The organism is Burkholderia sp. BCC1644, assembly GCF_902833225.1.
Classification (GTDB): Bacteria; Pseudomonadota; Gammaproteobacteria; order Burkholderiales; family Burkholderiaceae; genus Burkholderia.
Genome location: NZ_CADFEI010000011.1, coordinates 166,876 through 224,546, shown reverse-complemented (window position 1 = coordinate 224,546; position 57,671 = coordinate 166,876). Strand labels below are relative to the sequence as shown.

Genomic DNA, 57,671 nt, shown 5'->3' with positions numbered 1-57,671 from the left:
GACGAACGACGCGACGTCGCGCGTGACGGGCTGCCGGTACAGCGTCTGCGGCGCGGCCGTCTGCACGAGCCTGCCTTGCCACATCACCGCCACTTCGTCGCCGAGCGTCATCGCCTCGGGCTGGTCGTGCGTGACGAGCACCGACGTCGCGCCGGCCGCGGCGAGCGCGTCGGCGACCGCGCTGCGCGTTTCGTGGCGCAGCGACGTGTCGAGCGCGGAGAACGGTTCGTCGAGGATCACGAGCGAGGGTTCTGGCGCGAGCGCACGCGCGAGTGCCACGCGCTGCTGCTGGCCGCCGGACAAGTGCTGCGGCGCACGGCTCGCGTACGACGCGGGCAGCCCGACCATCTCGAGCAGTTCGTCGACACGGTGATGGCGCCGCCGCGCCGCGCGCGGCAGCCCGAACGCGATGTTGTCGGCCACCGACAGGTGCGGAAACAGCGCGCCCTCCTGCGGCACGTAGCCGATCCGGCGTCGCTCGGGCGGCAGGTGCACGTCGGGGGCCGCCACGCGGCGCCCGTCGATCTCGACGGTGCCGCGCTCGGCGCGCTCGAAGCCGCACAGCACGCGCAGCAGTGTCGTCTTGCCGCTGCCGGACGGGCCGAGCAGCGCGAGGCGCGAGCCGCGCCGCACCGTGAGGTCGATGTCGTGCAGGACGGTATGCGATCCGAACGATTTGGACAGGCCGTGGATGCGTAGTTCGCTCATGGGCGGTTCCGGGAAAAAGGGCGGCGCTCAGTCGCGCACCGACGCGCGGCCGAGCAGCAGGAACAGCAGTCCCGACGCGCCGAGCGACAGCGCGACGAGCAGCGCCGCATACGGTGCCGCGGCGGCGAACGCGAGCGTCGCCGTATCGCTCCACACCTGCGTCGCGAGCGTGCGCGTGCCGATCGGCGACAGCAGCAGCGTCGCGTTGAGTTCCGTCACGACCGAGATGAACACCATCGTCGCGGCCGCACCGAGGCCGGGTGCCGCAAGCGGCAGCACCACGCGCGTGAGTGTCGCGCGCCAGCCGAGGCCGAGCGAGCGTGCGGTTTCCTCGAGCCGGACCTGCACGTGCGACAGCGCCGCGCGTACGCTGACGACCGCCAGCGGCAGGAACAGGATCGCGTACGCGGCGACGAGCGCCGGCGCGCTCTGGTAGAGCGGCTGCAGCAGCCGCACCGTGATCGATACGATCGCGAGCGCGACGACGATGCCCGGCACGCCCTGCACGGTCATCGCGGTGCGTTCGAGGAAGGTCGCGACGCGGCCCGGATATCGGACCAGCAGGAACGCGAGCGGCAGCGCGAGCAGCGTCGTGACGGCGGCCGCCGCGAGGCCGTAGCCGCTTGACGCGAGTGCGGTCTGCCACAGCAGTTCGGGCGACACGTCGGCCGGCGTGACGGCGGCGGCGCCTTGCTGCGTGAGCCAGTAGCCGATCATCGCGAGCGGCACGCCAAGCGTCGCGGCCGCGAGCGCGGCGAACGCGACGGCGACGGGGCCGCGCAGGGAGCCGAGCGGATAACGCATCGCGACGCGGCGCGCGGCGCGGTGCGTATGGCCGTAGCGCGCATGGCCGCGCGCGCGCGCTTCGATCGCGAGGCACAGCAGGCACAGCGCGATCAGCACGCAGCCAAGCAGCGATGCGCCGCCGCCGTCGAACGCGGTGCGGTATTCCGCATAGATCTCGGTCGTGAACGTGCGAAAGCGCAGCAACTGGAACGCGCCGAACTCGGACAGCACGCCGAGCGCGACGAGCAGCATCCCGCCGCACAGCGCGGGGCGCAACTGCGGCAGCACGACGCGAAAGAAGGTATGCCACGGCGAGCAGCCGAGCGTGCGCGCGCTTTCCTCCAGCGCGGGGTCGAGCTCGCGCAGTGCGGCGGCCACCGGCAGGTAGACCAGCGGGAAGTACGCAGAGGTCAGCACGATCAGTGCGCCGAGGAAATCCTGCAGGTCGAGGCTCAGCGACACCCACGCATAGCTCGTGATGAATGGCGGCACCGCGAGCGGGGCGGCGGCGAGCGCGGTCCACAGTGGCCGCGCGGGCAGGTCGGTGCGCTCGATGAACCACGCGACCGCGGTGCCGAGCAGCGTGCACGCGAGCGTCGCGGCGAGCGTGATCGACAGCGTGTTGACGAGCAGTTCGCCGACGAGCGGACGCCACAGCAGCTCGATCGCATCGTCGACGCCGAAGGTGGCCGCGCGGTACAGCGTGAAGGCGAGCGGCAGCAGGATCGCGAGCGGCCCGCACGCGGCCGCCGCGACGAGCGTGCGCGACGGGCGCCGCCGCGTCGCGGAGCGCTCGCCGTCGCGCGCGGTGCGCGCCGTGCGGGACACGGCGTCGCTCACGGTCAGAGCAGGCCGGCCTGGCGCAGCAGCTTGCCGGCCTGGCTGTCGTCGCCGAGCTGTTCGAACGTCAGCGCAGGCGGGCTCAGTTCGTTGAACGGCTTCAGGATCGGATCGGGCGCGACGCCCGGGTGCAGCGGATACTCGAAGCTGATGTGGCCGTTCGCCATCAGCTTCTGCGCGCGCTCGCTGACGAGATACGCGACGAACTTCTGCGCGTCGGCCTGGTGCTTCGACGCCTTCATCACCGCGGCGCCCGACACGTTCACGGCCGCGCCGACGTCATGGTTGCCGAAGTGATGGATCGCGCTCTTCGTCGACTTGTCGCCGAGCTCCGCATGCAGGCGGTCCCAGTAGTAGTTGTTGATGATGCCGGTCAGCACGCCGCCGCGGTTGACGGCCGCCGTCACGCCTTCGTCGTCGTCGAAGATCTGCGCGTTGGCCTTCAGGCCCTTCAGCCATTGCAGCGTCGCGGCCTCGCCGTGCAGCGCGAGCACCGCGCTCACGAGCGGCAGGAAGTCCGCATCGCTCGGCGCGACGCCGACCTTGCCTTTCCATTCCGGCTTCGCGAGATCGAGCAGCGACGCGGGCAGTTGCTGCGGCTGGAGCTTCGCGGTGTTGTAGACGAGCACGTTCTCGCGCGCGAGCACGCCGACCCAGTTGCCGTCGGCCGGGTTGAAGCGCGCGGGCACCGCCTGCAGCGCGGCGCCGTCGGTCTTCGCGAGCAGGCCCTTGCGGTCGAGCAGCACGAGCTCCGGCGAGTTCTCGGTGAAGTACACGTCGGCCGGCGTGCGGTCGCCTTCCGCGACGATCTGAGCGGCGAGCGCGGGGCCTTCGCCCGAGCGCACCTTCACGGTGATGCCGCTCTGTGCTTCGAAGTCCTTGACGAGCTGGTTGACGACCTGCTCGTGCTGCGCGTTGTACAGCGTGAGCGTCGCGGCGTGCGCGTGCGAGACGTGCAGCGCGCCGGTCAGCATGAGCGCGGCGGCAGCCGCGGAGATCAGGTGCCGCAGCGGGCGGCTAACGGGTGAAGTGTTCATGTCGTCTGTGAGTTGCATCCGGACGGGCCGGGAAAAAGGTGCGTTGCGTGTCGTTGCGTCGTCGTGTCGTTACGCTTCGAACAGCGCGGCGCCGATGTACGAACCGGGTTGCGCGCCCGGCGGACACGCGAAGATCGCGCTGCCGACGTGCGTGGTGAACTGGTTCATGATGTCCAGCTTCGCGAGCTTCTCGTTGATCGGAATGAAGCCACGGCGCGGGTCGCGCTGGTGCGCGACGAACATCAGCCCCGCGTCGTACTCGGTCTGCTGGCGCCATGGCGGCCAGCGCTCGATGTAGAAGTTCGCGCTGTCGTTGTACGAGTACGCGCGTCGCAGGATCTGCGCGCCGTTGTTCACCTGCGGCGAGGCGAGACGCGCATGCGCGTTGTCGGGGATCACCGAATTGCCGTCCTTGTCGACCGCGTCGAGGTCGAGCGCCTCGAACTCCTGCTTGCCGCCGATCGGCGCGCCGCTGTACTTCTTGCGGCCGAACACCTGTTCCTGGAAACCGAGCTCGGTGTTGTCCCAGTGTTCGAGCGTGATGCGGATGCGGCGCACGACCGTGTAGGTGCCGCCGTTCATCCATGCCGGGCCTTCGTTGCCGGCCCACACGAATTCGTTCATCGCGGCCGGGTCGTCGCGCGACGGGTTCATCGTGCCGTCCTTGAAGCCCATCAGGTTGCGCGGCGTCTCGCCCGGCTTGCCGGACGTGAAGCCGGCCTGGCCCCAGCGCATCTGCACGGCGTTGCCGCCGAGGCGCAGGAGCTGACGCACCGCGTGGAACGCAACCTGCGCGTCGTTCGCGCACGCCTGGATGAACAGGTCGCCGCCGGTCTTCTCCGGAATCAGCTGGTCGCCGTTGAAGCGCGGCAGGTCGACGAGTGCGGCGGGGCGCTGCTTCGCGAGGCCGTAGCGGTCTTTGCCCGCGACCGCGAACAGGCCGGGCCCGAAGCCGAACGTGATCGTCAGCCGCGACGCGCCGATGCCGAGCGCGTCGCCCGAGTCGGCCGGCGCGGTGTCGTCGCCGCCGGTCGCCGGCAATGGCTGCGCGGTGTCGCCGCGCGTGAGGCGCGCGGCTGCGTCGGTCCAGGTCTTCAGCAGCGCGATCACGTCCGCGCGTTTGGTCGTCGCGAGGTCGAGCGCCGCGAAATATGCGTTGCGCTGCTGCGGCGTCGTGATGCCGCCCTGGTGCTTGCCGTAGAACGGCTCGATGTCGTCGTCGTGTGCGTGCGTGCCGGGTGCGGCCGCGGGCGCCGTTTCGGCCGCGCGGGCGGCCGGCATCGTGCCCGCCGCGAGGCCCGCGGCCACCGCGGCGCCGCCGGCCTTCAGGAAGCCGCGGCGCGCGGGGCGCGACGGCGGGTTCAGATCGTCTGCCATGGTCGGCTCCGTTACTTCGCGAGCATCAGCGTGTTGACGTCGTCCTGGACGTAATAGAAGCCGTCGCCGGCCGGCGTCATCGCGATCCCGAACAGGTCGCCGTTGCCGGGCGGCGATTGCGCCTTGTCGGTGTCGATCCAGCGCGCATAGAGCTGCTTGCCGGCGACCGGATCGATCTCGACGACCTGGCCGTTCAGCGCGTTGGTCGCGAGCAGATGGCCGTTCGGCGCGGTCGCGAGCGCGAGCGGGCGGCGCAGGAAGCCGTCGGCCGTGACCTGGCGGCCGACGCCCGCGCTCGTGTCGCGCGTGAGCGGATCGTCGATCTCGACGACGCGGTTGCCGATCGCATCCGACACGTACAGCTTCTTCTGGTCGCCCGACAGCGCGAGGCCGGTCGGGCCGACCAGGAACACGCCCTTGTCGGCCTGCGCGCCGAGGCCGCTCGCGACGACCGTTTCCTGCTTGATGACGGGCGGCTTGCCGGCCGGCACGTCGAGGTCGAGACGCAGCACGGTCGCCTGCTTGTAGACGGGCGGATTGCCGTCCGCGCCGCCGACACCGAAGCCGGCCATGCTGACGAACAGCGTCGCGCTGTCGCCGCGGTCGACCACGGCCATGTTGCCCCACGGGTCGTTGATGTTCGCGCTCGACCACGTCGACGCGATCTTGCCTTGCGGATCGAGCACGATCAGGCAGCCGGCGCCCTTGGTCGACGTCGTGCCGTCGTTGCTCGGCGTGCTGCCGACGATCACCCAGCCCGACTTCAGCATCGTCATCGCGGTCGACAGGCCGACACCGCCCGGGCACGCCTTCAGGTCGCGCGGGATCGTCGCGAACAGGCTCATCTGCTTGGTCGACGGCCGGTAGTTGACGATCGTGCTGCCGGTGCCCTGCAGGTTCGCCGCATTGTTGAAATTGTCGACGAGCACGTCGCCTGCCTGGATCGCGCCGGCCGACACCGGCGCGACCGCGATCGCGTACGGGTTCTGGTCGCCGTTGTCGGGCACCGTGTTGACGAGCAGCGTATGGCGATGCAGCGTCTCGAGGAAGCCTTGCGGCTCGGCGAACGCGCCGGCGGCGGCCGTCAGCGCGGCGGCGGCCAGCGCGCCCGTCGCGAGGCGGCGAAGCGGGGCGGATTGAATCATCGGGATCTCCTGGGGAGCGCGCCGCGCCGGCGGCGCGCGAAAACGGGTGGCGTGGGCGGGTGGCGTGGGCGCGGCGCTCAGAACGTGATCGTCGTGCGTGCGCCGAGCACGAACGTGTTGCGCAGCGGCTGGGTCGCGTCGCTCGCGTTCTGGCCTGCGCCGGCGTTGAACGTGTACTGCGCGTCGGCCGCGATGACCCACCACGGGTTGACCTGGTACTGGTAGGTTGCCTCGACGGTCGTCTCGCGGGTGCGCACGCCGTACGGGCCGGCCGCGAACGTCCGCGCGGCCTGGTCGAGATCGGTCACGTGGCTGCCGACCTGGATGTACGTGACGGCGAGCCCGACGCTGTCGTTGTCGCGGCCTTCGAACGGCGCCTTCAGCACGATGCCGGCGTTGGCCGCGAAGCTCACCAGGTTGCGGTCGCCCGGCGCGCCCATCACGCGCGCAAACACGCCGAGGCTCCTCGGGCCGGTCGGGTCGGGGCGCCAGATCATCTGGTCGGCCACCGCGTAGAAGCTGTAGTCGCCGTGATGCTGCTGCGCGTTGCCGTTCGACGCGGGATCGGCGAGCGACAGCCCGTCGGTGCCGGTGCTCTGGTCCGCGAAGCGGCCGTTGTGATACCAGACGCCGATCTTGTAGGTGCCCGGCAGCCCGTTCGAGTGCCCGGTATCCATTTCGCCGTCGGAAGGCTGGTTCAGCGCGTATTGCAGCTCGCCGATATAGAGCGTGCCGTTGTGCAGGTTGAAGTTCGTGCCGCTCAGGTTGCTCGGGTTGTTGCCGAGCGGATCGCCGTCGAACACGCCCGCGAGCGCGGTGAGCTTCGGCGTGATCTGCGCGCGCACGCGCACGCCGAGGCCGGCGAGCGGATAGGCGGGGCCGCCGTTCGGCAGATCGTACGACGGCAGCGCGGGCCAGCCGAACATCGTGTTGACGAACGTGTTCGCATACGTGCTGACCATGAATTCCTGGTCCAGGCTCTGCTGGCCGATCTTCACGTCGACGCGCTTGTCGAGGAACGACTGCTGGTACCAGAGCTCCCACAGGCGCGTCGTGTCCTGCGCCTCGATGCCGCTCGCGGTGTTGAGCGTGCCGAGGTTGCGCGCGCTCAGGTTGGTGCCGTGGATCTGCAGCGCGCTGACGTTGAACGTGCCGCCGGCCAAGCCGATCGCCTTCTGCGTGTCGACCGTCAACGTGGCCGTCGTCAGTCCGTCGTAGGCGCCGCCGCGGTTCAGGCCGCCGCGCAGGTTCGCGAGGTATTCGCTGGTTTCGGTGATCTGCAGCGTCGCGCCGTACTTGCCGAGCCACGGGCGGATGCCGCCCATGTCGCCGAGCAGGCTCTGGCGCGTCCAGATGCCGGTCCACATGTCGGTCGGCTTCGCCTGGATCGAGAGGTCGGCCTCGGGCGCTTCGGGCTGCGCGTCGACCGGCGTGGCGGCGAACGCAGCGCCGCTCGCGAACGACGCGCACGCGAGGACGGCCGCACAGGCGGCGGGGCGCATCCGGTCGCGGACGCGGTCTCCATGGAACGACGCAACCTTCATATCAAATCCCTGGTTCTAATTGGTTTGGAGTCCTGCTTGTCGGTCGCTGTCCCGACGCTCGGCACCGTTCGGCCAGGGCATGAAGAAGAGCGCAACGCGGCGCATCGTAGGAGTGTCGAATGGGAATGTCAATGTAAACGAGAATGATTCGCATCTAAATTACTGAATGTAATGGGAGGGCTTACGGATGGGGTCCGACGAGTGTTTCCCGGGAGGAAAAACGTAAATATCGGCGTAATTAAAATGAATGCTTCGATGCGGAGCGATGGATCGCCGGACAGGGGGCGCGACAGTCGCCGGGCGCGGTGAACGGGCGCGCTGCGGCGGACGGAATCGGTGCCTGCGCGGGCTTTTCGATGCGATGTCGCCGGCCGCAGGAACTCCGTGCTTACCCGGTGTCCAAACGGGGCTGGATGCGATTCGCAGGCCGAGCGGGCCCGCCTGTCAGGCCGGGCGGCGTGGGTCAGGGTTTTGTTTTGAAAGGGTTTTTTGTGATTTTCGGGTGCTTTTCCTGCTGCCGGGCCGGGTTGAAAATTCGTCCGGCTCCCCTTCTTGAATTTGTCAAAACCCGTCCATATAATTAGCACTCGCTGCACGAGAGTGCTAACAATTCTCTGCCGGGCGATCCGCCGGGCAGATTCCCTAAGCGTTCTTCAATCTCAGTCAAGAGAGGAGTGAATATGAACCTTCGTCCTTTGCACGATCGCGTGATCGTCAAGCGCCTGGATCAGGAAACCAAGACCGCCTCGGGCATCGTGATCCCCGAAGCCGCTGCTGAAAAGCCGGATCAAGGCGAGATCCTCGCGGTCGGCCCGGGCAAGCGTGACGACAAGGGTGCACCGATCGCGCTCGACGTGAAGGTCGGCGATCGCGTCCTGTTCGGCAAGTACGCAGGCCAGACCGTCAAGGTCGACGGCCAGGAACTGCTGGTCATGCGCGAAGAAGACATCATGGCCGTGGTCAACGCTAACTAAGCGTCCACCGACGGTACATATTCCCAAGAATTCAAGGAGTTAGAAGATGGCAGCTAAAGACGTCGTATTCGGCGATTCCGCCCGTTCGAAGATGGTCGAAGGCGTGAACATTCTCGCCAACGCAGTCAAGGTCACGCTGGGTCCGAAGGGCCGCAACGTGGTGCTCGAGCGCAGCTTCGGCGGCCCGACGGTCACCAAGGACGGTGTGTCGGTCGCGAAGGAAATCGAGCTGAAGGACAAGCTCCAGAACATGGGCGCGCAAATGGTCAAGGAAGTCGCTTCCAAGACCAGCGACAACGCAGGCGACGGCACGACGACGGCAACCGTCCTCGCGCAATCGATCGTTCGCGAAGGCATGAAGTACGTCGCATCGGGCATGAACCCGATGGACCTGAAGCGCGGCATCGACAAGGCAGTCGCAGCGGCTGTCGAAGAGCTGAAGAAGATCAGCAAGCCGTGCACGACGAACAAGGAAATCGCACAGGTCGGCTCGATCTCGGCGAACAGCGACACGTCGATCGGCGATCGCATCGCTGAAGCGATGGACAAGGTCGGCAAGGAAGGCGTCATCACCGTCGAAGACGGCAAGTCGCTGGCCGACGAACTCGACGTCGTCGAAGGCATGCAATTCGACCGCGGCTACCTGTCGCCGTACTTCATCAACAACCCGGAAAAGCAAGTCGCCGTCCTCGACAACCCGTTCGTGCTGCTGCACGACAAGAAGGTGTCGAACATCCGTGATCTGCTGCCGGTGCTCGAGCAAGTCGCGAAGGCTGGCCGTCCGCTGCTGATCATCGCTGAAGACATCGAAGGCGAAGCGCTCGCAACGCTGGTCGTGAACAACATCCGCGGCATCCTGAAGACCGTTGCGGTCAAGGCGCCTGGCTTCGGCGATCGTCGCAAGGCGATGCTGGAAGACATCGCGATCCTGACGGGCGGCCAAGTGATCGCCGAAGAAACCGGCCTGACGCTCGAGAAGGCAACGCTGGCAGAACTGGGCCAGGCGAAGCGCATCGAAGTGGGCAAGGAAAACACGACGATCATCGACGGCGCAGGCGAAGCCGTGAACATCGAAGCACGCGTGAAGCAAGTGCGCGCGCAAATCGAAGAAGCGACGTCGGACTACGACCGTGAAAAGCTGCAAGAGCGCGTGGCCAAGCTGGCCGGCGGTGTTGCAGTGATCAAGGTCGGCGCAGCGACCGAAGTCGAAATGAAGGAAAAGAAGGCACGTGTCGAAGACGCACTGCACGCAACGCGCGCAGCTGTGGAAGAAGGCATCGTGGCAGGTGGCGGCGTTGCGCTGATCCGCGCTCGCACCGCGATCGCAGGCCTGACCGGCGCGAACGCCGACCAGAACGCCGGCATCAAGATCGTGCTGCGCGCAATGGAAGAGCCGCTGCGCCAGATCGTCACGAACGGCGGCGAAGAAGCCAGCGTCGTGGTGGCGGCAGTTGCTGCAGGTACGGGCAACTACGGCTACAACGCAGCAACGGGCGAGTACGTCGACATGGTTGAAGCCGGCGTCGTCGACCCGACCAAGGTCACGCGTACCGCACTGCAGAACGCAGCTTCGGTTGCAGGCCTGCTGCTGACGACGGACGCAGCTGTCGCAGAACTGCCGAAGGAAGACGCACCGATGCCGGGCGGCATGCCGGGCGGCATGGGCGGCATGGGCATGGACATGTAATCGACTTCGGTCGATGGTGTCCGGAGCGCGCAGCGATGCGCGTTCCAGCCAAAAGAAAAGACCCGCAGCGATGCGGGTCTTTTTTTATTGGCGCGAGGATTTCGATGCGTGCACCGGGCGGCCGGAGGCGTCGCGCCCGAAGCGGCGCGGCAGGTATGACGGCGGGGCATGCCCGCCGTGCCTGCGTCAATGGCGGTGCGACGTCCTCGTTACCGGGTCGGCCTTCACGGCCGGCGGCGTGTCCGAGTCTTCATTGCTGCGCGCCCAGAAGAACCGGTCGGGCAGGTACGCGCCCATGCCGGGCCGGAACGCGTCGCGCACGGCCTGGTACAAGTATTCCTGTGCCTCGCGAACCGCTTCGGGCGGTTCCTGGCCGTTTGCAAGCAGTGCCGCGATCGCCGCGCCGAGCGTGTCGGTGATACCCATCAGCCGGTGCGGCGAGCGATCCCACATGTCCTCGCGGAGCTGGCCTTCCTCGCCGTACAGCGTGTTGACGAGCCGGTGCGAGCCCGGCTCCGACGACAGGATGTACTCGCAGCCCTGCGACAGCAGGTGCGAGACGGCCGCGTCGAGATTCGGTGCCTCGGCGTCGCCGTCCGGCTGCGCGAGCGCGATCAGCGTCGCGTAGTCGGCGACCAGCAGCGTGGTTTGCGGCGCCAGCAGGTCGGCGATCGATTCGCGCAGGTCGTCGGCCGCGAGCACGTGTTCGTCGTCGAGCGTGAAGTCCGGCGCGAGCACGAGCGGCACGCCGTCGTAGTCGGCGACGACCTCGGCGATCGCGCTCACGACTTCCGCGCGCGTCGCCGCGCCGATCTTGAACGCGGCAACCGGCATGTCTTCGAGCAGCATGCGCGCCTGCGCGGCGACGACCTCGGGGTCGAGGCCGGTCACTTCGTCGCAGGCGGCCGAGTCGCGCACGGTGTAGCCCGTCAGGACGGATACGCCGTGACAGCCCATGCTCGCCAGGGTCATCAGATCGGCTTGGAGGCCGGAGCCGCCGGTGGGATCGGACAGGCCGAAGGTGAGGACGATCGGAGGGGCGTTGCTGGACATGTAAAAATGGGGCAAGAGAAAAACGGGAAAGCGACGGAGATGCGGACGGCGAGGCGAGTGGCCATTTTTGGCCCTGTGTTGCCCGGCAGGCCGCACTTTTCAACCATTATGCGGTGGAATCCGGCCCGCACGACGGATTTTTTAGCGCAGCGCAACGTAGTCGCGGTCCTCCAGCGTGATTGCTAGGCAGTCCGGCCCCGACACGGTACCATCATGGCTCCCGAATTTACCGACTTTTCCCGACGCGGCTAAGATGGAATACAAGAGCTGGATGTGCCTGATTTGTGGCTGGATTTACGACGAAGAAGCCGGGCTGCCGGAAGAGGGCATTGCCCCGGGCACGCGCTGGGAAGACGTCCCGATCAACTGGACGTGTCCCGAATGCGGCGCCCGCAAGGAAGACTTCGAGATGGTCCAGATCTGACCGGACCGCTGGCCCACGGACACCCCGCTCAGGCCTCGCATCGGCCCGGCGCTCGCGCGCCGCGGGTGGTGCGAGCGACTTGACGATGACAGGCGCGCGTGTCCATGACGTCCGATCCGGCGAACGTTCCCCACCCTGACGCACTGCCCAACCCGCGTGGCGGGGCCGTGCGCGCGGCCGACGCGTGGCTTGCGGCGGCCGCCGACGCATTCGGGCGGCACGACGATGCGGCAACACCGCTGTCGGCCGCCGCGGCCGTGCTGGCGGAAGCCGGCTGGCTGCCTGCCGCCCGGTTCGCCGGGCAACTGGCGGCCGCTGTGCCGCTGGTCGCCGCCGAGCCGACTTCGGCCGGCTGGCGCGCCGCGCTGCGCGACTTTCGTGCGGCCGTCGGGCGTCACAACCTGCGCGAGCTCGCCTGCTCGCCCGTTCTCCTCGACCATTTCCGTGCATTGCGTGCGCAAAGCGCCGCCGACCTGCGCGCGAGCGCACCGCTCGACGCGCTCGCGCTCGTCGGCCGCGCGGTGCCGCCGGCCACGCTGCGCGCGCTGCCCGACGCATTCGCGGCCCGGATCCGCGCCCGCTACGAGCAGGCGCTGCTAGGCGCGCTGCGCGCGGAGCACGGCGCGCCCGACGCGGCGCTGGACGAACTCGACGCGATGCAGGTCGCGCTGACCGACGACGGGCCGTACGATTTCTGGCGGCTCGCGAACGCGTGCCTGCGCGCGCTGCGCGCCAGCGGCGCGCCCGAGCTGAAGCGCTTTCTCGCGCGGACCAACCTGCTGCTCGGCGAGCATGCGCAGGGCCGGCGCAGCGCACCGCCCGAGTTCGTGCGCGAAACGGTGGCGCTGTTGTGGCGCGATTTCGCGCTGTTCGGCGCTGCGGCGGAAGACGTTGCGCTCGTCGACGTGCTGCACGACTACGGATTGACGGTCGACTGGCACGTCGCCGGCACGCCGGCGTCCGAGGCGCTGTGGGAAGCCGATGCCGCGCGGGCCGAGCACGACGCGGTCGCCGTCGCGCCGACCCGTGCGCTCGGCGTCGTGACCGTCAACGCGCATGCCTATGAGGATTTCCTGCAGACGGCCGATGCGTCGATGGTCGACCTCGCGGCCGACCCGGCCAGGGCCGACGCAGGTGCTGCGTGGCACGCGTCCGGCGCCGCGTACCGGGTCGGCACGGCCGCGTGCGCGCTCGGCCTCGGCCACGCGGCACTGCTGGCCGATACGCTCGGCCTCGCGTGGCGCCGTGCCGCCCACGGCGTGCCGCTCGCCGACGGCGGCCTCGACGCGCACGGCCACGCGTCCGACATGCTGCGCGCGGCGCTGCTGAAGATCGCGGCTGGCGTTGCACCGCCGGACCTCACCGCGGCGTCCGAAGCGCTCGGCACGGCGCTCGGCCGGACCTGACGAACAAGGGGACGGACACATGGCGGCGCCCCTTGTCGCGCGGGCCTGCAACACGCTGCCGACAGCGCCCGCGCGCGTGTTAGAGTGCCGTGTGATCCGCGCGCGCCGTTGCCAGCGTGGCGCGGCGTTGCTTGTTGATCGCGGCCCGGTCAGGTCGCGGCGTCTTTGCTAAAATTCAAACCATGTCAAAGCCTTCCGATCGCATCAATCTCACCAACCAGTTCCTGATCGCCATGCCTAACATGGCCGATCCGACGTTCTCGGGAACGGTGGTCTATCTTTGCGATCACAGCGAGCGCGGCGCGCTCGGCCTCGTCATCAATCGTCCGACCGACATCGATCTCGAATCGCTGTTCAACCGCATCGACCTGAAGCTCGACATCGAGCCGCTGCTGCACATTCCCGTGTACTTCGGCGGCCCGGTCCAGACCGAGCGCGGCTTCGTGCTGCACGAGCCGGTGGAGGGCGCGAGCTACAACTCGTCGATGTCCGTCGACGGCGGGCTGGAGATGACGACGTCGAAGGACGTGCTCGAGGCGGTCGCGACGGGCACCGGCCCGAAGCGCTTCCTGCTGACGCTCGGCCATGCCGGCTGGGGCGCAGGGCAGCTCGAGGAAGAAATTTCCCGCAACGGCTGGCTGACCGTGGCCGCCGATCCGCGCATCGTGTTCGACACCCCGGCCGAAGAGCGCTTCGAAGCCGCCCTCGGCCTGCTCGGCGTCAGCTCGGCGATGCTGTCCGGCGAAGCAGGGCACGCATGAGTGGCGCGAGCGCGCGCGATGCGACGCTCCTGGCGTTCGACTACGGCGAAAAACGTATCGGCGTCGCGGTCGGCAACGCGCTGACGCGCTCGGCCCGTGCGCTCCTCGTGATCCAGAACCTGAACCGCGAACACCGCTTCAAGGCGGTCGGCGACCTGCTGGCCGAATGGCGGCCGGACGCGCTCGTCGTCGGCCTGCCGATGCATCCGGACGGCACGCCGCACGACATGACGCAGCAGGCGAAGCGCTTCGGCAACCAGCTGAACGGCCGCTTCGGGCTGCCCGTCACGTGGGTCGACGAGCGCTATTCGTCGGTCGAGGCCGAGGCCGGGCTGCGCGAGCGCAACGTGCGCGGCCGTGCCCGCGCGGAGATGCTCGATGCCGAGGCCGCGCGCGTCATCCTTCAACAGTATCTCGATCAATTGTCCGACCATGAGCACCATTGATGCCGAGGCGCTTTACCGCGTCCTGCTCGACCAGATCCGCGCCGCGTACGGCGCGGCGTTCGCCGAACCGGGCGGCCCGCGGCTCGCCGGCATTCACAGCGGCGGCGCATGGCTGGCCGAGCGCCTCGCACGCGATCTCGGCGCACCGGCGTTCGGCGTCGTGAACGTCGCGCTGCATCGCGACGACTACGCGAAGAAGGGGCTGCACAGCCAGGCCAGCCCGACGTCGCTGCCGTTCGAGATCGACGGCGCGCGCATCGTGCTCGTCGACGACGTGCTGTACACCGGACGCACCGTGCGCGCGGCGCTCAACGAACTGTTCGACTACGGCCGTCCGGCCGCGGTCGAGCTCGCGGTGCTGGCCGATCGCGGCGGCCGCGAGCTGCCAGTCGCTGCCCGCTTTGCGGGCGGCACGCTCGACGTGCCGGCCGGCGCGACGCTCGTGCTCGCGCGCGACGACGCGCAGTTCACGCTGCGCGTCGAGTCGCACGGCACCTGAACGACACGCGAACCGTATCCCGGGCCGCTGGTTTGCACCGCGGCCCGTTTGCATAGTTGGAATCACGCACATCATGACCACCGACACCACTGGCCGCACCGGCAATCCCGCTGCGGCCACGAGCCCCGACCGGTTCCGCTACGGTTTCCTGAAGGGCAATCCGCAGCTCACGAAAAACGGCGAGCTGAAGCACCTGCTGTCGATCGAGGGCCTGCCGCGCTCGATCGTGAACCACATCCTCGATACGGCCGAGCAGTTCGTCAGCGTGACGGACCGTGAAGTGAAGAAGGTGCCGCTGCTGCGCGGCAAGTCCGTCTTCAACCTGTTCTTCGAGAACTCGACGCGGACGCGCACGACCTTCGAGATCGCCGCGACGCGCCTGTCGGCCGACGTGCTGAACCTGAACATCAATGCGTCGTCGACGAGCAAGGGCGAATCGCTGCTCGACACGATCAACAACCTGTCGGCGATGCATGCCGACCTGTTCGTCGTGCGCCATGCGTCGAGCGGCGCGCCGTACCTGATCGCCGAGCACTGCGCGCCGCACGTGCACGTGATCAACGCCGGCGACGGCCGCCATGCGCACCCGACGCAGGGCCTGCTCGACATGTACACGATCCGTCACTACAAGCGCGACTTCACGAAGCTGCGCGTGGCGATCGTCGGCGACATCCTGCATTCGCGCGTCGCGCGCTCCGACATCCACGCGCTCACCACGCTCGGCGTGCCGGAAGTGCGCGCGATCGGCCCGCGTACGCTGCTGCCGGGCGGTCTCGAGCAGATGGGTGTGAAGGTGTTCCACGACCTCGACGAAGGGCTGAAGGGCGTCGACGTGATCATCATGCTGCGCCTGCAGAACGAGCGGATGAGCGGCGCGCTGCTGCCGTCCGCGCAGGAGTACTTCAAGACGTGGGGCCTGACGCCCGAGCGCCTCGCGCTCGCCGCGCCCGACGCGATCGTGATGCACCCGGGCCCGATGAACCGTGGCGTCGAGATCGATTCGCAGGTCGCCGACGGCCCGCAATCGGTGATCCTCAACCAGGTCACGTTCGGCATCGCCGTGCGGATGGCGGTAATGGGCATCGTCGCCGGCAACAGCGATTGAGCCCGCTTTCGCGCATCCTTATTCACGCAATCAACGCATTCACAGACAGCGCATGAAGATTCATATCAAAGGCGGCACGCTGATCGATCCGGTCGCCGGCACCGAGCGGCAGGCCGACGTATTCGTCGCGGCCGGCAAGATCGCCGCGATCGCCGAGGGCGGCAAGGCGCCGGCCGATTTCAACGCCGCGAAGACCATCGACGCGTCGGGACTGGTCGTCGCGCCCGGCCTCGTCGACCTGTGCGCGCGGCTGCGCGAGCCCGGCTACGAACACAAGGCGACGCTCGCGTCCGAGATGGCTGCGGCCGTCGCGGGCGGCGTCACGACGCTCGTGTGCCCGCCGGATACCGACCCCGTGCTCGACGAGCCGGGCCTCGTCGAGATGCTCAAGTTCCGCGCACGCAACCTGCACCAGGCGAACGTGCACCCGCTGGGCGCGCTGACGGTTGGCCTCAAGGGTGAAGTGATCACCGAGATGGTCGCGCTGACCGAGTCCGGCTGCGTCGGCTTCACGCAAGCGAACGTGCCGGTACGCGACACACAGGTGCTGCTGCGCGCGCTGCAGTACGCGAGCACCTACGGCTACACGACGTGGCTGCGTCCGGTCGACGCGTTCATCGGCCGCGGCGGCGTGGCCGCGAGCGGCGCACTCGCGTCGCGGCTCGGGCTGTCCGGCGTGCCGGTCGCGGCCGAGACGATCGCGCTGCACACGATCTTCGAACTGATGCGCGTGACGGGCGCGCGCGTGCACCTTGCACGGTTGTCGTCCGCGGCCGGCCTTGCGCTCGTGCGCGAGGCGAAGGCCGAAGGGCTGCCCGTGACCTGCGACGTCGGCGTGAACCATCTGCATCTGATCGACGTCGACATCGGCTACTTCGATTCGCAGTTCCGGCTCGATCCGCCGCTGCGCAGCGAGCGCGATCGCGAAGCGATCCGCGTGGCGCTCGCCGACGGCACGATCGACGCGATCTGCTCCGACCACACGCCGGTCGACGACGACGAGAAACTGCTGCCGTTCGGCGAAGCGACGCCCGGCGCGACGGGGCTCGAGTTGCTGCTGTCACTGACGCTGAAGTGGGCGGACGAGACGCGTACGCCGCTCGCGCAGGCGCTGCGCCGCATCACGTCCGCGCCGGCCGACGTGCTGAAGCTGCCGGCAGGCCGCCTGTCCGAAGGCGGCGCGGCCGACCTGTGCGTGTTCGACCCGCGCGCGCACTGGCGCGTCGAGCCGCGTGCGCTGAAGAGCCAGGGCCACAACTCGCCGTTCCTCGGCTACGAACTGCCGGCCACCGTGCGCGCGACGCTCGTGGCCGGGCAGGTCGCGTTCGAGCGCCCCTGAACCACGCCGGACCCTCGCCATGACCGCCCTTCGCAAGCTGCGTCTCGTTTTTCACCTGTTGCGCGGCATGGCGATCGTCGCGCTGCGTTTTTCGCACGTCACGCCCGCGCACCGCGCCGAGATGACGCGCCGCTGGACGCTCAAGATGCTGCGCATCTGCGGGATGCGCCTCGTCGTCCACAACGACGGCGCGCGCCTCGACGCGAGCGCGCTCGTGGTCGGCAACCACGTGTCGTGGCTCGACATCTACGCGGTCAACGCGTGGCGGCCGACGCCGTTCGTGTCGAAGGCCGAGGTGCGGCAGTGGCCGGTCGTCGGCTGGCTTGCCGAGAAGCTCGACACCGTGTTCCTGCAGCGCGAGAAGCGCACCGAGGCGATGCGGATCATGCACGAGATGGCCGAGCGCCTGCGCAACGGCGGGCTCATGTGCGTGTTTCCGGAAGGGACGACGTCCGACGGTCAGGAACTGCTGCCGTTCCATGCGAACCTGTTCCAGTCCGCGGTATCGGCCGGCTGCGCGGTGCAGCCGATCTGCCTGATGTACGAGGATGCGCAGCGGCGGCAGTCGGTCGCACCGGCGTACACGGGCGAGCTGTCGCTCGGCAAGTCGCTCGACATGGTGCTGCGCGGCGGCCCGCTCGTCGTGCATCTGTACGTGTGCAATCCGATCGCGCCGGGCGGCGACCGGCGGGCGACGTCCGCCGCGGCGCGCGACGCGATCGCGGCTGCGCTGGCGACGTTGCAGGAGAAAGTCGGCAAGCCTTCGGCCGAGTCGCTCGCGGAACTGCAGAAGCATGCGTATCCGGCGACCGAACTCGGTGGCGGTGCGACGGGTGATGCGGCGGCCGATGAACCGGTGCCGGGGCGCGAGGGCTGACGCGCTCGCACGGGCTGTGTGCCGTAACCGGGAGCGCTCAGTCGGGATGGTCGGTGATGCGCCGCGTCTCGATCTCGAGGGCCCCGGATGTGTGTTGCCTGACGACGACATAGTCGTCGTATTCCGGTTGTTCCGACGAATACGCGCTCAGGTACGCGTGATTGTCCCAGTGAGAAATCTCCGGTGACGATGCGCGCTGGTAGACGTCCGACGCGAGGCGGTCGTCGTTCTGCTGCTCGTGCGGATACCAGTCGAGATGACGGCCGTCGAACGGCGTATAGACGCGCATACCCTGCTTCAGGCGCCGGAACGGCTGCGCGGAGCGATGCACGGCAAAGGTCGTGTCGATCGGTGCACGCAGGTACGCAATTTCCCGGCCGCCGATCGCGCCGATCTCCGGGCGCTGGTGCCAGAACTGGCTGATATGGCGGTTCATCACGCGCCCGAACAGTGGATAGCTCCTGCGGATGTCGTCGATCTTCAGCATCGGCCCGGCGCACTCGATGTCCGGAAACGCATTCAGCAACTCGAGATAGACCGCGATGGCGTCGGGGCTCGATGCGGCGAGGTCGATATCGCAGTCCGTCACGATGTACGGGCCCGGCTCCCGGGACGAAAACACCGCCGACACGGTTTCATCGACGAGATTCAGTTCGTTGGCATCCGAAATCGCGGCTCGCCTGAACACGCGGATCCCATCGTGCTCGAGTTCGTCGAGCACGCGCAGCGTTTCCGGATCATTGCTGCCGTTATCGTGAACGGCAATCTCGACGGGCACGCGCTGCCGCCGGTACGACGCGATGACGCGTCGGAGCATCGCCCCCCGGTTGTACGAAATGACGATCAACGGCAGTGGCCGGAATCCCGGTTCGCCGGGTAGCGCTTCCCGAAGGCCGAGCGTTGCCGGCAGGTACCGGCGGCCTTCGCGTCGACCGTGCTCGAGATAGTGCTGCGCCGGGTCCACACCCGCAGCGCGTACGTCGGGATGCAACAGCAGATAGGCTTCGGCGGAAAAGTCGGGAGGCAGGCTGCTCATCGGTGTCCTCGGTGTGCGGATAGCGCGTACTTTCCGGAATTTGCCGCGCGAAGTCGCGGTGCGGTTCCGGAACGTTCACGCCGTGTCGTGCGACGGCCGGCGCTCATTCGCCCGGCGTGCCGCACGCTTCGCACTGCACCTGCGTGACCGTGCGCTGCGCCGGGTCGGCGGTCAGCCGTACGGCCGACAACCGGTTGCCCCACACGCAGCCCGAATCGAGCGCGACGACGTTGTTGCGCAACATCAGGCCAAGCGCGGCCCAGTGCCCGAACACGACCGTCACGTCCTCCGTGCGGCGCCCCGGCACGTCGAACCACGGCAGGTAGCCGGGCGGCGCACTGTCCGGGCCGCCGTTGGCCTTGAATTCCATTGCGCCGTCCGGCGTGCAGAAGCGCACGCGCGTGAACGCGTTGAACGCGACGCGCATCCGGTCGCGCTTCTTCAGATCAGGGTGCCATTGATTCGGCTCGTTGCCGTACAGCTTCGCCAGCGTGTCGCGCCAGTCGGGCGCGCGCAGCGCGCGCTGGAGTTCGTCCGCGAGTTCGAGCACGAGCGTGGCGTCCCATTGCGGCAGCACGCCCGCATGCACGAGCAGCATCCCGTGCTCCGCGTGCACGAACGGGCGATGGCGGACCCAGTCGAGCAGTGCATCGGCATCCGGCGCGTCGAGGATCTCGCCGATCGTGTCGCCCGGACGTTCGGTGCGCAGCCCGGCGGAGACCGCGAGCAGGTGAAGATCGTGATTGCCGAGCACGACGGTTGCGCGCGGGCCGAGGTCGACGAGCGCGCGCAGCGCGGCGAGGGAACCCGGCCCGCGGTTGACGACGTCGCCGGCGATCCACAGCGGCGTGTCGGCGGGAGGCGAAAGCTTTTCGAGTAGCGACTGGAAAGCAGAATGACAGCCTTGGATGTCGCCGATGGCGATGGGGGTGCGGGTCATGGGGCAGCGGATTTTGCGAGTATCGGCAACACGGGAAAAATCATCCATTCAATGCAGCGCTGCGCAATTTGTGTTCCGCAACAATTGGTTGATTTGGCAAGAAATTTCATGCTCGGAAAGGGTTCGATGCGCTGTATCAAGTTGTTAGCGGCATGGCTTTTGCAGGGGGCGGCTCCCTATAATTGTCCTTTTCCCCAACAAAATTAGCATTTCATGACTTTGAAGGCCATGTCGACCGGTTAAAATTCCCGGTCTGACGTAGCAATCACAAGTTACTAGCATTTGCGAATCTGATGTGGCCGACGCCTGAAGACGTCTGCCGCACATTATTTGAGGGAGCCTCATGATCCTGGTTACGGGCGGCGCGGGTTTTATCGGTGCCAATTTTGTACTCGACTGGCTGCGCGCATCCGACGAAGCCGTGCTCAACGTTGACAAGCTGACGTACGCAGGGAACCTGCGCACGCTGCAGTCACTGGACGGAAACCCGAAGCACGTGTTTGCGCGCGTCGACATCTGCGACCGTGACGCACTCGACGCGCTCCTGGCCGAGCACAAGCCCCGCGCGGTGCTGCACTTCGCCGCGGAAAGCCATGTCGATCGCTCGATCCACGGTCCCGCGGATTTCGTGCAGACCAACGTCGTCGGCACGTTCACGCTGCTCGAGGCTACCCGCCAGTACTGGAACGGCCTGAACGATGCCGACAAGGCGGCGTTCCGCTTCCTGCACGTGTCGACCGACGAGGTGTTCGGTTCGCTGTCGGCCACCGACCCGCAATTCTCCGAGACGACGCCATACGCGCCGAACAGCCCGTATTCGGCGACGAAGGCGGGTTCCGACCACCTGGTGCGCGCATACCACCATACGTACGGTTTGCCGGTGTTGACGACGAACTGTTCGAACAACTACGGCCCGTATCAGTTCCCCGAGAAGCTGATTCCGCTGATGATCGCGAATGCGCTCGCGGGCAAGCCGCTGCCGGTGTACGGCGACGGCCAGAACGTGCGCGACTGGCTGTACGTCGGCGACCACTGCAGCGCGATCCGAGAAGTGCTCGCGCGCGGCGTGCCCGGCGAGACGTACAACGTCGGCGGCTGGAACGAGAAGAAGAACCTCGAAGTCGTGCATACGCTGTGCGACCTGCTCGACAAGGCGCGCCCGAAGGCCGCGGGTTCGTACCGCGACCAGATCACCTACGTGACGGACCGGCCCGGCCATGATCGCCGCTACGCGATCGATGCGCGCAAGCTCGAACGCGAGCTCGGGTGGAAGCCTGCGGAAACGTTCGAGACTGGTCTGGCCAAGACGGTCGACTGGTATCTCGACAACCAGGTCTGGGCCGATGAGGTTGCATCGGGCGAGTACCGCAAGTGGGTCGAAACGAACTACGCGAAACGCGCTTGAGGAGAGGAGCGATGGCACGTAAAGGCATCATTCTCGCCGGCGGCTCCGGCACGCGGCTGTATCCGATCACGCACGTCGTATCGAAGCAGCTCCTGCCGGTGTACGACAAGCCGATGATCTACTACCCGCTGTCGACGCTGATGATCGCGGGCATTCGCGACGTGTTGATCATCTCGACGCCGCAGGACACGCCCCGTTTCGAGTCGATGCTCGGTGACGGCAGCCAGTGGGGGATGAACATCCAGTACGCGGTGCAGCCGTCGCCCGACGGTCTCGCGCAGGCGTTCATCATCGGCAAGGAGTTCGTCGGCAACGATCCGTCGGCGCTGATTCTCGGCGACAACATCTTCTACGGGCACGACCTGGCGAAGCAGCTCGAGCGCGCGCATGCACAGGAAACCGGCGCGACCGTGTTCGCGTATCACGTGCACGATCCGGAGCGTTACGGCGTCGTCGAATTCGACAAGTCGTTCCGCGCGCTGTCGATCGAGGAGAAGCCGGCAAAGCCGCGTTCGAACTACGCGGTGACCGGCCTGTACTTCTATGACAACCGCGTATGCGACATCGCGGCCGACATCAAGCCGTCGCCGCGCGGCGAGCTGGAAATCACCGACGTCAACTCGCGCTATCTCGACAACGGCGCGCTGAACGTCGAGATCATGGGGCGCGGCTATGCGTGGCTCGATACCGGCACGCACGATTCGCTGATCGAAGCCGCCAGTTTCATCGCGACGCTGCAGAAGCGGCAGGGCCTCGTGGTCGCTTGTCCGGAAGAAATCGCCTATCGCCGCAACTGGATCGACGCGGAGCAGGTGCTGAAGCTTGCACAGCCGCTGGCGAAGAACGCATACGGTCAGTACCTCAAGAACATTCTCACGGATCAAGTCGCATGGCCATCCAAGTAACGGCAACGGCGCTGCCCGAAGTCAAGATCATCGAGCCGAAGGTGTTCGGCGACGCGCGCGGGTTCTTCTACGAAAGCTTCAACGGGAAGGAATTCGCCGAGCAGGTCGCACCCGGCGTCGAATTCGTGCAGGACAACCATTCGCGCTCGTCGAAGGGCGTGCTGCGCGGCCTGCATTATCAGATCCAGCACGCGCAGGGCAAGCTCGTTCGCGTCGTCGAGGGCGAAGTGTTCGACGTCGCCGTCGACATTCGCAAGGATTCGCCGAACTTCGGCAAGTGGGTGGGGGTTGTCCTGTCGAACGACAACCATCGGCAGCTGTGGGTGCCGCCCGGTTTCGCACACGGTTTCGTCGTGCTGTCGGAGGCCGCGCAGTTCCTTTACAAGACGACCGACTACTGGTTCCCGGAGCACGAGCGCAGCATCGTGTGGAACGACCCGGAGATCGGGATCGAGTGGCCGATCGATTTCGAGCCGCTGCTGGCGGCGAAGGACGCGGCCGGCAAGCGTTTGAGCGAAGCCGAAGTTTATGCGTGAGGTGGGTGTGACTCCTGAACCGACGATCCTCGTGACGGGTGTGAATGGCCAGGTCGGGTTCGAACTGCTGCGCTCGCTGCAAGGCCTCGGCCGCGTGGTGGCGTGCGACCGCTCGATGCTCGACCTGTCCGATCTCGATCGGGTGCGCAGTGTCGTACGCGAGCTGAAGCCGTCGATTATCGTGAATCCGGCCGCGTACACGGCCGTCGACAAGGCCGAGACGGATGTCGACGCCGCGCGTCGGCTGAATGCCGAAGTGCCGCGTGCTTTTGCGGAGGAGGCGGCGCGTCTCGGCGCAGCGCTGGTTCATTATTCGACCGACTATGTGTTCGACGGGACCAAAGACGGTGCCTACGTCGAAACGGATGCGACCAACCCGCAGAACGTGTACGGGCTGACCAAGCTCGAGGGCGAGCAGGCCATCGCGGCGACGGGTTGCGCGCACCTGATCCTGCGGACAAGCTGGGTGTACGGCCGGCGCGGCAAGAACTTCCTGCTGACGATGCTGAAGCTCGGCAGCGAGCGTCCGGAACTGCGCGTCGTCGCGGATCAGGTCGGTGCGCCGACGTGGTCGAAGACGATCGCCACCGCGACCGCGCACGTCGTCGCGCAGGCATTGGCGGCCGATGATGCGGACTGGTGGGCGCAGCGTTCCGGTGTCTATCACTTCACGTCGGCTGGCGCCACGTCGTGGCACGGGTTTGCCGAGGCAATCTTCGCCGACGCGATGGGCGAGCGTGCGCCGAAGGTGCTGCCGATTCCGGCGAGCGACTACCCGGTTCCCGCCAAGCGTCCGTCCAATTCGCGACTGTCGCACGACAAGCTGACCGAAGCATTCGGGTTGCGGTTGCCGGACTGGGCCGATGCGCTGAAGCTGTGCCTGAGTGAGTAACTTGAATCAGAATTCCGCGGATCAGGAGCGGGCCGGTGTCGTGATCGTGTTCTACCGACCGGATAGCGGCTGTGTGGCTCGTGCGAACCGGCTCGCCAAGGTATGGCCGTGCGTGGTGGTCGATAACACAGAGACCGTGTCCACGTCGGAGGCGCTCGGGCTGGACCGGCGAATCGACTATGTCGCCAACGGCGCGAACCTCGGGATTGCGACGGCGCTCAACCAGGGTGTCGAGCGCCTGATCGAGGCCGGCTGTACGGCAGCATTGCTGTTCGATCAGGATAGCGAACCATCCAGCGAATTGCTGGTTGAGCTGCCTCGAACATTGGCGGCAGAACGCATGACCAATCATCGCGTGGCGCTCGTCGGACCGGCGTACGAGGATGCACGGTTGGGCGGGGTCGCGCCGTTCGTTCGATTCGGCTACTTGAAATTGCAGCGAGTTCAGCCCGACGGCGTAAAGCCAATCGACGTCGATTTCCTGATTACATCGGGCTCGTGCGTGAATCTCGAGACCTGGCGCGACATCGGACCGATGGACGATGCACTGTTCATCGACTTCGTCGATCTCGAATGGTGCGTCCGAGCTCGCGCGAAAGGCTATTCGGTACTCGGGGCACCCGCGTTGCGGTTGAAGCACGAACTGGGTGGCGAGCCGGTGAAGTTCTTCGGGCGGAGCTACCCGGGGCACAGCGCGGTTCGGCATTACTATCTGTTCCGCAATGCGATCGCACTGATCCGGCGTTCCTACGTGCCGTGGAGCTGGAAGTCGACCGAGCTGGTCAAGATGCCGGTCCGGTTGGCGATCTATGCGTTGTTCATGCAACCACGAATGGCGCACCTGCGACTTTCGCTTCTTGGAATCTGGCACGGATTGTCCGGACGCTCGGGGGAGCTGTAATCCATCGATTACGGCAGGTTCCAGGATTTGTCGTCTAACTATTTATTATTGAAGAATCGCATGCTCACTGTCGCAATTGCAGACCTTAAACAAAGCATCGTGTCCTGGCGGTTATGGACGCTGCTCGGCTGGCTGGAGATCCGGCAGCGCTATGCGCGCTCGCGGGTCGGTCCGTTCTGGCTGACGATCAGCATGGGCGTCATGATCGGGTCGTTGGGCGTCGTCTACGGCACGCTCTTCGGTCAGGACATGCACGCGTACCTGCCGTTCCTTGCCGCGAGTCTTGTGATGTGGGGGCTGCTTTCGCAGACGATTCAGGACGGTAGCGTCGCCTACATCAACAGCGCGTCATACATCAGGCAAATGGCGACGCCGAAGCTGATCTACATGCTGCAGGTGGTGTGGCGCAACCTGATCGTGATGACTCACAACGCGGTGATCATCGTCGTGCTTCTGGCGGTGTTTGGCGTGAAGAGTTGGGAAACCCTGCCGTTGTTCATTCCCGGCCTGCTGCTGTACATCCTGAACATTCTCTGGATTGCGATGACGGTCGGCTTGCTGTCCGCGCGCTTTCGCGATCTTCCCCAGATCATCTCGGCGTTGCTGCAGGTTGCGTTTTACGTGACGCCGATCATCTTTCGTCCCAACGCATTGAACCGCTATACCTTCATCGTTGAGTGGAATCCGCTCGCCTATCTGATCGATGTCGTACGCGGTCCGTTGATCGGGCAGGCGCCGAGTGCGCTGACGTGGGGGGTGACGGCCGGCATGGCCGCAGTAGGCTGGATTGTCGCGTTGTGGCTGACCGGTCGTTATGTGAAACGTATCCCGTACTGGGTTTGAGGAGCACGTCGTGGCCTATATCGATTTGAAGAACGTAACGCTCGATTTGCCGATCTATGACGTGCAGGGACGCTCGCTGAAGAAGCAGGTCATGCGCATGGGGCGACGCAATCGTATTGCCGAGGGCAGTGACGGCGTGATCGTCGTGCGCGCGCTTGACGACGTCAACGTCCGCTTCGATCGTGGCGATCGCATTGGGCTGATCGGGCACAACGGCGCGGGAAAGTCGACGCTGCTGCGTGTGATGGCGGGCATCTACCCGCCGACAGCCGGTACCGTGTCGCGCAGCGGCAAGGCCGTGCCTTTGCTGGATATCAGCCTCGGCATGGATGAGAACTCCACCGGCATGCAGAATATTCGCCTGAGGGGGTTGCTGCTCGGGATGTCCGACGCGGAAATCCGGCAGAAGCAGCAGGATATCGCGGAGTTCTGCGAACTCGGCGACTACCTGGATCTGCCGATTCGTACCTATTCCAGCGGCATGCGCGTTCGACTTGCATTCGCCGTGTCCACTGCGGTTGATGCGGAGATCCTGTTGCTCGACGAAGTGATGGGTGTCGGCGATGCGTCGTTCATGCACAAGGCGGAGGCGCGCTTGGCGGATCTGCATAGTCGGGCCGAGATCGTCGTCCTGGCCATGCATTCGAACAGCGAAATCCGCAAGGTCTGCAACAAGGCGCTGTGGATGGAACGCGGTCGGGTCCGCGCATTCGGTCCAGCGGATGAGGTCGTGTCGCAGTACGAGGCGGCGGTAGCCTGAGTCTCGCCGTTATCCAGATGACATTGTCAAAAGTCAGTTCGCTTGTAGGGCGGATCACCGGGGGCAGGAACCTTGGCGCCATGTTGCGCCAGGGCTATGCCGTCTATCGCCGCGAAGGTTTCGGCGGGGTCAAGCGCAAGCTCACGTGGATGATGGCCGGTGCGCCCGGTGCGATCGATCCTGAGGACTATGCGAACTGGATAAGTCGTCATGATCGGATCGACGACGCCATGCGCGAGGCGATCGGGCGTCGCATCAGCGGGTTTGCAAAGGCACCGCTGATTTCGGTCGTGATGCCGGTCTACAACCCCCGTCCCGAGTGGCTGGCGGAAGCGATTGAATCGGTGCGCGGCCAGCTCTATCCGCATTGGGAGCTGTGCATCGCTGACGATCGCTCACCGGATCCGGCGATTCGTCCGCTGCTCGAGCGTTATGCAGCACTGGACTCGCGGATCAAGGTGGTATTCCGCGAAACGAACGGCCATATTTCCGCGGCGTCGAACAGCGCGCTCGGTCTGGTAACCGGCGAGTGGGTTGCGTTGCTGGATCACGACGACCTTTTGCCTGAGCACGCACTCTACTGCGTGGCGGATACGATCGAGCAAAATCCGTCCATCCGTCTGATTTATTCGGACGAGGACAAGATCGACGAAGGTGGCAAACGCCGGGATCCGTACTTCAAATGTCAGTGGAACCCGGATCTGTTCCATTCGCAGAACATGTTCAGCCATCTCGGCGTCTACGAGAAGGCATTGCTGGACGAGGTCGGCGGGTTTCGCATCGGCTATGAGGGGTCGCAGGACTACGATCTCGCGCTGCGTTGCATCGAGCGCGTCGACGCGAATGCCATTCGTCATATTCCGCGCGTGCTGTATCACTGGCGTATTCATTCGACCAGCACGTCGAGCGGCGTGGAAGCCAAGCCCTATGCGGCGGTGGTCGGCGAAAAGTCCATCAACGAGCATTTCGGCAGGCTGAATGTTGCAGCGCATGCCGAATACATCGGATATGGCTATCGCGTACGGCATGCACTGCCGGCGCAGCCGCCGCTCGTTACGCTGATCATTCCGACACGTAATGCAGTGCACTTGATGCGCCAATGCATCGGTAGCATTCTCGAACGCACGACTTACGAAAATTACGAAATCCTGATCGTTGACAACGGTTCGGATGACGCGGAAGCGTTGCTTTATTTCGAGTCTCTCATTGAGGACCCCAGAATTCGGGTCTTGAGGGACGATCGACCGTTCAATTATTCGGCGCTGAACAACGCCGCGGTCGCGTCCGCCAACGGTGAGTTCGTCTGTTTGCTCAACAACGACATCGAAGTCATTTCTCCGGACTGGTTGTCCAATATGGCTGGACTGGCACTGCAGCCCGGAGTGGGGGCGGTCGGGGCAAAATTGTTGTATCCGAACGATACCGTGCAGCATGCCGGTCTTGTGCTGGGCATCCTCGGCGTCGCTGGCAACGCGCACAAGCACGTTCCACGGACGACGCGCGGCTACTTCGGGCGTGCCGGTCTCGTCAGTGGGTTTTCGGCGGTGACGGCTGCCTGCCTGCTGGTGCGCAGGTCGATTTACCGAGACGTCGGCGGGCTGGATGAAAAAAATCTGGCCGTGGCCTACAACGATGTCGATTTCTGCTTGCGCGTTCGCGAGGCCGGCTACCGCAACGTATGGACGCCGTTTGCCGAGTTGTATCACCACGAATCCGCGACGCGCGGCCCGGAAACCGATCCCGCTAACCAGCTGCGTTTCCAGCGCGAAACCGCGTATATGACGCAACGATGGGGCAAGATGTTGCTGGATGATCCTTGCTATAGCCCCAACCTGACCCTCGACCGTGAGGATTTCGGTCTCGCATGGCCGCCCAGGGTGGCTCCGCTTGCTTAGGCGTCTTGCGGAAACCGGTGACGATGGTGCACGACGTGAACTGTCGAACAGATCATTGACGAAGCACCGGAGAGAATGGAGTTGACGTGAACATCTATCCTGTCGTTTTGTGCGGGGGGAGCGGCACCCGCTTGTGGCCCATGTCGCGCGGCGGATATCCGAAGCAGTACTTGAGGCTGACGGGGGAGCACACGCTCGTCCAGCAGACGGTAAAGCGGCTGGCCGGCGTTGCGGGTGTGGCCGAGCCGATTGTCATCGCAAACCAGGATCAGCGCTTTCTGGTCGCAGACCAGTTGCACGGTATCGGAGTCGAACCGGAAGCCATCCTCCTCGAGCCGATGAAGCGCAATACCGCGCCGGCGGTTGCCGCGGCCGCGCTGATTGCTGTCGAACGATCGCCGGATGCGTTGCTGATGGTCTTGCCATCGGATCACGTCATCCTCGACACAGCCATGTTTTCGGATCTGGCATCGACTGCAGCCGATATCGCTCGAGAAGGTTATCTCGTGACTTTCGGAATCGAGCCGACGAGCCCCCATACCGGCTACGGGTATATCCGCAGCGGCTCAGCGCTGGACGGATTCGGCGGAGCGTGCCGCGTCGATGGATTCACGGAGAAGCCCGATGCAGAAACGGCTGGACGCTTCCTGGACCAGGGCGGGTACTACTGGAACAGCGGCATGTTCATGCTCAAGGCATCGGCCTATCTGGAAGATCTGGCCCGTTATGCCCCGGCGGTACTGGCACACATCGAGCAAGCGGTTGCACAAGCCCGGCGCGATGAAGACTTCATACGATTGGATGCGCAAGCGTTTGCCTTGTGTCCCGATATCTCCATCGATTATGCCGTGATGGAAAAAACCGACCGTGCGGCAATGGTCGTTGCGTCGGGCATGGGTTGGAGCGATATTGGCTCGTGGTCCGCGCTCGCCGACATCACGGAGAAAGACGCGGAAGGTAATGCATTGTCGGGCGATGTGATCGCGGAGGACGTGACGGGCAGCTATATCCGGGCAGACCACCGGATGGTGGCCGCGATCGGGCTGAAGGACACGATCGTCGTTGAAACAGCGGATGCGGTACTCGTTGCTCATCGGAGCGAAACCGAGCGCGTGAAGACGATCGTCGAGCGCCTGAACGCATCGGGGCGGCACGAATCAGTAACGCATCGCAAGGTTGTGCGCCCGTGGGGAACTTACGAAAGCATCGATCAGGGTGAGCGATTCCAGGTGAAGCGGATCATCGTGAACCCGGGGTCGTCGCTCAGTCTGCAGATGCATCATCACCGCGCGGAACACTGGATTGTCGTGCGCGGTACTGCGCGAGTGACGAATGACGGGCGTGAACTTCTGCTGACGGAGAATCAGTCGACCTATATTCCGCTCGGTGCGAAGCATCGGCTGGAGAACCCGGGAAAGATCCCGCTCGAACTGATCGAGGTTCAGTCGGGGGCTTATTTGAGTGAGGATGACATCGTGCGCTTTGAAGACAATTACGGGCGAGACGTCAAGCCGATATGAGTGAAGTGCGCGTGTTGCGTCGCGAAAGCCGTATTGTGCGGCCCGGCGGAGCATGGACAAGGTGTGCTGTAGCGGTTTGCGTTGCGTTCGTCTGAACACCGGATCGATTGCTGGCGGGGGCGGCACAGTCGTCCGACTACGAAGGAATCAAGTGGAAAATACAACTGGTCAATATTCGCTCCCTGAAATCATCGATGCCTTGGGCATCGACGGTGAGTTGTTCTGGGAGCCGCGCCGGCTCGTTTCTCCGGGCGCGTGGGCGGGGCACATCGCTACCGCATTCTGGCTCGTGAAGGCGATACAGCCGCGTGTGTTGGTGGAATTGGGTACTCACAGCGGAAACTCATACTCGGCATTCTGTCAGGCGGTTTCGCAGTACGGGTTGTCGACGCGCTGCTTTGCGGTCGATACGTGGCAGGGAGACGAGCATGCCGGCCAGTACGGTGAGGAGGTATTCGATAGCCTCTCGAAGTTCAACGATCTGCACTACGCGGGCTTTTCGAAGCTACTCAGAATGACGTTCGACGAGGCGAGGGACTACTTCCCGAGTCGTCCGCAAGGAGAAATCGATCTGCTTCATATCGACGGGTTGCATACGTATGAAGCGGTCAAGCACGATTTCGACACATGGTTCGACGCACTCTCGGATCGAGCAGTTGTCCTTTTCCACGATATCAATGTGCGCGAGCGTGGGTTCGGCGTCTGGCAGCTTTGGCAGGAACTGTCGGCGAAGTACCCGTCGTTCGAGTTCGACAACTCCGAGGGACTCGGCGTGCTTTGCACGGGATCCGAGAGTGCGCCGCTGATTGCCAAACTGATGGCGCTGGGCGCCGACCCTGCAGCTGCGTCGACGATTCGGGCGATGTTTGCTGCGCGTGGAGAGGCTTTTCGTCGTCATGTCCAGGCGGTTGACCTCGACAGGCACGCCAATAACCTGAGCGGAGAAATCGTGCGCCTGTCGAATGAAGCGCAGGCGGCCAGGGCCGGGTTCGATGAACGTGTCGGGGCTCTTGCGTCGGAACTGGCACAGGAGCGGGTGGTTCGGCAGACACTGGAATCGGGCGCCGCGGATGCGGCGGCTGCGCAGGAGGTTCTCCGTCAACGCATCGTCGCACTCGATGCAGATCTGGCGCGGGCACGGGACGAACAATCGTCCCGCGCTGCCAGCAAAGCGGAGTGCGCGCGCCTCTCCTCCGAAGTCGAGCGGCTCGAAGCGAAACTTGTACAGCAACACAGCGAGTACGAAGGGCAACTGCACAGCTTGATGGAGAGCGAGCTTCGCGAGCGCGATCAGATCGTTCAGTCGTTCCGGAGTTCCACATCCTGGCGCGTGACGGCACCGATGCGGGCCGTGATTACGCGGCTTCGCGGCTCGGGAGCGGTGAATCCGCTGGCACTTTCGTCTACTGGTGCTCCCGGTGCCGGTGGCGCGACGACGGCCGCCGCGGGAACCTCGGATGGCGCACTGGGAACTGATGCGAAAGCGGCGATGCGTGCCGGATTCAAGGTGCGTTTCGACGCGTTTTTGACCTCGAGCGGGATGCTGCGATTCAAACGTCATGTGGAGCCCGACGTCAGCATTCTGCTGATCTTCTATAACAGTGTCGAGCTGAGTTATGCATGCCTGGCATCGATCGCCGAAGTCCTGAGCGACAGCGAGATCAAGGCGGAAGTGATCATTCTGGACAATGCATCGACCGATGCAACTTCCCGGCTGCTTGATCGTATCGAAGGCGCAACGATCATCCGCAGCAAGGAGAACCTGCACTTCCTGAAGGGTACGAACCGGGCGGCGAAGGAGGCTCGCGGCAAGTACCTGCTGTTCCTCAACAACGACGCACTTCTGATGTCGGGCTCGCTGGAGGCGGCGGTCGCGCTGTGCGAGGCGGAAGGCGACATCGGCGCTGTCGGAGGGCGGATCATATTGCCGGACGGATTGCTGCAGGAGGCCGGATCCGTGGTCTGGCGAAACGGTGCGTGCACGGGTTACGGCCGTGGTGGTGCGCCTGATGGTGCGGAATACATGTTCCGCCGCGATGTCGACTATTGCTCGGGGGCTTTCCTGTTGACCCCACGCCAATTGTTCGAACGCCTGAATGCATTCGACGAGCGCTACGCGCCTGCTTACTATGAGGAAACGGACTATTGTCTGCGGTTGTGGGAGTCAGGGCATCGCGTGGTGTTCGATCCGGATGTCGTCATCATGCATTACGAATTCGGCAGCGCATCGACCAGTGCCCAAGCTTTGCAACTGCAGCAGAGAAACCATGGAATCTTCCGCGAGCGGCACGCGGGCTGGCTCCAGGAGCAGCACGAGGTAGCGCCTGAGAAGATTCTGTGGGCGCGTGCAGCGCGCAGTAACCGAAAGAGGCTTCTCTTTATCGAGGACCGTGTCCCGCATGAAAGCCTGGGATCCGGGTATCCGCGCGCACTGGAGCTTCTGTGCGCACTGGAAAAGGCGGGGGCAGACATTACGCTTTTCCCGATGTTCCGCCACGAAGAGAGCTGGCCGGCCATTCGGCGCACGGTTCCTGTTTCGGTGGAGGTGATGCGCGACTATTCTGCGCGTGATCTTTCGCGGTTTCTGAAGGAGCGGGCCGGATACTACGATGCGATCGTGGTTTGCCGTCCGCACAACATGGAAGCGTTCCTCGGAGCAACCAACGGCGGCAAGTCGCCGTGGGTGAGCGACACGGCCATCATTTACGATGCGGAGTCGCTGTTTTCGTCGCGCGTGCTGCTGGAGCGCAAATTGTCTGGCGAGACCGTGTCGCCAGACGAAGCTCGCAAGATGATTGCAGGCGAAATTGCGCTGACCCGTCCGGCCAAGGCGATCATTTCCGTGTCCGAAGCTGAGAAGCGTCAATTCGAATCGCATGGCGTGGGGCCTGTCTACGTGCTCGGCCACGCGGTCGAGCCGACGCCGACGCCGCGTGCGTTCGCGCAACGTGCCGACTTCCTGTTCGTCGGCGGGATTCATGACGATAATTCGCCCAACGCCGATTCGCTGCGCTGGTTCGTCACGCAAATCTGGCCGAAGGTTCTCGAAAAACTGGGCGCCGATCTCAAGCTCCACATCGTGGGCTATAACCGGGCAGCCAGTGTTTTCGCATTGAAGGATCGATCCGTGCACCTGGTCGGCCGAGTCGATGAGCTTGAACCATGGTACGACGCTGCACGCGTCGTCATTGCCCCGACTCGAATCGCCGCAGGTATCCCGATCAAGGCACAGGTTGCAGCATCGCATGGCGTTCCGATGGTGACCACTCGACTGATTGCCGAACAACTGGGTTGGGAGTCCGGTGTGCATCTGCTTGCTGAGGACGATGCCGATGCGTATGCCGATGCATGTGTGCGCTTGTATAACGACGAGGTGTTGTGGAATGCAGTGCGGACGAATGCGCTTGAACGCGTTGCCGTCGATTGTTCGACACAGCGTTTCGATCAGACGGTAAGCGACCTGTTTGCGCAGATTCCCGGCGGCGATAGTTCGTCCCGCAACTCGTCCACTCAAAAATGACTCACATGATCGAGCCGACACTCAACCCGGCGAATGATTTGACTGCTGACGGGCCGTGGTGGGTTGCCACCGGGGCGGATCCGTATTTTCTGCTTGATTTCGGCAATGCTCGAATCTCGGCGGGGTGGAACCTCGTCACGCTCGAGGTCGAACTCGAGAGCGGCGTTCTCGCTCCGACGTTCTATTTCGACGCCGGCACCGGATTTTCGCAGGAGCTTGCGCAGGCGTTGCCCGTAACGTCTTTGTCTGCGCAGGGTGCGATGGTTGTATTTCCGGCGAATGTACGGGCGATTCGCCTGGATCCGATGAGCTGTCCCGGACGTTTCAGGATCAAGCGGTTGTCGATTCAACCCATGTCAAGATTGTCGCTGGCTTGGCGACGCATGAAGCCTGTGATCCGCGCGCTTCGCGACAAGCCCGGGATGGTTTTTCCGTATGCCGTGCAAGCCATGCGGCTGGTCAAGGAGCGTGGCGTCGTTGGCGCGCTGCGGCACGCACTCAGGGATCGCACGACCGACACCTTGCCAGGCCAGTCGGGTAACGAGTATGGAGATTGGGTGGCACGCTACGATACGTTGTCGCAGGACGACGTATCCGGGATCGCGGCGCATATCGAGCGCCTGGCGTATCGTCCGCTCATTTCCGTGCTGGTTCCCCTCTACAACACGCCCGAGCCATTCCTGATCCGATGCATCGAGTCGGTGCGGGAGCAGCTTTACGATCACTGGGAGCTGTGCCTCGTCGACGATGCGTCGCCACAACCTCATGTGCAGCGGATTTGCGAACGATATGCTGCGCAGGATTCGAGAATCCGATATTTGCGTCGCGAGACGAACGGACATATTGCCGAGGCCACCAATTCGGCGTTGTCGCTTGCGACAGGCGAGTTCAGCGCGCTACTCGATCATGACGACGAGCTTGCCGCGCACGCGCTGTATATGATGGCGGTGGAGCTGAACAAGCAGCCCGATCTCGACATGCTCTACTCGGACGAGGACAAGATCGACGAGCAGGGCAAGCGCTACGAGCCGTGGTTCAAATCGGACTGGAACTACGATCTGATGCTGTCGCAGAACGCGGTGGTTCATCTGGCGGTTTACCGCACGTCGATACTGCGGGAGATCGGCGGTTTCCGGAGTGCGTTCAACGGTAGCCAGGACTACGACGTGACGCTTCGCTTCAGCGAGCAAACCACGCCGGAGCGCATCAGGCATATTCCGTTCATTCTTTACCACTGGCGTGCAATCAGTGGCTCCGTCGCGCTTGCCACGACGGAGAAGCTGTATCCGTATGAGGCTGCAGAGCGTGCGATTCGCGAGCATCTCGAGCGAACCGGTCGGAGCGCGATGGTGGAGCGTCAGCCACATCTCGGTTACTACCAGGTTACGTGGCCGGTTCCTGCACCTGAGCCTAAGGTCGCAATCATCATTCCGACGAAGGACAAGGTCGAACTGCTTCGTGTTGCTGTCGACTCGATTCTTGAGAAAACGACCTACGAGAACTATGAAATCGTCATCGTGAACAATCGCAGCGTGGAAGCGAGCACGATGGAGTATTTCGCGCAGGCGCTGCAATCGCCAAAGGTGCGTTTGCTCGACTACGACAAGCCGTACAGTTTTGCCGCGCTGAATAACTGGGCCGTGACCCAGACGGATGCGCCGTTGCTGGCTTTCGTGAACAACGACATTGAAGTGATCGAACCGAACTGGTTACGGGAAATGGTCGGGCACGCGTTGCGCCCCGAAGTCGGCTCGGTTGGCGCCAAGCTGCTTTATCCGAACGGGACGATCCAGCACAGTGGCGTGGTCGTGGGTATCGGCGGCCTCGCGGGGCATCCGCACGTCGGAGAGCCTGGCGAAACGTTCGGCTATTTCGGACGTGCTGCGTGTACTCAGCGGTACTCGGCCGTGACGGCTGCATGCGTGGTGATGCGCCGCGAAGTCTTTCTCGAAGTCTCGGGTTTTGACGAGGTCAATTTTGCGGTGGCGTTCAATGACGTGGATCTTGGCATGCGTCTCGGACAGGCGGGTTACGCGAATGTATGGACGCCGCGCGCACTGCTTTTCCATCACGAATCGGCGAGCCTCGGATTGCCGACGAACGAAGATCGCCGCCGGCAGTTCCTTGAGGAGTGCGATAACTTTCGCAGAATCTGGGCGGATGTCATCAGGAATGATCCTTTCTATAACCCGAATCTGACCATAAGTGGCGGCGATTTCCGCCCCAATTTTCCGCCGCGCGTGCGCAGGCCGTGGGTCGAGCAGAAGGATCTGAGCGAGGATATGGCGGTGTAGGGTCATGCGTGGCCGCCACTTGTGTCGCGGGCTTTCCGGTCGGGGGCGGCGTGCAACGTTGCGTTGTTAGCGCAACGGGCATGGTTGGACATATGGCAGCCCGCATTCCCTGGAAAGGGATACGGGTTGTGAAGTGTCAGGCTGGCGGTGGTGTCGTTGCCCGGTCAGGCTCTCGTCAACAAGCGCTTGATCGTGCGCAGGGGTGATGTTATTCGCCAGCTTTTCGACGTCAATAACTCGATCTGTGATCTGCGTAAGTCGTCGAGTTCCGTGCTTGCAGTCGTCATCTTCGATTCGGTGTCGGCGAGCGCAGCATGAGTCGAGCGCAGCTGTGCCTCGAGTTCTCCCTGCCTGTTACGCGCGTCGTCGCGTTCGGTATGAGCGCTTTGCAGTGCTTGGGACCATGCTTGCTGCTGCTGTTCCAATGCGTGAATCGTTTCGTTAAGCGACGCAATGGTCGCATTCAATGTGTCGGTGGCGCGCTGGTGATCGTGGAGCGCGGCGTCGCTTGCTTGCTCGGACGCTTGTGTCAGGTGGAACTGCCGATCGAGTTGCCATTCATATCTTAAAAGTGGCGAGATGTCGTCAAGGTATGTACGCGCGTTTCTGGCGGCATCGGAGAGCAACGTATTGTCGGCCGAAAGTCTGCTTCGTACCGATTCGTCGAGTGCGGCAAAAAGCGCCTTGACCTGGCGGGGCGCGGAGTGAAGCAGATCGAGGTCCTCCGCGGCAAATCTGGTGTGCCTGAGGTCGCCGTCGATGAATTCACGGGCGAATGTTGCAGCCTCGGACTCGATCAGCGGCAATCCCAGTTCGGACGAGATTCGCGCCAATTCCGCTCGAGGTGCATCCAGCAGCGCATCGTAACTGATGAGTGTCCGCGTGCTACCGGCGGTCATCTCGAGCGCGGAAAGCGTGTGAGCGAGCCAAAGGATATGCGATTTTTCTTCGGCAAACCGGTCGCGCTCCAGGAGCGAGCGTGCAACGCTGATCGGATTGCGAATGGCAATGACGTACACGACGCGGATTTGCAATCCAGCAAGGACGGGTTGCCAGAACCAGGGTAGGCGGGCAATGCGCGGATCCTTGAGCGCAAAAGTCTTGCCGCCGCATTTTGCACGAATCATGGCCGCGGCCTTGACACGGAGCTCATCGAGTCGGTGCATGTCGATCGCGCTAGAGTCGATCGGTGCCATGGTGTCCCAGTCGAACCCAGCGGCGTGCATGACATCGATGTTGATCTGATTGACGTCAAGATCTTCGAAAAATCCCTTGTCGTTGTTTCCTGCTGCCGCAGGCATGAGTCTCGAGCCGAGATCGGCACCGAGCGTTTCCATCGCGCGCGTGAGAACGCTTGTTCCGCTACGGTGCATGCCCAGGACGACGATCAAGGTCGGTGTCGCGGACGAGGAGTTGAGCATAGAGTGAAACGGACCTGTATAAAGAGGGGCAATTGCGTTGCTGCTTGGTGCCATCAGTGCGATGCCGGCGAGGCCATGTTCAAGCGGCCGCGACGAGGGCTGCGCGGGCACTCCAGGCGAAGTTGCACGGCAACGTGCCGTATCCAATGGCTGGCATGTGGCGCACCCGGAAACAGTAGGTACATTCTAAGCAGACACGAAATGCAGGCACGACTTGAGTACGGCAATTTCAAAACATGCCGTTACCATGCGTTACTTGCGAGCAGCATTGACTCATCGAAGACCGATTCGTTCCGGCCGGTCAACCGTTGAGCGCGGCGCACGGGGAGGGTATCGCGTGCGTTCGATGGTGCTGGTTCATCGTATTCGACGCGGCGCTTAAAATGGGGGCGGATTTTATGATTGCTGCCCGGCACGCAGACGTTAAAATGTCGGGACGACACCGCCTTTCAAACGAAAAGGGGGCTTGTACGGTTCGATAACCGTACGAGTGTGTGATTCTCATGCATCGGCAGTTGTCCAACCAGCGCTTCATCATGCAGGCGCGCAGTCGAACCACGGATGAATGTAATAAGCGTGCCCCCTCGCGATAATGATGGTTTGTCAGTTTCCATCGTCGTTTATCACCCCGACGCCGTTCAACTTGAGCAGACGCTGTTCAGTCTGGTCGCTGCGTGCGAACGACTGCGTACGGCCTCGCCCGAATGCCCGGTCGATTTGTTTCTGGTCGATAACGGTGGTCTCGGCAATATCGAGGCGATGATCGACCGACTCATTGCCGCAGGCATCACAACCCGGATTCTGTCGGGCCACGGCAACGTCGGCTACGGGCGGGGGCACAATCTCGCGATCGAAGCGTCGACGCGCCCGCTTCATCTGATCCTGAATCCCGACATCGATCTCGACGCAAACGCGCTTGTTGCCGCTCGTGCGTTTCTCGATTCGCATCCGGACACCGGTGCGCTGACACCGTGGATCGGCGATGACGCGGGCGGGCAGCAGTATCTCTGCCGCCGTTACCCGGCGATGCTCGATCTGCTCGTGCGCGGCTTCCTGCCGGCGCGGTTCCGCGCACCTTTTGCGAAGCGTCTCGCACGCTACGAAATGCGCGATGTCATCAACGGCCAGAACGTCGTCTGGGATCCCCCCATTGTCAGCGGCTGCTTCATGCTGTTCCGGACCGAAGTCCTGAAGAAGCTTGGCGGCTTCGATCCGCGCTACTTCCTGTACTTCGAGGACTACGACCTGAGCCTGCGCGCGCACGAGGTCGCCCGCGTCGCGTATGTCCCGTCGGTGCGCGTGATTCATCACGGCGGCGGCGCATCCCGCAAGGGCTTCGCGCACATCCGCATGTTCGCCGCATCGGCCTTCAAGTTCTACAACCGCTTCGGCTGGAGGCTCTGGTGAGTCACCTTGTCGTCACCGGCGCGAACGGCTTCGTCGGCCGTGCAGTCTGCCGCCGCGCGCTGGAAGCCGGGCACACGGTTACCGCACTGGTGCGGCGTCCGGGCGGCTGCATCGACGGCGTGCGCGAATGGGTACACGACACCGCCGATTTCGACGGCCTTGACGAAAGCTGGCCGGCCGACCTGGCCGCCGATTGCGTGATCCATCTCGCCGCGCGCGTGCATGTGATGCGCGACGAGTCGCCCGATCCCGACGCCGCATTCGACGCCACCAACGTCGCCGGCACGCTGCGTCTCGCCGAGGCGGCGCGCCATCACGGCGTGCGCCGCATCGTGTTCGCGAGCAGCATCAAGGCGGTCGGAGAGCGTGACGGCGGGGTGCCGCTGTCCGAGGCGTTCGAACCCGATCCGCAGGATGCATACGGCCGCTCGAAGCTGCGGGCGGAGCGGCAGCTCGCGCAGTTCGGTGCGTCGGCGGGGCTCGACGTCGTCATCGTTCGTCCGCCGCTCGTCTACGGGCCGGCCGTCCGCGCCAACTTCCTGCGGATGATGGACGCGGTCGCGCGCGGGATGCCGTTGCCGCTCGGCGCGGTTGCAGCGCGCCGCAGCATCGTCTACGTCGACAACCTCGCCGATGCGCTGCTGCGTTGCGCAATCGACCCGCGCGCGGCCGGCGAATGCTTTCACGTCGCCGACGACGATGCACCGTCGGTCGCGGGCCTGCTGCGCCTCGTCGGCGACGCGCTCGGCAAGCCGGCGCGGCTGCTTGCGGTTCCGCCGGCCCTGTTGCGCGTGGCCGGCAAGCTGACCGGCCGCAGCGCGGCCATCGATCGCCTGACCGGCAGCCTGCAGCTCGACACGGGCCGGATCCGGCGCGTGCTGGGCTGGCATCCGCCCTATACGACCCGCCAGGGCCTCGAAGCGACCGCCGCATGGTATCGTTCGCGCGATACACGAAAATAAGACCACATGCTTCTCGCGAACCCCACCTGGCTCACCACGGCCGCGGTGGCCCTGGCCGCCGCATTCGCCTCGACGACGATTCTCCGCGTACTGCTTGCCACGGGGTGGGCCTGGCGCCTCGCGACCGACATTCCGAACGATCGTTCGCTTCATACGCTGCCGACACCGCGCGTCGGCGGATGGGGCATCGTGCCGGTTTGCGTCGTTGCGCTGCTGGCGCTGTCGCCGCGGCTCTGGCTGATCGCCGTCGCCGCGGCGGGATTGGCCGCGATGTCGCAGATCGACGACCGGCGCGGGCTGCCGGCCCGCGTGCGGTTCTCGGCGCACCTCGCGGCAGTCGTCGCGCTGATCGTCGTCTTTCCGGCCGATGCACCCTGGTGGCTGCTCGCCGGCGTGGGTTTCGCGATGGTCTGGCTGACGAACCTGTACAACTTCATGGACGGGGCCGACGGCCTTGCGGGCGGCATGGCGCTGTTCGGCTTCGGCGGTTACGCGGTTGCGGCGCTCGGTGGCGCACATGCGTCGCCCGATCTCGCCGTGGCGGGCGCGGCGGTCGCCGGCGCGGCGCTGGGCTTTCTTCTGCTCAATTTCCACCCGGCGAGACTGTTCCTCGGTGATGCCGGCTCGATTCCGCTCGGATTCCTGGCCGGTGCGCTGGGCTACTGGGGCTGGCGTACCGATGTCTGGCCGATCTGGTTCCCTGCGATGGTATTCGCGCCCTTTATTGCCGACGCATCTGTAACACTTTTGAGACGCCTGTTACGCGGAGAAAAGTTCTGGCAGGCGCACCGCGAGCATTATTATCAAAGGATGGTCCGATCGGGCGTCAGCCACGGTCGGACCGCCGTTTATTGGTACCTCATCATGCTCGCGGGCATAATTCTGGCCATGTGGGCAAAGGGCCGCCCCGAACTGCAGCAATGGCTGTCGTTCCTCGCGTGGTATGGCGTCCTGGCATGCTTCGGATGGTTGATCGACATGCGTTGGCGCCGGTTTCAGTCGGCCACCGAAAACAACTATTGAGGTTTCCCGCCGATGTTTCGATCCAGAGCGTCGTGGCTGTCGCTGAGTGCTTTCCTGTTCGACCTGACGGCGGTTGTAGCCGCATGGTTGTTCGCTTATCTCGTTCGTTTCAACGGCAGCGTCCCGCATGATTTCCTGAGCGGCGCGCTGATGGCGTTGACCTGGGTGCTGCCCATCTACGCGCTGATGTTCCACGGGTTCGGCCTGTATCGCGGGCTGTGGGTGTTCGCGAGCTTGCCCGACCTGATGCGCATCGCGAAGGCGGTAGTCGGCGGCGGCGTGATCGTGATGATCGGCGCCGTGATGTTCCAGCCGCAGCCGATCATTCCGCGCTCGGTGCTGCTCGTGTCGCCACTGATGCTGTTCCTCGCGATGGGCGGTGCCCGCGCGCTCTACCGTGCGACGAAGGAGTACTACCTGTACGGCGGCCTCGTCGGCAAGGGCAAGCCGGTGCTGGTGCTCGGCGCCGGCACGGCCGGCGCGAGTCTCGCGCGCGAGTTGTCGCGTTCCGGCGAATGGCGCCTCGTCGGCCTGCTCGACGACGACGTCACGAAGCAGGGCCGCGAAATCTACGGCTACAAGGTGCTGGGCTCGTTCAACGACCTCAAGCACTGGACCGATGCGATGAAGGTCGAGTACGCGATCATCGCGATCCCGTCGGCGTCGGTCGAAACGCAGCGTCGCGTCGCGACACTGTGCGTGCGGGCCGGCGTGAAGGCGATGGTGCTGCCGTCGCTGACCGCGCTGATGCCGGGGCAGGGCTTCCTGTCGCAGGTGCGGAACATCGATCTCGAGGACCTGCTCGGCCGCGATGCCGTGACGATCGACACGCCGCACGTCGAGGCGCTGCTGCGCGGCCGCGTCGTGATGGTGACGGGTGCGGGCGGTTCGATCGGCTCCGAGCTGTGCCGGCAGATCCTGCGCTTCGCGCCGGCGCAACTGGTTGCATTCGACCTGTCCGAATACGCGATGTACCGGCTCACCGAGGAGCTGCGCGAACGGTTCCCCGACCTGCCCGTGCTGCCGATCATCGGCGATGCGAAGGATTCGCTGCTGCTCGACCAGGTGATGTCGCGCCATGCGCCGCACATCGTGTTCCATGCGGCCGCCTACAAGCACGTGCCGCTGATGGAGGAGCACAACGCCTGGCAGGCGTTGCGCAACAACGTGCTCGGCACGTATCGCGTGGCCCGCGCGGCGATCCGCCACGACGTACGTCACTTCGTGCTGATCTCGACCGACAAGGCGGTCAATCCGACCAACGTGATGGGCGCGAGCAAGCGCCTCGCCGAAATGGCATGCCAGGCATTGCAGCAGACGAGCGGGCGCACGCAGTTCGAGACGGTGCGTTTCGGCAACGTGCTCGGCAGTGCGGGCAGCGTGATTCCGAAGTTCCAGCAGCAGATCGCGAAGGGCGGCCCGGTGACGGTCACGCACCCGGAGATCACGCGCTTCTTCATGACGATCCCCGAGGCCTCGCAGCTCGTGCTGCAGGCGTCGAGCATGGGGCATGGCGGCGAGATCTTCATTCTCGACATGGGCGAGCCGGTGAAGATCGTCGATCTCGCGTGCGACCTGATCCGGCTTTACGGGTTCTCGGAAGACCAGATCCGGATCGAGTTCACGGGGCTGCGGCCCGGCGAGAAGCTCTACGAGGAGCTGCTCGCGGACGACGAGGCGACGACGCGCACGCCGCACCCGAAACTGCGGATCGCGCGGGCGCGCGAAGTGCCGGACAATTTGCTCGACGAGCTGCTGCCGTGGCTGATGCAGCATCGCGTGCTGTCCGACGACGAAGTGCGGCGCGACTTGCGGCGCTGGGTGCCGGAATACCAGACGGCCGTTGCCCCGACCTTGCAGAGCGTACCGACGGTGCGCGCCGCGTCGAACGATTGATGCGGCCGGGTCGCGACCCGAACGGCTCGACGACGCATGAAAAAAAGCGCCCGGCAGGGCGCTTTTTTTCATCCGGCAGCCGATGTGACGCTCAGTGGCTGCGCCGGTGCTTGCGCACCACCATCCACCGCGGCGCCCTGAACCGCACGATGCTGATGTACAGCCACACGTAGGTCAGCGCGAACAGCACGACGAACGCGAACAGGTGCACCGTGTGCCGCCAGAACAGCGTCGCGGGGATCACCGCGACGAGGCACAGCAGCCACAGGTACGGCGACGTCAGCGAATTTCGGCGCGTCAGGTCGTGCGCGTGCTTCGTGCCGACGGCCCAGCGCATCAGCCGCTTGTACACGAGCATGTGCAGGTGCACGCCGTCCGGAATGCCGGGCGACATCCCGCGGATGAACTTCTTCCGGTAGATCGAGAAGCAGGTCTCGAAGATCGGGTACATGAACAGCAGCACTGGGTACCACGCGGATACCTCGCGATTGCGCATCACGAGCATGATCGCGAGTTCGGCAAGCATGAAGCCGATGAAATACGCACCGCCGTCGCCGAGGAAGATCAGCCCGGCCGGGAAATTCCACAGGAAGAAGCCGAGCACGGCGCCCATCATGATGATCGACGCGGACATCACGACCGGGTCGTTGACATGGAACGCGACGTACGCGAGCGACGCGAACATCATGAAGCTGACCATCGACGCGAGGCCGTTGAAGCCGTCGATGATGTTGATCGCGTTCGCGAGCGCCGCAACCGCGAGCACGGTGACGAACGCCGAAATGGCGACGTAGCCGAGCAGGAAGTCGAGCGGCGGCACGCTGATGCGCGTGACCGCGATGTTCATCAGCCAGAACGCGAGCGCGGCCGCGCCCATCGTGCAGAGCAGCCGCGCACGCGGCGACACGCGCTTGGTCAGGTCCTCGACGAGGCCGGACAGGAACGCCGGCATCCCGCAGGCCGCGATGCCGAGAATGCTGCCCGCGATCGTCGGATAGCGCCGGGACAGGATCAGTGCGGCAACGACGACCCCCGCGAGGATCCCGATGCCCCCCACTCGCGGCACGGGCCGCACGTGGAATTTCTGCACGCCGGCCAGATCGCTGTCGACCGAGAATTTCTCGTGAAGGTGCGCGTAGCGCACGATGAACAGCGTGACGAGCAGGGAGACGATGAAGCCGGACGCGAAGCTGAGCATGGGATCGCTCGAAAAATGGACAGCGGATTATACAAAACCGCGCGGGTTCCCCTCCTGCCATCGCCAGTGGTCGGCACACATTTCCTCGATACCGAGCGTCGCGCGCCAGCCGATGATGTCGGCCGCGGCCTGCGGGTTCGCATAGCACTCGGCGATGTCGCCCGGGCGGCGTGCGACGAGTTCGTACGGCACCGGTCGACCCGACGCCTTCTCGAACGCACGCACGACTTCCAGCACGCTGTACCCCTGGCCCGTGCCGAGGTTCACGACGAAGCTCGCGTCGCGCTTCGCCAGCGCGTCGAGCGCGGCGATGTGCCCCTTCGCGAGATCGACGACGTGGATGTAGTCGCGCACGCCCGTGCCGTCCGGCGTCGCGTAGTCGGAACCGAACACGCGCAGCTTGTCCAGCTTGCCGACCGCGACCTGTGCGACATACGGCATCAGGTTGTTCGGGATGCCGGCCGGATCTTCGCCGATCAGCCCGCTCGCGTGCGCGCCGACCGGGTTGAAGTAGCGCAGCGTCGCGATCCGCCACGACGGATCGGACACCTCGAGATCGCGCAGGATCTGCTCGGCGATCAGCTTCGACTGGCCGTACGGGTTCGTCGCCGACAGCGGGAACGACTCGTCGATCGGCGAGCGCTCGGGCACGCCGTACACGGTCGCGGACGAGCTGAACACGAACTGTTTGACGTTGCGTTCGCGCATCACCTTCAGCACGGCGAGCAGGCCGCCGATGTTGTTCTGATAGTACTCGAGCGGCTTCGCGACCGATTCGCCGACGGCCTTGAGCGCCGCGAAGTGGATGGTCCCGGTGATCGGGTGCGCGTCGAACACCTTCGCGAGCGCGGTTTCGTCGCACACGTCGACCTGATGGAACGCGGGCGTCTTGCCCGTGATCTGCTCGATGCGCCGGACGGACTCGGCCTTGCTGTTGACGAGGTTGTCGACGATCACGACATCGTAGCCGTTGTCGAGCAGCTCGACGGCCGTGTGCGAGCCGATGTAGCCCGCGCCGCCGGTAACGAGGATGGTGCCTTTAGCGGTCATTGCTGATGCGCTCCTTCAGAGTGTGAATCCGGTCAACGAATGGATGGTCTCCCTGTAGCGCTCGACGACCTGCTGCTCGTCGAACTCCGCCGCGACCTTCTGCCGGCCGCGTGCGCCCATCGCCGCACGGCCTTGCGGTCCGAGCGCGATCATGCGATTCAATTGTTCGGCGAGGCTTGCACTGTCGCGTGCGCGGCACAGGAAACCCGTTTCGCCGTCGGCGACGACGTCGCGGCAGCCCGGCACGTCGGTCGCGACGATCGGGCGGCTCATCGCCGACGCTTCCATCAGCGTGCGCGGCACGCCCTCGCGGTACGACGGCAGCACGACGCAGTCGGCCGCCGCGATATGCGGGCGGACATCGTGCGCCTCGCCGAGATATTCGATGATGCCTTCGCCGACCCACGCGTCGACGTCCGCGCGGCCGATCGCGCTCGGGTTGTCGACGCCGAGCGGCCCGAGCAGCTGGAAGCGTGCGTTCGGGAAGCGGCCGCGCACGATGCGCGCGGCTTCGACGTATTCGCGCACACCCTTGTCCCACAGCAGCCGGCCGATCAGGATGAAGACAGGTGCGTCGCCGGCAGGCAGCGGCACGGGCGCGAACTGTTCGAGATCGACGCCTTCGCCGTGCAGCAGCCGCGCGCGGTCGGGATGCGCGAGCAACCGCTCGTCGGTGAAGGTCGCGAGATCGTCGCGGTTCAGGAACCACACTTCACGCGGGAAGCGGAACGCGAACCGGTACAGCCGCTTCGCGACGCTCGCCGCGCGGCTCTTCTGGATGAAGACGTAGCCGAGCCCCGTCGTCACCGCGATCGACGGCACGCGCGCGAGCCAGGCCGCGACCGACCCGTAGATGTTCGGCTTGATCGTGTAATGGAACACGAGATCGGGCCGCAGCGCGCGGTAGTGACGCACGAGCGCCGCGAGCGTGCCGAGATCCTCGCGCGGGCTCGTGCCTTTCGACGCGACCGCGAGCGCCACGTAGCGGCAGCCCATCTGCTCGAGCAACGGCACCGTGCGGTCGTGCGGCGCGATCACGATGACCTCGGCGCCGCGCGCGACGAGCGCACGGATCAGCCCGTGGCGATACGTGTAGATCGCCCAGGCCGTGTTGCAGACGAGCGCGATGCGCAGCGGGGAAGTGGCGGACATGAAAAAAAGAAAAAATAAAGCGTCGTAAATGCCGGCTGGGCGTCAGGCGGACGGCCGCGCGGCGAACAGCGTCTGCTTGATCCGCTGCAACGTACGGTACGGTGTCACGAAATGCAGCAGGTTCTTGGCGAGGCCGGCCCAGTCGTACGGGTTCAGCACGTTGAAATGGCTCAGCAGCAGCGTGAGCGTCGACACCAGCTGGCGCCGGCGCTTGGTCGCACTGATCCCGCCCTCGTTCAATTCGTAATACAGGCCGAGTTCCGGCAGGTTCGCGCAATCGTAGCGTTGCATTAACCGTAAAAAAAGATCGAGATCCTCGGCCGCGCGGTATTTCGCGCGATAGTTGCCGACCTCGCGCACGGCGTCGATGCGCAGCATCACGGACGGGTGCACGAGCGGCGAGCGCAGGAAGCGGGTGCGGCGCAGCGTGCGCGGATCGGTGGGCGGCGTCAGCATGAAGCGCGGTTCGCCGGCGCGCGACACGACCTGCGTCCACATGCCGACGCAGGCCACGCGCGGATGGGTGCCGAGATACGCGCGCTCCTTCGCGAGGCGCTGCGGCGCGGCCAGGTCGCCCGCGTCGATGCGGGCCGCATAGCGGAAGCCGCGCGCCGCGAGCGCGTCGATGCCGGCCGCGAGGGCGCGCTCGATGCCGCCGTTCCGCGGCATGCGCAGCACCTCGATCGCGAGGCCCGGCAGGTCGGGCGCGACGATCGGCGGCGTGCTGCCGTCGTCGACGATCAGCACGTGCACGGGCGCCTCCTCGCGAAACGACGCGAGGGTCCGTACGACGTCGTCGTGCCCGTTGTAGGCCGGCAGCAGCACGGCCACGTCGTCGAGCGGGGGCGGGTAATCGGGGGACATCATGTTCGCAGCTTGAAACGGATGTAATAAAAATTGACGGCGGCCGCGGCCAGGTAGCCGGCCGCCAGCCCGACGAGCGCGCCGTACAGGCCGAGCCGGGGGATCGCGAACAGGTTGACGACCGCGGCGATCGCCAGCGCGAGCAGCCATTTCGACAGCAACACGAATTTTGCTTGATATTTGAGAACGATAAGATTGCCTATCGCCTCGATGCCGGCCGGCACGGACAGCCAGACGGCCCAGCGGAAGATGTCGACCGACGCCTCGTAGCCCTGGCCGAACACCTTGCCGACGATCAGCGGGGCGGCTGCGTCCAGCACGAGCGCGCCGGCCGTCATCAGCCCGGCCGTCATCGCGATCAGCCGGACGATGTTGCGGCGCAGCCGCGCGACGTCTTGCACGCGGTAGACGAAGGCGGGCGCGATCGTCTGCGCGAGCATCAGCGCGAGCGTGATCCAGTTCTCGTTGAGCTGCTGCGCGGCCGAGTAGCGGCCGAGATCGGCGAACGACACGTGACGCTCGAGCATCAGGCGGTCGAGCTTCAGGAACAGGTACATGCAGATGAGCCCCAGCCAGAACACGGTGCCGGCCGTTGCAAAGTGCCTGAACAGCGGTTTATCGAACGTCCAGCCGAGGGTGCCGCCGTTACGATGCCGGTAGTACAGCAGCAGCGCGAAGCCGATCGCGGCGGCCTCGAGCGCCCACAGCCACGCGAAGCGGGCGGGGCCGGCGGCCGCGCGGACCAGCAGCCACACGAGCAGCGCCTTCGCGAGCGCCGTGACCATGCTGGTGACGAGCTGCGGCTTGCTGTAGGTCATGCTCTGCAGCCACGCGTTGATCACGCCGACGAACGGCTCGCGGAACACCATCGTGACGGCGAGGCCCGCGAGCATCGCGCCGACCAGCGGATCGAAGGCGCCCGCGGCGATCGCGATCCAGGTCGCGACGAGCGCGGCCACCGACACGGCGATGCGCAGCGCGAACGCGCTGCCGAGCACCGCGCCGAGCTGGGCGGGCGGACGCTGGACGATGGTCGGGACGAGGATTTCCGCGCCGCACACCCAGGTGAGCGGCGCCAGTACCAGGAGGAGCGTATTCGCATACTGCCATTTGCCGAACACATCTGGCCCGAAATAACGGGCCAGCAGGCCGCTGATCGCGATCGCGACGCCGATCTGCGTGAGCCGTTCGAGCCCCAGCCAGACGAGGTTCGCGACGGCTTTCGCGACGTCCGGGTTGCCGAAGCGCTTCAGCATGCGCAGCGGCGGCACGCGCAGAGGGCGGCCGGCAGGGCGCCCGAAGGCTGCGGGTTGGCTGCGGCGGAGCGGCTAGGCATTAAAATGGGCGGCATGCGCGTCATCAAAACCCGCGATTATAAGTGGGATCGCGCCCGCTCCAGCCGTTCCGTTCCTTGTTTTGCGGGGCCGCATGTATCATGCGCGGCACCGGCGAGAGGCGGCCAGCCAAGCCAGACAATTTTCCATGCACGCAACTGAGAGAGAAGAGAATCGATGATCTCCCAATCCATCTTCAAGGCATATGACATTCGTGGCGTGGTCGGCAAGACACTCGACGTCGACACGGCGCGCGGGATCGGCCGGGCATTCGGCAGCGAAGTGCGTGCGCAGGGCGGCGACGCGGTCGTCGTCGCGCGCGACGGCCGCCTGTCCGGGCCGGAACTCGTCGGCGCGCTCGCCGATGGCCTGCGTGCGGCCGGTGTCGACGTCGTCGACGTCGGCATGGTGCCGACGCCGGTCGGCTATTTCGCGGCGAACGTGCCGCTGGCGCTGAAGGGCGGCGAGCGCCGCGTCGATTCGTGCATCGTCGTCACGGGCAGCCACAACCCGCCCGACTACAACGGTTTCAAGATGGTGCTGCGCGGCGCCGCGATCTACGGCGAGCAGATCCAGGCGCTGTACCGCCGCATCGTCGACGAGCGCTTCGAGACGGGCAGCGGCACGTATGAAGAAATCGACGTCGCCGATCAGTACATCGCGCGCATCGTCGGCGACGTGAAGCTCGCACGGCCGCTGAAGCTGGTCGTCGACGCCGGCAACGGCGTCGCGGGCCCGCTCGCGACGCGCCTGTTCAAGGCGCTCGGCTGCGAACTCGTCGAGCGCTTCACCGACATCGACGGCACGTTCCCGAACCACCACCCCGATCCCGCGCACCCGGAAAACCTGCAGGACGTGATCCAGGCGCTGAAGGACACCGATGCCGAACTCGGCTTCGCGTTCGACGGCGACGGCGACCGCCTCGGCGTCGTCACGAAGGACGGCCAGATCATCTACCCGGACCGCCAGCTGATGCTGTTCGCGGAAGAAGTGCTGTCGCGCAACCCCGGCGCGCAGATCATCTACGACGTGAAGTGCACGCGTCACCTCGCGAACTGGATCAAGTCGAAGGGCGGCGAGCCGCTGATGTGGAAGACGGGCCATTCGCTCGTGAAGGCGAAGCTGCGCGAGACGGGCGCACCGCTCGCCGGCGAAATGAGCGGCCACGTGTTCTTCAAGGATCGCTGGTACGGCTTCGACGACGGCCTCTACACGGGTGCGCGCCTGCTCGAGATCCTCACGAAGACGGCCGACCCGAGCGCGCTGCTCAACGGGCTGCCGGACGCGATGAGCACGCCCGAACTGCAGCTGTGGCTCGACGAGGGCGAGAACTTCCGCCTGATCGACAAGCTGCAGAAGGAAGCGAAGTTCGACGGCGCCGAGGAAGTCGTGACGATCGACGGCCTGCGCGTCGAGTACCCGGACGGCTTCGGCCTCGCGCGTTCGTCGAACACGACGCCGGTCGTCGTGATGCGCTTCGAATCCGAGACGCAGGAAGGGCTCAAGCGCATCCAGGAGGACTTCCGCCGTGTGCTGACGGCCGCGAAGCCGGACGTCAAGCTGCCGTTCTGAGTGTTGGCGGCCCGCGGGCCGCCAACGGCGCGAGGGTCGATCCAATCGTCGCGCCATCCCCGAAAAGCGGCGCACGCCAAAGGCGTGCGGCCGCTTTTTGTCTGTCTGGACCCCCGGGCGGGATAAAATCCCCCCTTTATGCTTGTCGCCGGCTGCCAGCCGGCGTTTTTTCAGCGTGCAAAAGATCCTGATCGTGCGCGTGTCGTCGCTGGGCGACGTCGTGCACAACATGCCGGTGATCGCCGATATCCGGCGCCGCCACCCCGATGCGCAGATCGACTGGCTCGTCGAGGAAAGCTTCGTCGACCTCGTGCGGCTCGTCGACGGCGTGCGCAACGTGCTGCCGTTCTCGCTGCGCCGCTGGCGCAAGAGGCCGTTCTCGGGTGCCACGTGGCGCGAGATCCGCGCATTCCGCAGGCGCCTCGCGGCCGAGCAGTACGATCTCGTGATCGACTGCCAGGGCCTGATCAAGACGGCCTGGGTCGCGAGCTGGGCGCGCGGCCCGCTCGTCGGGCTCGGCAACCGTACCGACGGCGCCGGCTATGAATGGCCGGTGCGCTTCTTCTATCGCAAGCGCGTGCCGATCGAGCCGCGCACGCACGTCGTCGAGCGCTCGCGGCAACTGGTCGCGGCCGCGCTGGACGACCCGGCGCCGACGCCGGCCGATCCGGTCGACTTCGGCCTCGACACGCGTGCGGCGGCGCTCGCGGTGGCCGCGCTCGGCCTGAACCTGCCGGTGCCGTACGTGGTGTTCGTCCATGCGACGTCGCGCGCCGACAAGCAGTGGCCGGACGCCGCGTGGATCGAGCTCGGCCAGGCGCTCGTGCGGCGCGGCGCGTCGCTCGTGCTGCCGTGGGGCAACGACGCGGAGCGCGCGACCAGCGAGCGGCTCGCGAAGGAATTCGGCGATGCGGCGATCGTGCCGCCGAAGCTGTCGCTGCCGGCCGTGGTCGGGCTGATCGACGGCGCGGCCGCGACCGTCGGGGTTGATACAGGTCTGGTTCACATCGCGGCCGCGCTGAAGCGTCCGACGGTCGAACTGTACAATTTCGCGACGGCCTGGCGCACCGGCGGCTACTGGTCGCCGAACGTCGTCAATCTCGGCACGGCGGGGCAGCCCCCGTCGATCGCGCAGGTGAAGTCGGCGCTCGCGGGCTTCGGTCTCCTGTAACGCTGTCACATCCGCGAACCGATCATGAGCGAATCCCAGATCATCGAAGTCCCGTCCGCCGACTGGAGCGGACACAACCTGTCGGCGCCGCGCGAGCAGTTGCTGGCCGCCGTCGAGGAAGGCAAGGTGCTGTATTTCCCGCATCTGCGCTTCGCGATCGAGGGCGGCGAGGAAGCGCTGCTCGATCCGGCGCTCGCCGATCCGAAGCGCAAGAACATCAGCCTCGCGCCGAACGGCGGCGCGCTCGCCGGCGTGCTCGGCGACAGCGTCACGCAGTCGGCCGTGCGCGCGCTCGTCGCGCGCTTCCAGCAGCAGGCCGGCACGCTCGTCGACGGCCTCTTTCCCGAATACCGCGGCAAGCTGCGCGTCGCGCCGACCAGCCTGCGGCTGATGCAGGTCGAGACGCGCCAGACATCATGGCGCAAGGACGACAGCCGGCTGCACGTCGACGCGTTTCCTTCGCGGCCGAACTACGGCGAGCGCATCCTGCGCGTGTTCACGAACGTGAACCCGGCCGGCGTGCCGCGCGTATGGCGCGTCGGCGAGCCGTTCGAGGACGTCGCGAAGCGCTTCCTGCCGTCGATCAAGCCGCAACTGCCGGGTGCCGCGTGGCTGCTGAACCTGCTGCACGTGACGAAGTCGCCGCGCAGCGCGTACGACCACCTGATGCTGAACCTGCACGACAGCATGAAGGCCGATCTCGACTACCAGAAGACGAGCCCGCAGCAGACGATGCCGTTTCCGCCGGGTTGCGTGTGGATATGTTTCTCGGATCAGACTTCGCACGCTGTGATGTCCGGCCAGTTCATGCTCGAACAGACGTTCTTCCTGCCGGTCGACGCGATGGTCCGCCGCGAATGCGCGCCGCTCGGCATTCTCGAACGCCTGAAGGGCAGGGCGCTGGTTTGAGCGCGCACCTGCTTCGACGCAATACGGGGGCCGCCGCATGCTGAGGGTGATCTATCGCGCGCTGTGGTGGCTCGTCGCGCCTGCCGCGGTTATCCGGCTCTACCTGCGCTCGCGCAAGGAGCGCGGCTATCGCGAACATATCGGCGAGCGCTTCGGTCATGTGACGGGCCGCTCGCGCGACGACCGCGCGCCGCTGATCTGGGTGCACGCCGTGTCGGTCGGCGAGACGCGCGCCGCGCAGCCGCTGATCGACGCGCTGATGCACGCGCGCCCCGATGCGCGCATCCTGCTCACGCACATGACGCCGAGCGGCCGCGCGACCGGCGAACAGATCTTCGGCGATCGCGTGCTGCGCTGCTACCTGCCGTACGACATGCCGGGCGCGGTGCGGCGCTTCCTGCACGCGTGGCGGCCGACGCTCGGCCTCGTGATGGAAACCGAGGTGTGGCCGACGCTGATCGACGAGTGCCGTCGCGCGGACGTGCCGCTCGTGCTGACCAATGCGCGGATGTCCGCGCGTTCGTTCCGGCGCGCGGCGAAGTTCGGCGCGGCGACGCGCGACGTGTTCGGCGGTTTCTCGCGCGTGCTTGCGCAGAGCCCGGCCGATGCGGAGCGGCTGACGTCGCTCGGCGCGCGCAACGTGAGCGTGCTCGGCAACCTGAAGTTCGACATGACGACGCCGCCGGAACTCGCGGCGCGTGGCCATGCGTGGCGCGATGCGATCGGCGCGCGGCCCGTGTGGGTGGCCGCCAGCACGCGTGAGAACGAAGAAGCGCTGGTGCTGCAGGCGTTCGCGGAGATGCATACGCCCGACGCGCTGCTGGTGCTCGTGCCGCGTCATCCGCAGCGTTTCGCGGAGGTCGAGGCGCTCGTCGCGCGCAGCGGGCTCAAGTGCGTGCGCCGTTCCGTCTGGGCGGCCGACGCGGCTGCACTCGCGGCCGGCCAGACGGCTGCCGAGCCGTTGCCGGGCGACGTGACGGTCCTGCTCGGCGATTCGATGGGCGAGCTCGGCGCGTATTACGCGGCCGCCGATATCGCGTTCATCGGTGGCAGCCTGCTGCCGCTCGGCGGCCAGAACCTGATCGAAGCGTGCGCGGTCGGCGTGCCGGTGCTGATCGGGCCGCACGTGTTCAATTTCACGCAGGCGACCGCCGACGCGGTCGCGGCCGGTGCGGCGATGCAGGTCGCGGATCCGCTCGATCTCGCGCACGTGCTCGACGCGCTGTTTGCCGACAAGGCGCGGCGTATCGCGATGGGTGCGGCCGGCGCGGCCTTCGCATCGCGTCACCGCGGCGCGACCGCGCGTACGGTCGACGTGCTCGCGGCGCTGCTGCCGCCCGCCGAACGCGGCGAGCGCATGCTGCAGGGCGCGCCGGGCGCGGCTTCCGACGACGAATAGACGACGGGCGGCGCAAGGCCGCCCGCGTACGCGTTGCGGCGACATGCGCCGCCGCAACGCAGCTCAGACCGTCAGCAATCCCTTCTTCTCGATGAACGCGATCACGTCCGCGACGCCTTCGAGCGCCTTCAGGTTCGTCATCACGTAAGGCCGTTCGCCGCGCATCTTCCGCGTGTCGGACGCCATCACGTCGAGGTTTGCGCCGACCAGCGGCGCGAGGTCGGTCTTGTTGATCACGAGCAGGTCGGACTTCGTGATGCCGGGGCCGCCCTTGCGTGGAATCTTCTCGCCGCCGGCGACGTCGATCACGTAGATCGTCAGGTCCGACAACTCGGGGCTGAAGGTTGCCGCGAGATTGTCGCCGCCCGATTCGATGAACACGATGTCGGCGTCCGGAAAGCGCGACAGCATCCGGTCGACGGCTTCGAGGTTGATCGACGCATCTTCCCGAATCGCCGTGTGCGGGCAGCCGCCCGTCTCGACGCCCATGATGCGTTCCTCGGGCAGCGCGCCAGCCACCGTCAGCAGCCGCTGGTCTTCCTTCGTATAGATGTCGTTCGTGATCGCGACGAGGTCGTACTTGTCGCGCATCGCCTTGCACAGCATTTCGAGCAGCGTGGTCTTGCCGGAGCCCACAGGGCCGCCGATGCCGACGCGCAGCGGCGGCAGTTTCTTCGTGCGGCGGGCGGAGGAGGGAGCAGGTGCGTTCATGGCGGGTAGCGTCGGGTTCAGGAGCGGAACAACCGCGAGTACTGGGTTTCGTGCCGCGCGGACAGGATGCCGAGCTGCGGCGCGAACGTGTTGACGGCGTCGGGCGGCGTCGCGAGCGCACGGCGCACGGCTGCGTCGATCGCGCCGCGCAGCGCGACGATGATGCGTTGCCCGGCGAGCTGGCCGAGCGGCACGGCCTTCAGCGCGGCGGACGTCTGGTTCTCGACCCAGCCGAATGCGTACGCGGCGAGCGTCGCGTCGGCGCCGGCGTCGTGCATCGCGGCCGCGTAGGCGAACGCGGTCGGCAGCGCGATCGGCGACAGCGACGCGAGCGTCGCGCGGCGCGCGGCATCGCCCCATTCGAGCGACGCGCACAGCTGCGCGAGCGACCAGCCCATCTGTTCGGTTTCGCGGCGCAGTTCCGCCGATTCGCGGCTCGCGACGAACCACGTGTTTTCGGCGGCAAGCGCGGGCGCGTCGTGCGCATGCCAGCGTGCGAGCTGGTGCGCGAGAAACGGCAACTCGCCGTGCGCGAGCACGTCGGTCAGGCCGCTGGCGATCCAGTCGCGTGCGGAATCGGCGTCGTGAATGAGGTTCGCGTCGAGCGCGGCTTCGAGGCCCTGCGAATAGCTGTACGCGCCGATCGGCAGCGCCGGCGACGCGAGGTGCAGCAGCGCGACGAGTTCAGTGGTGGTCATGGCCGTGGCCGTGCGTGCATCCGGGACCATGCTGATGATCGTGATCGTGATCGTGATCGTGATCGTGATCGTGATCGTGATCGTGCGAGTGCCCGTGATGTTCGCCGAATACCTGCTGCGCGAGGGCGTAATCCTCTGCGAACGTCGCATCGTGTCCATGCTTGTGGCCGCCACCGTACGCGCCGGCTTCCGGCTGGAACGGCGCGTGCGCTTCCTCGACCTGCGTGCCGAGTCGGCGCAGCATGTCGGCGAGCACCGGGTCGGCTTCGAGCTTCAGGTAACCGTCGCCGATCTCGACCGGCGTGTGACGGTTGCCGAGGTGATACGCGGCGCGCATCAGCGTGAGCGGCTCGGCCGCGCGCACGAGCAGCACGGTTTCGGGCGCCGCGGCGATGCGCACGAGCGCGCCGTCGTCGGCGACGAGCACGTCGCCGTCGCGCAGGATCGTGCCGCGCGGCAGCAGGACCGCGACTTCCTCGCCGGTGTCGAGCGTCGCCGCGAGGCGGCTCTTGCAGCGGGCTTCATAGGCGAGCGTGAGTGTCGGCGCGCGTGCGACGAGCGACGCGGCGAGTTTCACGTTCGGGGCAATACGTTTGTCGAGGGTGCGCATGAAACGGGGAACCGGAAATCAGAACAGGAAATAGCGCTGCGCCATCGGCAGCACCGTCGCCGGCTCGCAGGTGAGCAACTGGCCGTCGGCGATCACGTCGTAGGTTTCGGGATCGACGCTGATCGACGGGCGCCACGCGTTGTGGATCATGTCGGCCTTCGTCACGTTGCGGCAGTTGCGCACGGGCACGACCTGCTTCGCGAGGCCGTAGCGTTGCGCGATGCCCGCATCGGCCGCCATCTGCGACACGAAGGTCAGCGACGTGCGGGCGAGCGCACCGCCGCGCGTCGCGAACATCTCGCGATAGTGGACCGGCTGCGGCGTCGGGATCGACGCATTCGGGTCGCCCATCTGCGCCATCGCGATCATCCCGCCCTTCAGGATCATCGACGGCTTGATCCCGAAGAACGCCGGTTCCCACAGCACGAGGTCGGCCCATTTGCCGGGTTCGATCGAGCCGACTTCGTGCGCGATGCCGTGCGTGATCGCCGGATTGATCGTGTACTTCGCGACGTAGCGCTTCGCGCGGAAGTTGTCGTTGCGTGTGGTGTCTTCCGGCAGCGCGCCGCGCTGCACCTTCATCTTGTGCGCGGTCTGCCACGTGCGGATGATCACTTCGCCGACGCGGCCCATCGCCTGCGAATCGGACGACAGCATCGACAGCGCGCCGAGATCGTGCAGGATGTCCTCGGCCGCGATCGTCTCGCGGCGGATCCGCGATTCGGCGAACGCGAGATCCTCGGCGATCGACGGATCGAGGTGATGGCACACCATCAGCATGTCGAGATGCTCGTCGAGCGTGTTGATCGTGTACGGGCGCGTCGGGTTGGTCGACGACGGCAGCACGTTCGACTCGCCGCACACCTTCAGGATGTCGGGCGCATGGCCGCCGCCCGCGCCTTCGGTGTGGTACGTGTGGATCGTGCGGCCCTTGAATGCGGCGACGGTCGATTCGACGAAGCCGCCTTCGTTCAGCGTATCGGTGTGGATCGCGACCTGCGTGTCGGTGTCGTCGGCGACCGACAGGCAGTTGTCGATCGCCGCGGGCGTCGTGCCCCAGTCCTCGTGCAGCTTCAGCCCGATCGCGCCGGCCGCGATCTGCTCGACGAGCGGTTCCGGCAGGCTAGCGTTGCCCTTGCCGAGAAAGCCGAGGTTGATCGGCCAGCCGTCGGCGGCCTGCAGCATCCGCTCCATGTGCCACGGGCCCGGCGTGCAGGTCGTCGCGTTGGTGCCGGTGGCCGGCCCGGTGCCGCCGCCGAGCATCGTCGTGACGCCCGATGCGAGCGCCTCGTCGATCTGCTGCGGGCTGATGAAGTGGATGTGCGTGTCGATGCCGCCGGCCGTCACGATCAGCCCTTCGCCGGCGATCACTTCGGTCGCGGCGCCGATCGCGATCGTCACACCGGGTTGAATGTCGGGGTTGCCGGCCTTGCCGATCGCGGCGATGCGGCCGTGCTTGATTGCGATGTCGGCCTTCACGATGCCCCAGTGATCGAGGATCACCGCGTTCGTGATGACCGTGTCGGGCACCTCGGCCGCCACGCGCTGCGACTGGCCCATCCCGTCGCGGATCACTTTCCCGCCGCCGAATTTCACTTCCTCGCCGTAGGTGGTGAAGTCGCGTTCGATTTCGATCAGCAGTTCGGTATCGGCGAGCCGGACGCGGTCGCCCGTCGTCGGCCCGAACATTTCCGCGTACGCGCGGCGGCTCAAGCGTAGTGTCATGTCGTGCTGTTCCTGAAGAGCGGGGCGCGGCTTACAGCGGCCCCATCACCTTGCCCTGAAAACCGTAGACGGCGCGATCGCCTGCGAGTGCGACCAGTTCGACGGTGCGCGTCTGGCCCGGCTCGAAGCGCACGGCCGTGCCGGCCGCGATGTTGAGCCGGAAGCCGCGCGCGGCCGCACGGTCGAACGACAGTGCGTCGTTGACTTCGAAGAAGTGGTAGTGCGAGCCGACCTGCACCGGGCGGTCGCCGGTGTTCGCGACGACGAGCGCGAGCGTTTCGCGTCCCGCGTTCAGTTCGTGTTCGCCGTCGTCGGTGAGGATTTCGCCGGGGATCATGCGGGGCCTCACGGAATCGGGTGATGGACGGTCACGAGCTTCGTGCCGTCGGGGAAGGTCGCTTCGACCTGGATGTCCGGAATCATCTCCGGCACGCCGTCCATCACGTCGTCGCGCGTGAGCAGCGTCGTGCCGTAGTGCATCACCTCGGCGACCGTCTTGCCGTCGCGCGCGGCTTCCATCAGCGCGGCGGTGATGAAGGCGACCGCCTCCGGATAGTTGAGCTTCAGGCCGCGTGCGCGACGGCGCTCGGCCAGCAGCGCCGCCGTGAAGATCAGCAGCTTGTCCTTCTCTCGGGGAGTCAGTTTCATGAAGGCAGACGTTCAGGAAAACGTAATTTTTATCGGCGCGCACGCAACCGGGCGAACGCGCGGGTCATCGTAGCATCGCGCTGTTTTGCGTGCGTCGTGTATCGCTTATGTAAGGAGCAAGGCGCGTGCCATGCCTGTCGCATGGTGCGCGATGCGCGTTCGTGGTGCGCCGTGCATGGGTAACGTGCAGCGTTTGATGCAGTGCTGCGCCGAAACGGTGCGCGGCGCGAACGCGCTCAGGTTTGCCAGAGGCGCAGCGGCCGTGCGTCGACGCCGTGCACGATCGGGCGCAGATGCAGCCAGCAGTCGGTGAAGTGGCGCTGCAGCGCTTCCATCGATGTCGACAGCGCGCGCACGAGCACGACGCCCGGTGTCACGCAGGTCGCGCCCGCGCGCAGCGTGTCGTCGAACGGCATCCGCGTTGCGAGCGACTCGGCCAGCGCGGCGTCGCACGCGGCGCCGACGG

General features: G+C 65.6%; 50 protein-coding genes and 1 pseudogene (2 of these 51 only partly in view). 29 read left to right on the top strand and 22 right to left on the bottom strand.

The window, feature by feature from the left end; all coding sequences use genetic code 11:
- The 6 genes from HWX87_RS23000 to HWX87_RS22975 all read right to left on the bottom strand — a co-directional run.
- Positions 1-708, bottom strand: the 5' portion of a protein-coding gene (locus HWX87_RS23000) for an ABC transporter ATP-binding protein (protein ID WP_176049429.1). The gene continues 342 nt to the left of window position 1, outside the view; only the first 708 of its 1,050 coding nucleotides appear in the window; the start codon lies at positions 706-708; the stop codon falls past the left edge of the window.
- A gap of 27 nt (positions 709-735) precedes the next feature.
- Entirely contained in the window at positions 736-2,334 is a 1,599-nt protein-coding gene (locus HWX87_RS22995; protein ID WP_176049428.1) for an iron ABC transporter permease, read from the bottom strand.
- A 2-nt stretch (positions 2,335-2,336) separates the two neighbouring features.
- Positions 2,337-3,371: an iron ABC transporter substrate-binding protein gene (locus HWX87_RS22990; RefSeq protein ID WP_176049427.1), complete on the bottom strand. Its 1,035-nt coding sequence runs from the start codon at positions 3,369-3,371 to the stop codon at positions 2,337-2,339.
- 69 nt (positions 3,372-3,440) lie between these two features.
- Positions 3,441-4,748 carry an iron uptake transporter deferrochelatase/peroxidase subunit gene (gene efeB, locus HWX87_RS22985; protein ID WP_176049426.1) on the bottom strand — a complete coding sequence of 436 codons (1,308 nt, stop codon included), beginning with the start codon at positions 4,746-4,748 and terminating at the stop codon, positions 3,441-3,443.
- Positions 4,749-4,759: 11 nt separating this feature from the next.
- The gene (locus HWX87_RS22980) at positions 4,760-5,893 is read right to left on the bottom strand and encodes a hypothetical protein (RefSeq protein ID WP_176049425.1); all 1,134 of its coding nucleotides are present in this window, start codon (positions 5,891-5,893) and stop codon (positions 4,760-4,762) included.
- Positions 5,894-5,970: 77 nt separating this feature from the next.
- Positions 5,971-7,437, bottom strand: a complete 1,467-nt coding sequence (locus HWX87_RS22975) for a carbohydrate porin (RefSeq protein WP_176049424.1) — start codon at positions 7,435-7,437, stop codon at positions 5,971-5,973.
- A gap of 680 nt (positions 7,438-8,117) precedes the next feature.
- Between HWX87_RS22975 and HWX87_RS22970 the strand changes: the two genes are divergently transcribed.
- Complete coding sequence (locus HWX87_RS22970) at positions 8,118-8,411, top strand: co-chaperone GroES (RefSeq protein WP_026044985.1); 294 nt, start codon at positions 8,118-8,120, stop codon at positions 8,409-8,411.
- A 46-nt stretch (positions 8,412-8,457) separates the two neighbouring features.
- Positions 8,458-10,098, top strand: a complete 1,641-nt coding sequence (gene groL, locus HWX87_RS22965) for a chaperonin GroEL (protein WP_043181578.1) — start codon at positions 8,458-8,460, stop codon at positions 10,096-10,098.
- Between the two features lie 186 nt (positions 10,099-10,284).
- On the opposite strand, the gene HWX87_RS22960 is transcribed toward groL, so the two are convergent.
- Positions 10,285-11,151, bottom strand: coding sequence for a hydroxymethylpyrimidine/phosphomethylpyrimidine kinase (locus tag HWX87_RS22960; protein WP_176049423.1), 867 nt, complete (start codon positions 11,149-11,151; stop codon positions 10,285-10,287).
- A gap of 253 nt (positions 11,152-11,404) precedes the next feature.
- Here HWX87_RS22960 and HWX87_RS22955 point away from each other — a divergent pair, with 253 nt between their 5' ends.
- The 8 genes and pseudogenes from HWX87_RS22955 to HWX87_RS22920 form a co-directional block, all read left to right on the top strand.
- Entirely contained in the window at positions 11,405-11,575 is a 171-nt protein-coding gene (locus HWX87_RS22955) for a rubredoxin (protein ID WP_004186709.1), read from the top strand.
- A gap of 104 nt (positions 11,576-11,679) precedes the next feature.
- Complete coding sequence (locus HWX87_RS22950) at positions 11,680-12,981, top strand: hypothetical protein (RefSeq protein WP_176049422.1); 1,302 nt, start codon at positions 11,680-11,682, stop codon at positions 12,979-12,981.
- A gap of 182 nt (positions 12,982-13,163) precedes the next feature.
- On the top strand, positions 13,164-13,742 hold the full coding sequence (locus tag HWX87_RS22945; RefSeq protein WP_175919008.1) for a YqgE/AlgH family protein: 579 nt from the start codon (positions 13,164-13,166) through the stop codon (positions 13,740-13,742).
- Entirely contained in the window at positions 13,739-14,188 is a 450-nt protein-coding gene (gene ruvX, locus HWX87_RS22940; RefSeq protein ID WP_176049421.1) for a Holliday junction resolvase RuvX, read from the top strand. Before HWX87_RS22945 ends, ruvX begins: the two co-directional genes overlap by 4 nt.
- Positions 14,175-14,687: a bifunctional pyr operon transcriptional regulator/uracil phosphoribosyltransferase PyrR gene (gene pyrR, locus HWX87_RS22935; RefSeq protein ID WP_176049420.1), complete on the top strand. Its 513-nt coding sequence runs from the start codon at positions 14,175-14,177 to the stop codon at positions 14,685-14,687. The genes ruvX and pyrR overlap by 14 nt, the downstream gene beginning before the upstream one ends.
- A gap of 73 nt (positions 14,688-14,760) precedes the next feature.
- Positions 14,761-15,792 (top strand): aspartate carbamoyltransferase catalytic subunit, encoded by a 1,032-nt coding sequence (locus tag HWX87_RS22930; RefSeq protein ID WP_176049419.1) that lies wholly within the window; start codon positions 14,761-14,763, stop codon positions 15,790-15,792.
- Between the two features lie 52 nt (positions 15,793-15,844).
- Entirely contained in the window at positions 15,845-17,131 is a 1,287-nt protein-coding gene (locus tag HWX87_RS22925) for a dihydroorotase (protein ID WP_176049418.1), read from the top strand.
- Between the two features lie 19 nt (positions 17,132-17,150).
- Positions 17,151-17,894: pseudogene (locus HWX87_RS22920) on the top strand (lysophospholipid acyltransferase family protein); the annotation flags it as partial.
- Between the two features lie 151 nt (positions 17,895-18,045).
- Here HWX87_RS22920 and HWX87_RS22915 read toward each other — a convergent pair.
- Entirely contained in the window at positions 18,046-19,044 is a 999-nt protein-coding gene (locus HWX87_RS22915; protein WP_176049416.1) for a glycosyltransferase, read from the bottom strand.
- Between the two features lie 103 nt (positions 19,045-19,147).
- Positions 19,148-19,984 (bottom strand): symmetrical bis(5'-nucleosyl)-tetraphosphatase, encoded by an 837-nt coding sequence (locus tag HWX87_RS22910; protein WP_176049415.1) that lies wholly within the window; start codon positions 19,982-19,984, stop codon positions 19,148-19,150.
- 343 nt (positions 19,985-20,327) lie between these two features.
- Between HWX87_RS22910 and rfbB the strand changes: the two genes are divergently transcribed.
- From rfbB to HWX87_RS22855, 11 genes are all read left to right on the top strand, one after another.
- Positions 20,328-21,389: a dTDP-glucose 4,6-dehydratase gene (gene rfbB, locus HWX87_RS22905; RefSeq protein WP_174433676.1), complete on the top strand. Its 1,062-nt coding sequence runs from the start codon at positions 20,328-20,330 to the stop codon at positions 21,387-21,389.
- An 11-nt stretch (positions 21,390-21,400) separates the two neighbouring features.
- Positions 21,401-22,294 carry a glucose-1-phosphate thymidylyltransferase RfbA gene (gene rfbA, locus HWX87_RS22900; protein WP_176049414.1) on the top strand — a complete coding sequence of 298 codons (894 nt, stop codon included), beginning with the start codon at positions 21,401-21,403 and terminating at the stop codon, positions 22,292-22,294.
- Positions 22,279-22,830 (top strand): dTDP-4-dehydrorhamnose 3,5-epimerase, encoded by a 552-nt coding sequence (rfbC, locus tag HWX87_RS22895; protein WP_011544743.1) that lies wholly within the window; start codon positions 22,279-22,281, stop codon positions 22,828-22,830. Before rfbA ends, rfbC begins: the two co-directional genes overlap by 16 nt.
- Positions 22,823-23,722 carry a dTDP-4-dehydrorhamnose reductase gene (gene rfbD / locus HWX87_RS22890; protein ID WP_176049413.1) on the top strand — a complete coding sequence of 300 codons (900 nt, stop codon included), beginning with the start codon at positions 22,823-22,825 and terminating at the stop codon, positions 23,720-23,722. Before rfbC ends, rfbD begins: the two co-directional genes overlap by 8 nt.
- The gene (locus HWX87_RS22885) at positions 23,715-24,623 is read left to right on the top strand and encodes a glycosyltransferase family 2 protein (RefSeq protein WP_176049412.1); all 909 of its coding nucleotides are present in this window, start codon (positions 23,715-23,717) and stop codon (positions 24,621-24,623) included. The genes rfbD and HWX87_RS22885 overlap by 8 nt, the downstream gene beginning before the upstream one ends.
- 60 nt (positions 24,624-24,683) lie before the next feature.
- Positions 24,684-25,466, top strand: a complete 783-nt coding sequence (locus tag HWX87_RS22880; RefSeq protein WP_176049411.1) for an ABC transporter permease — start codon at positions 24,684-24,686, stop codon at positions 25,464-25,466.
- 10 nt (positions 25,467-25,476) lie between these two features.
- Positions 25,477-26,226 (top strand): ABC transporter ATP-binding protein, encoded by a 750-nt coding sequence (locus HWX87_RS22875; protein WP_176049410.1) that lies wholly within the window; start codon positions 25,477-25,479, stop codon positions 26,224-26,226.
- Between the two features lie 17 nt (positions 26,227-26,243).
- On the top strand, positions 26,244-28,121 hold the full coding sequence (locus HWX87_RS22870) for a glycosyltransferase family 2 protein (RefSeq protein ID WP_176049409.1): 1,878 nt from the start codon (positions 26,244-26,246) through the stop codon (positions 28,119-28,121).
- Between the two features lie 86 nt (positions 28,122-28,207).
- Entirely contained in the window at positions 28,208-29,641 is a 1,434-nt protein-coding gene (locus tag HWX87_RS22865; protein ID WP_176049408.1) for a mannose-1-phosphate guanylyltransferase/mannose-6-phosphate isomerase, read from the top strand.
- Positions 29,642-29,792: 151 nt separating this feature from the next.
- On the top strand, positions 29,793-33,161 hold the full coding sequence (locus HWX87_RS22860) for a class I SAM-dependent methyltransferase (protein ID WP_208456545.1): 3,369 nt from the start codon (positions 29,793-29,795) through the stop codon (positions 33,159-33,161).
- A gap of 5 nt (positions 33,162-33,166) precedes the next feature.
- Positions 33,167-35,455 carry a glycosyltransferase family 2 protein gene (locus HWX87_RS22855; RefSeq protein ID WP_176049406.1) on the top strand — a complete coding sequence of 763 codons (2,289 nt, stop codon included), beginning with the start codon at positions 33,167-33,169 and terminating at the stop codon, positions 35,453-35,455.
- Positions 35,456-35,619: 164 nt separating this feature from the next.
- Here the strand turns inward: HWX87_RS22855 and HWX87_RS22850 are convergent, their stop codons facing one another.
- Positions 35,620-36,846: a hypothetical protein gene (locus tag HWX87_RS22850; protein WP_176049405.1), complete on the bottom strand. Its 1,227-nt coding sequence runs from the start codon at positions 36,844-36,846 to the stop codon at positions 35,620-35,622.
- A gap of 591 nt (positions 36,847-37,437) precedes the next feature.
- On the opposite strand from HWX87_RS22850, the gene HWX87_RS22845 reads away from it, so the two are divergent.
- From HWX87_RS22845 to HWX87_RS22830, 4 genes are read left to right on the top strand one after another with little or no spacing between them, the layout of a single operon-like run.
- On the top strand, positions 37,438-38,283 hold the full coding sequence (locus HWX87_RS22845; RefSeq protein WP_176049404.1) for a glycosyltransferase family 2 protein: 846 nt from the start codon (positions 37,438-37,440) through the stop codon (positions 38,281-38,283).
- Positions 38,280-39,245, top strand: a complete 966-nt coding sequence (locus HWX87_RS22840) for an SDR family oxidoreductase (RefSeq protein ID WP_176049403.1) — start codon at positions 38,280-38,282, stop codon at positions 39,243-39,245. The genes HWX87_RS22845 and HWX87_RS22840 overlap by 4 nt, the downstream gene beginning before the upstream one ends.
- Positions 39,246-39,251: 6 nt before the next feature.
- Positions 39,252-40,268: a glycosyltransferase family 4 protein gene (locus tag HWX87_RS22835; protein ID WP_176049402.1), complete on the top strand. Its 1,017-nt coding sequence runs from the start codon at positions 39,252-39,254 to the stop codon at positions 40,266-40,268.
- A 12-nt stretch (positions 40,269-40,280) separates the two neighbouring features.
- Positions 40,281-42,164: a nucleoside-diphosphate sugar epimerase/dehydratase gene (locus HWX87_RS22830; protein ID WP_176049401.1), complete on the top strand. Its 1,884-nt coding sequence runs from the start codon at positions 40,281-40,283 to the stop codon at positions 42,162-42,164.
- Between the two features lie 91 nt (positions 42,165-42,255).
- On the opposite strand, the gene HWX87_RS22825 is transcribed toward HWX87_RS22830, so the two are convergent.
- From HWX87_RS22825 to HWX87_RS22805, 5 genes are read right to left on the bottom strand one after another with little or no spacing between them, the layout of a single operon-like run.
- Positions 42,256-43,362, bottom strand: a complete 1,107-nt coding sequence (locus tag HWX87_RS22825; protein WP_176049400.1) for a glycosyltransferase — start codon at positions 43,360-43,362, stop codon at positions 42,256-42,258.
- A 27-nt stretch (positions 43,363-43,389) separates the two neighbouring features.
- On the bottom strand, positions 43,390-44,412 hold the full coding sequence (galE, locus tag HWX87_RS22820) for a UDP-glucose 4-epimerase GalE (protein ID WP_176049399.1): 1,023 nt from the start codon (positions 44,410-44,412) through the stop codon (positions 43,390-43,392).
- A 15-nt stretch (positions 44,413-44,427) separates the two neighbouring features.
- Positions 44,428-45,564 (bottom strand): glycosyltransferase family 4 protein, encoded by a 1,137-nt coding sequence (locus tag HWX87_RS22815; RefSeq protein ID WP_176049398.1) that lies wholly within the window; start codon positions 45,562-45,564, stop codon positions 44,428-44,430.
- A gap of 42 nt (positions 45,565-45,606) precedes the next feature.
- Positions 45,607-46,428 (bottom strand): glycosyltransferase, encoded by an 822-nt coding sequence (locus HWX87_RS22810; RefSeq protein WP_176049479.1) that lies wholly within the window; start codon positions 46,426-46,428, stop codon positions 45,607-45,609.
- Positions 46,428-47,684 (bottom strand): oligosaccharide flippase family protein, encoded by a 1,257-nt coding sequence (locus HWX87_RS22805; protein ID WP_176049397.1) that lies wholly within the window; start codon positions 47,682-47,684, stop codon positions 46,428-46,430. The genes HWX87_RS22810 and HWX87_RS22805 overlap by 1 nt, the downstream gene beginning before the upstream one ends.
- A gap of 255 nt (positions 47,685-47,939) precedes the next feature.
- Here HWX87_RS22805 and HWX87_RS22800 point away from each other — a divergent pair, with 255 nt between their 5' ends.
- From HWX87_RS22800 to waaA, 4 genes are all read left to right on the top strand, one after another.
- Positions 47,940-49,334, top strand: a complete 1,395-nt coding sequence (locus HWX87_RS22800) for a phosphomannomutase/phosphoglucomutase (RefSeq protein ID WP_176049396.1) — start codon at positions 47,940-47,942, stop codon at positions 49,332-49,334.
- A 175-nt stretch (positions 49,335-49,509) separates the two neighbouring features.
- A complete protein-coding gene (gene waaC / locus HWX87_RS22795) occupies positions 49,510-50,505 on the top strand; it encodes a lipopolysaccharide heptosyltransferase I (protein ID WP_176049395.1) in 996 nt (331 codons plus the stop codon).
- Between the two features lie 24 nt (positions 50,506-50,529).
- Complete coding sequence (locus HWX87_RS22790; protein ID WP_176049394.1) at positions 50,530-51,414, top strand: Kdo hydroxylase family protein; 885 nt, start codon at positions 50,530-50,532, stop codon at positions 51,412-51,414.
- Between the two features lie 37 nt (positions 51,415-51,451).
- Positions 51,452-52,813, top strand: coding sequence for a lipid IV(A) 3-deoxy-D-manno-octulosonic acid transferase (gene waaA, locus HWX87_RS22785; RefSeq protein WP_176049393.1), 1,362 nt, complete (start codon positions 51,452-51,454; stop codon positions 52,811-52,813).
- A gap of 63 nt (positions 52,814-52,876) precedes the next feature.
- On the opposite strand, the gene ureG is transcribed toward waaA, so the two are convergent.
- The 7 genes from ureG to HWX87_RS22750 form a co-directional block, all read right to left on the bottom strand.
- Entirely contained in the window at positions 52,877-53,524 is a 648-nt protein-coding gene (gene ureG, locus HWX87_RS22780; RefSeq protein WP_176049392.1) for an urease accessory protein UreG, read from the bottom strand.
- A 17-nt stretch (positions 53,525-53,541) separates the two neighbouring features.
- Entirely contained in the window at positions 53,542-54,222 is a 681-nt protein-coding gene (locus tag HWX87_RS22775; RefSeq protein WP_176049391.1) for an urease accessory protein UreF, read from the bottom strand.
- Complete coding sequence (ureE, locus tag HWX87_RS22770) at positions 54,209-54,832, bottom strand: urease accessory protein UreE (RefSeq protein WP_176049390.1); 624 nt, start codon at positions 54,830-54,832, stop codon at positions 54,209-54,211. The genes HWX87_RS22775 and ureE overlap by 14 nt, the downstream gene beginning before the upstream one ends.
- 18 nt (positions 54,833-54,850) lie before the next feature.
- The gene (gene ureC / locus HWX87_RS22765; RefSeq protein WP_176049389.1) at positions 54,851-56,557 is read right to left on the bottom strand and encodes an urease subunit alpha; all 1,707 of its coding nucleotides are present in this window, start codon (positions 56,555-56,557) and stop codon (positions 54,851-54,853) included.
- Positions 56,558-56,588: 31 nt separating this feature from the next.
- A complete protein-coding gene (locus HWX87_RS22760) occupies positions 56,589-56,894 on the bottom strand; it encodes an urease subunit beta (RefSeq protein ID WP_176049388.1) in 306 nt (101 codons plus the stop codon).
- A gap of 8 nt (positions 56,895-56,902) precedes the next feature.
- Positions 56,903-57,205 carry an urease subunit gamma gene (gene ureA / locus HWX87_RS22755; protein WP_006406310.1) on the bottom strand — a complete coding sequence of 101 codons (303 nt, stop codon included), beginning with the start codon at positions 57,203-57,205 and terminating at the stop codon, positions 56,903-56,905.
- A gap of 236 nt (positions 57,206-57,441) precedes the next feature.
- Positions 57,442-57,671, bottom strand: partial view of an urease accessory protein UreD gene (locus tag HWX87_RS22750; protein ID WP_176049387.1) — the end only. Its footprint extends 646 nt past the window's final position; the window shows 230 of its 876 coding nt (coding positions 647-876); the start codon falls outside the window, past its right edge; it ends in the stop codon at positions 57,442-57,444.

Excerpts from the sequence above, each read along its gene's own strand:
- HWX87_RS22990 (WP_176049427.1), bottom strand. The coding sequence starts at position 3,371 with ATGAACACTTCACCCGTTAGCCGCCCGCTGCGGCACCTGATCTCCGCG.
- efeB (WP_176049426.1), bottom strand. The coding sequence starts at position 4,748 with ATGGCAGACGATCTGAACCCGCCGTCGCGCCCCGCGCGCCGCGGCTTC.
- HWX87_RS22980 (WP_176049425.1), bottom strand. The coding sequence starts at position 5,893 with ATGATTCAATCCGCCCCGCTTCGCCGCCTCGCGACGGGCGCGCTGGCC.
- HWX87_RS22975 (WP_176049424.1), bottom strand. The coding sequence starts at position 7,437 with ATGAAGGTTGCGTCGTTCCATGGAGACCGCGTCCGCGACCGGATGCGC.
- HWX87_RS22970 (WP_026044985.1), top strand. The coding sequence starts at position 8,118 with ATGAACCTTCGTCCTTTGCACGATCGCGTGATCGTCAAGCGCCTGGAT.
- groL (WP_043181578.1), top strand. The coding sequence starts at position 8,458 with ATGGCAGCTAAAGACGTCGTATTCGGCGATTCCGCCCGTTCGAAGATG.
- HWX87_RS22960 (WP_176049423.1), bottom strand. The coding sequence starts at position 11,151 with ATGTCCAGCAACGCCCCTCCGATCGTCCTCACCTTCGGCCTGTCCGAT.
- HWX87_RS22955 (WP_004186709.1), top strand. The coding sequence starts at position 11,405 with ATGGAATACAAGAGCTGGATGTGCCTGATTTGTGGCTGGATTTACGAC.
- HWX87_RS22950 (WP_176049422.1), top strand. The coding sequence starts at position 11,680 with ATGACGTCCGATCCGGCGAACGTTCCCCACCCTGACGCACTGCCCAAC.
- HWX87_RS22945 (WP_175919008.1), top strand. The coding sequence starts at position 13,164 with ATGTCAAAGCCTTCCGATCGCATCAATCTCACCAACCAGTTCCTGATC.
- ruvX (WP_176049421.1), top strand. The coding sequence starts at position 13,739 with ATGAGTGGCGCGAGCGCGCGCGATGCGACGCTCCTGGCGTTCGACTAC.
- pyrR (WP_176049420.1), top strand. The coding sequence starts at position 14,175 with ATGAGCACCATTGATGCCGAGGCGCTTTACCGCGTCCTGCTCGACCAG.
- HWX87_RS22930 (WP_176049419.1), top strand. The coding sequence starts at position 14,761 with ATGACCACCGACACCACTGGCCGCACCGGCAATCCCGCTGCGGCCACG.
- HWX87_RS22925 (WP_176049418.1), top strand. The coding sequence starts at position 15,845 with ATGAAGATTCATATCAAAGGCGGCACGCTGATCGATCCGGTCGCCGGC.
- HWX87_RS22915 (WP_176049416.1), bottom strand. The coding sequence starts at position 19,044 with ATGAGCAGCCTGCCTCCCGACTTTTCCGCCGAAGCCTATCTGCTGTTG.
- HWX87_RS22910 (WP_176049415.1), bottom strand. The coding sequence starts at position 19,984 with ATGACCCGCACCCCCATCGCCATCGGCGACATCCAAGGCTGTCATTCT.
- rfbB (WP_174433676.1), top strand. The coding sequence starts at position 20,328 with ATGATCCTGGTTACGGGCGGCGCGGGTTTTATCGGTGCCAATTTTGTA.
- rfbA (WP_176049414.1), top strand. The coding sequence starts at position 21,401 with ATGGCACGTAAAGGCATCATTCTCGCCGGCGGCTCCGGCACGCGGCTG.
- rfbC (WP_011544743.1), top strand. The coding sequence starts at position 22,279 with ATGGCCATCCAAGTAACGGCAACGGCGCTGCCCGAAGTCAAGATCATC.
- rfbD (WP_176049413.1), top strand. The coding sequence starts at position 22,823 with ATGCGTGAGGTGGGTGTGACTCCTGAACCGACGATCCTCGTGACGGGT.
- HWX87_RS22880 (WP_176049411.1), top strand. The coding sequence starts at position 24,684 with ATGCTCACTGTCGCAATTGCAGACCTTAAACAAAGCATCGTGTCCTGG.
- HWX87_RS22870 (WP_176049409.1), top strand. The coding sequence starts at position 26,244 with ATGACATTGTCAAAAGTCAGTTCGCTTGTAGGGCGGATCACCGGGGGC.
- HWX87_RS22855 (WP_176049406.1), top strand. The coding sequence starts at position 33,167 with ATGATCGAGCCGACACTCAACCCGGCGAATGATTTGACTGCTGACGGG.
- HWX87_RS22845 (WP_176049404.1), top strand. The coding sequence starts at position 37,438 with ATGAATGTAATAAGCGTGCCCCCTCGCGATAATGATGGTTTGTCAGTT.
- HWX87_RS22835 (WP_176049402.1), top strand. The coding sequence starts at position 39,252 with ATGCTTCTCGCGAACCCCACCTGGCTCACCACGGCCGCGGTGGCCCTG.
- HWX87_RS22830 (WP_176049401.1), top strand. The coding sequence starts at position 40,281 with ATGTTTCGATCCAGAGCGTCGTGGCTGTCGCTGAGTGCTTTCCTGTTC.
- HWX87_RS22825 (WP_176049400.1), bottom strand. The coding sequence starts at position 43,362 with ATGCTCAGCTTCGCGTCCGGCTTCATCGTCTCCCTGCTCGTCACGCTG.
- galE (WP_176049399.1), bottom strand. The coding sequence starts at position 44,412 with ATGACCGCTAAAGGCACCATCCTCGTTACCGGCGGCGCGGGCTACATC.
- HWX87_RS22815 (WP_176049398.1), bottom strand. The coding sequence starts at position 45,564 with ATGTCCGCCACTTCCCCGCTGCGCATCGCGCTCGTCTGCAACACGGCC.
- HWX87_RS22810 (WP_176049479.1), bottom strand. The coding sequence starts at position 46,428 with ATGTCCCCCGATTACCCGCCCCCGCTCGACGACGTGGCCGTGCTGCTG.
- HWX87_RS22805 (WP_176049397.1), bottom strand. The coding sequence starts at position 47,684 with ATGCTGAAGCGCTTCGGCAACCCGGACGTCGCGAAAGCCGTCGCGAAC.
- HWX87_RS22800 (WP_176049396.1), top strand. The coding sequence starts at position 47,940 with ATGATCTCCCAATCCATCTTCAAGGCATATGACATTCGTGGCGTGGTC.
- HWX87_RS22790 (WP_176049394.1), top strand. The coding sequence starts at position 50,530 with ATGAGCGAATCCCAGATCATCGAAGTCCCGTCCGCCGACTGGAGCGGA.
- waaA (WP_176049393.1), top strand. The coding sequence starts at position 51,452 with ATGCTGAGGGTGATCTATCGCGCGCTGTGGTGGCTCGTCGCGCCTGCC.
- ureG (WP_176049392.1), bottom strand. The coding sequence starts at position 53,524 with ATGAACGCACCTGCTCCCTCCTCCGCCCGCCGCACGAAGAAACTGCCG.
- HWX87_RS22775 (WP_176049391.1), bottom strand. The coding sequence starts at position 54,222 with ATGACCACCACTGAACTCGTCGCGCTGCTGCACCTCGCGTCGCCGGCG.
- ureE (WP_176049390.1), bottom strand. The coding sequence starts at position 54,832 with ATGCGCACCCTCGACAAACGTATTGCCCCGAACGTGAAACTCGCCGCG.
- ureC (WP_176049389.1), bottom strand. The coding sequence starts at position 56,557 with ATGACACTACGCTTGAGCCGCCGCGCGTACGCGGAAATGTTCGGGCCG.
- HWX87_RS22760 (WP_176049388.1), bottom strand. The coding sequence starts at position 56,894 with ATGATCCCCGGCGAAATCCTCACCGACGACGGCGAACACGAACTGAAC.
- ureA (WP_006406310.1), bottom strand. The coding sequence starts at position 57,205 with ATGAAACTGACTCCCCGAGAGAAGGACAAGCTGCTGATCTTCACGGCG.